Raw genomic sequence first — 52,449 nt, forward strand, 5'->3', positions numbered from 1 at the left:
TGGAAAGAATGCTTCCCAAGGTCAATGCCGATCAGTATGACGTCTTGCATGATGGTCTCCTCGCTCAGAAAGTAAAACACCCACAAGGGTAACCGCTCGTAGGATGAAGGGTGACCATTTCATTACCTTCGCGAGTCTGGCAAGATGTGGGCGCCTCAAGCCTGACGTAAATCTTCATGATCAAGACCAGTCTGTTTGCCGACCAGGAGCGCGAAGCCAAGCTCAACCAGCTTGGGGATGCGCTACAGGTGATGGAGCAGCATGTCGACTTCGCCGCCCTTGCTGCGGAGGTTGACCTTGCGGCACCGCGCCCCAGCCGCGAGCGCGGTGGACGTCCGCCGTTCCCGACCGAACTGATGGTGCGCGTACTGTTGATCCAGCAGCTATTTGACCCTGCCCTGATTTCACGTACAGCAGGAAGTTTGTTAACTTTCTGGCTGTATGGAGGAATGCATGGGTGAGAAGTTGGTGCCGAAACGGCAGTACACGGAAGAATTCAAGACGGAAGCGGTCAGGCTGGCGCAGTCGGTCGGGCAGCACGAAACCGCCCGCCGGCTCGGCGTGCCGGTGGCGACACTGGGGAATTGGACGCGTCGTGAGCGTAATCTGGAAGCCACATCCGTAGATCGGGCCGCGGCATCATCGCCGGTGAAGCGCCCCGTGAGCGAGATGGACACCATGAGCTGAATGTCGTGGTGCCAGAGGAGCCGTTCTCGCTGTCCGCTGACCTAACTCGCATCGCCCAGGCCATCGGCAACCTGCTGAACAATGCTGCGAAATATACGCCCGAAGGGGGACGTATCGAGTTGACGCTGTACCGGGAGGGGGACGGCGCGGTGCTGCAGGTTACCGACAACGGCATCGGTATTCCAGCCGAAGCGCAGTCCACGGTGTTCGACATGTTTGCGCAGGTAAAGGCGAACATGAACTATGCCCACGGCGGTCTTGGCATCGGGCTGGCGCTGGTGCAGAGCCTCGTCTACATGCACGGTGGCAGGGTTGCGGTATCGAGCGCGGGAAGCGGGCAGGGAAGCACGTTCACCATTCGTCTGCCGCTGAACAAGACGGTGGAGAGTACAAGACGCGTAGGTAGCGAATCGCAGCCTGAGACCGCTGCGCCCTTTAACACGCGTTTGCGAGTGCTGATCGTGGATGACAACGAGGATGGCGCGATAAGCCTGGGAGCGCTGATCGAACTTGGCGGGCATGAAGTCCGGCTCGCGCATACCGGCCAGCAGGGGTTGGCGATGGTGAAGAATTCCGGCCCGATATCGTTTTCCTCGATATTGGCTTGCCGGATATGGACGGCTATGCGCTGGTCGGCAAAATCCGGCAGCTACCGCACGGCAAAAAGCTGCCAGTCGCAGCGCTGACAGGGTGGGGCGCGCAGGTTGACCGGATTAAAACGACGGAAGCCGGTTTCGACCACCATCTAGTCAAGCCGGCGCCCCTGCCGATGATCGAAAAGCTGCTGTCCGAGTTCGCACGCAAAAAGGCGACCTGAGAAGAGGGGCTGCTTTAGCGGCCCGGCAGCATGCGGCGCAGGATAGTGTCATGCCGGATGAAATGGTGATACAACGCCGCGGCCACATGCAGGCCAATCATTACCAGCAGCGCCCACATCATCCAGGCGTGCACATCGCCGGCCTGCAGCGCCCAACGCGCACGGGGCGCCGCAAGAGCGGGCAGGGGAATGATGCCGAACAGAGAAACGGGTAGCCGGTGCGCGGATGCCGACGCCCAACCGAGAAACGGGCCGACCAGCAAAATGAAATAGAACAGGCGGTGCGTGAGGTGGGCGAGGGTGTTTTCCCATGGTGGTGTGCCGGCCGCCTCGAGCGGCACCGGATGACTCAGGCGATGGACGAAGCGGATCGCCATGACGATCAGAATCAGCAGGCCAAAGGACAGATGTAGATTAATCAACGTTCCCGGGACCACGTTCGGTCCAATGTCCGGCATCGTCAAGGCGGTGATGAACTGGATGACGACAAGCGCCACAATCAGCCAGTGCAAGCGCCGAGCGGTATTGCTGTACGGAGAGGGAACGCGGTTCATCTATTTGCCGACCTTGCCGTGCAGGTCCTCGACCATCTTGTAATGCTCTGTGACCGTCGAGTGCGCGGCCGTGGCAAATTTTTTGAGGTCGGAGTCGGAGGTGTCCTTCATTTCCTTGGCCTGATCCTTGATGTCTTCTTTATGGTCTTTGGTTTCGTACTGTACATATTCGCGGTCGAAATCTTTACCAGTCATTTTGGAGAGCTTATCGGCTTCCCTTTTCTGCTTGTGGCTGGGTGCATCCGGTAGTTCCACGGTTTTTTTGCTGGCGATCTGTTTGAGTTCCGTTAGATCCTTGCTGTGATCGTCCACCATACGCTTACCAAAGGCTTTTACTCCAGGATCTTCTGCCTGCTTCTCGGCCATTTTTCCCATTTCGACTTCCGCCATCAGGCCTTCAGCGGTCTTTTTGAAGTACTCCTTGTCATGATGGCTAAGGTCCGCAGCCTGGGCGGCGAAGGCAGTCGTTGCGGCTAGGAGGAAACAGGTTGTGCAAAGGCGCAATGATTTCATCTTCAACTCCAAATTAATGATGTTTGAATATAGCTGCCTGCAAGAATCGCGGCTTATGCCGCCGCAAGCGATATGTCATATATAGAGAAATGTGTCTTCCTTTTTGCTATGTCGCCATTTGAACACTCGAATTTCAATACGATCGATTCCTATTTATATTTGCGTTTGAATTCACGAATAATTTTTTAAAACCTCGGCGAACTATTTCTGGTTTTCAAACCTAAACGTAGGTTCGCAATAGAGCTTTCAAAACTCCGAAATGAAAAAAGGTCACAACGAATCACATCGTATTGCAAACATTGGATGGTTACGTGCAGCGGTCCTTGGTGCAAATGACGGAATCATTTCCACGGCGAGTCTAATAATGGGCGTCGCAGCAGCGCATGCTTCGCATCAGAACCTGCTGCTTACCGGAGTGGCCGGCTTGGCCGCAGGCTCAATGTCAATGGCAACGGGCGAGTATGTGTCGGTATCGTCTCAATCAGATACGGAGAAGGCTGCGCTGGCAGAAGAACAGGCTGAGCTGGACAAAGATTTTGATGCCGAGCATCGGGAGCTGGCCGGCATTTACATGAGCCGAGGGCTGGATCGCCCGTTGGCCGGGCAGGTGGCGACCCGTCTGATGGAGCATGACGCGCTGGGTGCGCACGCGCGCGATGAATTAGGGATCTCGGAGATCACGACGGCGCGGCCGCTCCAGGCCGCCTTCGCGTCGGCCACGAGCTTTGCTGCAGGGGCTGCGCTTCCACTGGCAGTAACGGCATTCTCTCCGAGCGCGCACGTGCTGCCGGTGGTAAGCGGTTCGGCGTTGGCAGCGCTGTTCGGACTTGGTGCGCTTGCCGCGAAGACAGGTGGCGCACCGGTATTGCCGGGCGCGATGCGCATTACCTTTTGGAGCGCGCTGGCTATGGCTGTGACCGTGGCCGTTGGATCAATTTTCGGCGTGAGCGGCTGACAGTATCAAGACCTTCGCTCAGCAGGTTGTGCACGCCCACGGGGAACGCGCGCAGTTCAATCCTCCGCGGAGAACGACACGACATTTGAACTGCGCTCGCCGCGGCATCCCGGCGATGAACAGAATTGGGACACAGGGGCAGACGCCGGATGAAGGTGGCGTGCAATTTTGCGTGCAGCGATTTGCCGACTAACGCATCAGTCCGCTGACCGCAGTGGCCAGCCCGAGCAGAGCCGAGCCGACTGCACCGACCAGCAGCCAGCGCTTGCGCGTCAGCGCGGTAATCGAGGCCATCGCGATGGCGATCTGTACGAACACCATCGCCAGCGCCATCCGATGATGCGGGCGCAGAGTGGCCGCAGCTTCCGCGTCCAGCTGGCGAGCTTCGGCTTCCAGCTTCAGCGCCTCGCTGCGGACCTCTTCCTTTTCTGCGTCATAGCGTTTGGCATCCGCCAGAAAGGTCGCCTTCTTCCGCAGATCGTCGGTCTGAATCGCAGCCGAAGAGGACAAATACTCCCGCGTAGCCTTAGCCTGGTAATACGCCCATTGGCCGGAGGCTTGCGTCATCTTGGCGATGGCCGAGCTTTTCAGGACTTCGGCTTCCACACCGGTGTTGTTGCTCTGAAAGCTGAACACAGCGCCGATGGAAGAAAGGATCGCGGTGAGCAGGGCGATTCGTTGCGCCAGCCGGCTCTCTCTGGCCCGTTCTTCGACCAGTTCGTCATGCAGTCCTTTCACTTCCAAATCGGTTTCTTCCATGGCGGTGCCCGGTGGCGCTCATTAGCCAAAAGAGAACTCAGCATATCTGCCGTTCCAGCCCCGTGTCGTGGCGCAATTCCTCACCATTCGGTGCCCGGCAAATGAAGCCGCAAAAAGGATGAGCAGTGCTGTGGACGCGAAGCGGTAAGGTCGGCAATTTCTACTGTATCGCACAGGCGGAGAGACTTGCAAAAGGCGCCGCCTTTGCGCATGCGCAATTTCATATGAGTTACATCTGTCACGTCATGCGATGTAACAGTCGTGACATTTTCCCCTCTTAGTATCACGCCCGCAGCACGAATTGAACCCATTACTCGTGGCTGCACACCGGTGCTCGCTCATATAGAGCTGAGCGTGCAGTCACTTCCCCATTGATGCAAGAGGATACGCATGAAGCACAAGCGCATTTCCAAAGTCGTTCTGTCGTATGTCATCGGTACGACCGTCCTGTCCAGCACCGTCCCGCTCACTGTGCATGCGGCGCCAGCCACTTCGCCGGTTTCAGCGGCAACACCGATCGAGCATGTGATCGTCATCATCGGCGAGAACCATACCTTCGATAATCTTTTCGCGACCTACCAGGCCAAGCATGGCCAGCGAGTCTCCAACCTGCTGTCCAAGGGCATCATCAAGCCTGATGGCACGCCGGGCCCGATGTTCGGTAAATCGGCGCAACAGCAAGCCGACAACCGGCAGGTCTACAAGATCGATCCGACGCACACCGGCGCCTATGCGACGCTGCCGCAGCCGCAGACCACCTATGCCACCGGTTTGCCACCGGGCGTGCCGGATACCCGCTTCCCGGCGAATTTGCCGAACGGGCCATTCCAGATCACCCGCTATGTCAGCTATGACGCCCATACCGGTGATCCACAGCATCGCTTCTTCCAGATGTGGCAGCAATACGATGAAGGTCGCCTGGACCTGTTTCCATGGGTCGCGACAACCATCGGCACTGGCGGCCAGAATGCCGCGCCCGCGCCCACACCAGCCAACACCTTCCAGGGTGGGGAGTCCATGGGTTTCTACAACATGCAGAGCGGGGATGCGCCCATCTTCCGCTATCTCGCCGACCACTACGCGATCAGTGACAACTACCACCAGCCCATCATGGGTGGCACCGGCGCGAACTTCCTAGCGCTCGTAACCGGAGATCTGGCCTACCATAATCAGAATGGCCAGCCTGACACACCGCCGGCGAACCAGATCGAGAATCCGGACCCGCAGGGCGGCACCAACAACTTTTATCAGCAAGACGGCTATGCGGGCGGCTCCTACGTCAACTGTGCAGACCAGAACCAGCCCGGCGTGCCAGCCATTTCCCGTTACCTGTCCAGCCTGCCGTACCAGACCCATAACAACGGCAATTGCGCCGCCAATACCTACTACCTGGTCAACAACTACGGCCTCGGCTACAAGGCCGACGGTACGCCGCAGCCGCTGGGACCGACGCATTTCACCTTGCCGCCGCAGCACATCCCGACGATCGCGGATGCGCTCAGCACCAAGGGCGTGTCCTGGAAATGGTATAGCGGCGGTCGCAATGCGGATGGCACCACGAGCAGCGAGTATTGCGGCATCTGCGATCCGCTGACCGGCTTCACGTCGATCATGACCTCTTCGCTGAAGAACAACCTGGTTGGCATGGATGCGCTGGACCACGACATGGCCGATGAGAAGAGCATGCCTGCAGTCGCCTTTGTGCGTCCGCCGGAAAGCCAGGCCGGACATCCGGCCAATGCGACGGTACCGGACTATGAGAAGTTTGTTGCCTCGTTGATTGCCAAGGTGAAGAACAACCCGGAGCTGTGGAAGAAGACAGCGATTCTAGTGACGACGGATGAGGGCGGTGGCTACTATGACTCGGGCTATATCCAGCCGGTCGACTTCTTTGGCGATGGCACCCGCATCCCGCTGATGGTGGTCTCTCCGTATGCCAGAAAGGGATATGTCGACCACACTTATTACGATCATGTGTCGATCCTCAAATTCATCGAGGCGAACTGGGGACTGCAGCCGTTGTCCGCGCGCAGTCGTGACAACCTGCCCAATCCAATCATCGACACGCGTAACGATCCGTATGTACCGATGAACCGGCCAGCCATCGGCGACCTAATGAACATGTTCGACTTCCAGCACCACCGGAACGACAGGGATCAGGACGACATGCGTAGCAACGTACGGTAAAGCTGACTGCTACTTGCCTGAACATTGGCAGAGGGGCGAACCGCCATCGCAACGATGTGGTTCGCCCGTTTGGTTTTGAACGAGCGCTCCGCGCAGCCGAATCGCTAAGCGAATCGGACAGCATCTAGTCGGGCAGCACCGCCCCAACCACGGCGCCGGTGGCCTTCACGCCGGTCGACACCACGGCGCCTGTGACATCGACTGCAGCCCCGGCGACCGACCCTGCTAGTGACACAACGTCGCATCCCGACAGGAGGAAGGCAGACACTACGCCAGCGCAAAGCCATGACAGGCCAACAACACGCATAAACATTCCATTTGAAAAGGTTGATTATTCGCAATGCTAGCGCACTTTTTGCAGTAATTTTTCGGACGTTTCATCCATTAGCCAAGAAAATATTCGGACAAGGAGTCACTACCTATCGCTTCCGTCGTGCACGCGCGCAGAAATGGCGAAACAGTACATGGCGCCAGTCGCCGAGGAAGTTACGGCTGGCTATACTGCATGCTCAACATTTTGCGAGACACCCTGATTTGCGCGGAAAGGTTGACCTTGCAGGCGCGCGCCGGCGCGTAGAGGTAAGGGCCATGCGATCCGCCGAATCAGAGCGGTGCCAATTCCCCGGCGAACATGCATAGCGCTGGCCTTGCCACGCTATGCACCTATTTATTTTGCCGAGGATATCGATGGCGACTGGCAGCAACAATGATGGCAACGGGCCTGACGGCCTTGATCAGCAGGGCGGGGGGCAGAGTTTCGGTCGACCAGCAGACGGACAACTCGAAACCGGAACCAGCGTCCCGCTCGGGAATCCGGGCATAAGGCATTGGCAGGCGGGGTACATTTCGAAGCCGGGACTGCAAGACCGCAGCAATGTGTTTTTCGCCGCTGTCGAAATGACGCGCATGCCGATGCTCGTCACCGATCCGAACCAGCGCGACAACCCCATCGTCTTCGTCAACCGCGCCTTTCTCGACCTGACCGGTTATTCGGAAGATCAGGTGTTGGGCCGCAATTGCCGATTTTTGCAGGGCGAGGAAACGGATCGCGGCACGGTGTCGGAACTGCGCAATGCCATCCGTGAAAATCGGGCCGTGGCTGTCGATATTCTGAACTACAAGGCAGACGGCACACCGTTCTGGAATGCACTGTTCATCGGCCCGATCTTTGACCAGGAAGGGCAGATCCTGTATTTCTTCGCCTCGCAGCTGGACATCACGCGCCGGCGCCTCTCGGAACAATCGTATCTGCAGGCGCAGAAGATGGAAGCCATCGGGCAGCTTACCGCAGGCCTTGCGCACGACTTCAACAACCTGCTGCAGATCGTTGCCGGCAACCTTGAGATGGCACGGCACACCATCCATGATCCGGTTTCGGCGGATGAATCGATCGCATTAGCGCAGCAGGCCGTTGAGCGGGCAGGGCGGCTCACGCAGCAGCTGCTGACGTTCGCCCGTAAGCAGCACCTCGATCCAAAGCGAGCAAACCTGAATGCGCTTGTTGTCGAGTTCAGCGAGATCCTCGTGCGCACGCTCGGCAAGAAGGTCACGCTGAAGCTTGACCTGAAGCCGGGATTGCCGTCCTGCGTGATCGACTCGACGCATTTCGAGATGGCGCTGCTGAATGTGCTGATCAATGCCCGCGACGCCATGCCCGACGGAGGAACCGTCGTCGTAGAGACCAGCCTCCTGGAGGATGCCGAGCGCATGGAGATGCACCGCCTGCCGCCAGGACGGTACGTCGTGCTGTGCGTGACCGATGAAGGGCGCGGCATGTCTCGTGATGTGGCGCGGCGTGCCACCGAACCATTCTTCACCACAAAAGGTCCGGGCACAGGCCTGGGGCTGGCCATGGTCCATGGCTTCGTACAGCAATCCAACGGCCGCCTCGAAATCGATAGTGAGGTGGGGAAGGGCACGACGATCCGCATGATCTTCCCGGTCGCAGGCGCGTCTCCCATCGAGATCATGGCCGAGCGCCGGCAAGAGGGGGGCGTTACAGCCCGATCGGGCTGGTCGCCGAAGGCGATTCTGGAGCGGCGTACGATCCTGGTCGGTGACGACAGCGAGGACGTGCTGAAGCTGACGTCGGACTTTTTACAGCGGCAGGACTATCGGGTACTGTCAGCGAGAAGCGCAGAGGAAGCGCTGGAATTGGTCGATCGCTATGGCGCGGTCGACATGCTCTTTACCGACGTCATCATGCCAGGCGGGATGAATGGCTTGCAGCTGGTCGAGCGCCTGCGCGAACGCTGGCCGGGCTTGCCGGTCCTGCTGGCCACCGGCTACATCGAAGAGGTACCCACCAAGGACAAGACGAATGCCTCGATCCCGATCCTGACGAAGCCCTACAGCCAGGCGCAACTGATCGAGCACCTGCGCGCGGTCTTGGCGAGCCCTGCGCAAGAGAACATGGCAAGCACGTTTCGACACGAGGGATAAGCGTCAATGAAGCACATCCTGGTTGTTGATGACGAAGTCGCGATTACGTACGTGTTCCGGCGCTATTTCGAGCACTGCGGTTATCGGGTGTCCACTGCGGATAATGGTGACAGCGCATGGAGCTCGTTCCAGCGCGATCCGGCCGATGCGGTGTTGACGGATCAAACCATGCCGGGCCTGAGCGGCGTGGAATTGACCAAGCATATCCATGCGAAGGATGCGACGATTCCAGTCATCCTTTTTTCGGCCTATGTGCGCGATATCGTGAACCCCGGCGGCAATACGGTCATGCTGGAGAAACCAGCTTCCATGACCATCATCCTTGGCCTGATCAAGGAAAGGTTGAATCGCGCATCAGCGGCTCAGTCCTCCGGCCACGGGGATGCTCGAGATTGCGCTTGCTGTTTCACAGAAGGAAAGCCGCGGCAGTGAGCGAGCGCACTACCCGGTCCAGAAGGGTTGGATTTGAAGCGCCACCGTCAGGTGATATTTCCGAGCCGAAATAAGGCCAGGAAATTCCTGAATGGGAATAAACGGTTTGCACCGTTTTTGCAACGGTTATGGCGATCCCGATCTGATCGGAAGGCGAATTTTCAAGTATCGTTCGCTGTTGGCGGTCGCGACAGCGGATCGCTGCTTCCCCCGCGCCATTTGCCCTGCCTCTCATGAAAACAGAAGTCCCTTACGCTGCTTCGAGTACGGCGTTCCAGTCTGCCCAATCGCCTCAGATGGCTGGAACTGAGCGAAGCGTCCGTAAAGTTCTGCTTATCGACGACAATGCCGATGCTGCTGACATGCTGGCTTGCGTTTTCGAAGCCAAGGGATACACCGTCATCACGACCTATGATGGAGAAAGCGGTATCGCTTCTGCAGCGAGCTTCCTGCCTGACGTGATTCTTCTCGATATCGGCATGCCCGGCATGAATGGTTTCGACGTCGTGCGTACACTACGTAAAACGCAGCACTGCGGCGGCACATTGATCGTGGCGCACTCCGGCTATGGCCTGGAAACCGACAAACAGCGCGCCCGCGAGGCCGGCTTCGATGCGCACTTCACGAAGCCCCTGGCGTTCGAAGAATTCCAAGTGCTGATGCGCTCACATTTCGGTCTTGCCCCTTAGGCAAAATGCGCGGTAGAGCGTCTACCGCCGGGGACTTTCTGTCGCGTCACCCGCCCCTGGGTTCAATACTTTGTCGACTGCTGGCGTGAATTCGCTCATGGCTAACGGCTTGACCAGATATTTCGAAATGCCGAGAAGGGTGCTGCGATAGATGTCTTCCTCGGTGCGGGATGCGCTCAGGATAAATACCGGGATGTCGAACAGCGCTGGGGCGCTGCGGATGTACTTAAGCACCTCGAAGCCATCGACGTCGGGCAGCTTCAAGTCCAGGACGATCAGCGCAGGATTCCCTGTTTGCCTGCCCGTATAACGGCCGGCGCACGCAAGGTAATCCAAGGCTTCCTTGCCGTCTGATACGACATGGAGATCCATGGTGAATCCACAGTGGATAAGCCGCCGCTGCGTGACATAAGCGGCAGTTTCATCGTCTTCGATAAGCAGTAGATGGTGTGGCATATCAGATGCCGCGAATCATGGGAAGGAGACTCTTACAGGCGGCCCCGCATCATAAACGTAATCGAAGGCAAATGGACCATTTATGCCCAGCGGCAAATGAAAACACTTGGCAATTGATCAATAAAATAAGAAAGCTGCCACGCGAGACTTCCCAAAATTTCCTGTGTGAAAATTACCTATAACCTCTATTATGTAAAATATGGTATGTGCGCCTAGAATACCGATAATACACTAAGCCCTATCGGTCGCGCATTGCGGCAGCGATCTTGCGGTCGGTATCCTTCGCAGCCTGATACCGAGCGAGTGCATAGATCGCCCAAATGGTCGCCGGCAGCCAGCCAATCAAGGTGATTTGCAGCAGCAGGCAGATCACACCGGCAATCGGGCGCCCGATCGTGAAAAACGTGAGCCACGGTAGGAATAAGGCGATGAGAAAGCGCATAGGTAGACCTAACCCCGGATACCGCGAGGTGCCGGCCGCGGCAATCCGCCGCGCATCATCGAAGCGGTTTCCTTTTTGAAACTGCTTCGGGTTTTGGCTAGTCTACGGAACGTCTGGGCAGATGCAACCCATGCCCGCGTGAAGCTCATCAATTCATTTGACAATCTTTGCACCGAGCGCATTAAAATGGCGGTGGCAGTTTTGCCAATCGATTAATTTTTGTAGAGACGCGTTATGGCTACGGGCACAGTAAAGTGGTTCAATGATTCCAAGGGCTTCGGCTTCATCTCACCGGATGGCGGCGGTGAAGATTTGTTTGCCCATTTCTCGGCAATCCAGGGCAACGGCTTCAAGTCGCTGCAGGAAGGTCAGAAAGTGTCCTTCGATGTGACCCAAGGCCCCAAGGGCAAACAAGCTTCGAATATCAAGCCACAGTAACAGGCTGAAGTATTGGGCAGGGTGCGCGAGTCGATTCTCGTGCGCACCCTGCCCTTTGGCTAAATGCGCGGCGTTGATGCCGCGTTTCGCACTAAGTGCGTCGGATCAGGCGCATCAACACAACGAGCACAACCGCGCCGATCGTTGCGACTACGATGGTACCGAGCGTGCCGCCGCCAGCAGAAACGCCAAGCGCGTTGAATAGGTATCCACCGACAAACGAGCCGAGGATACCGAGGATGATATCGCCCAGGATGCCGAAGCCGACGCCGCCGGCGAGCATGCCGGCCAGCCAGCCGGCGATCAGACCTACGATAAGCAACCACAGAAAATTCATAACCCCTCCTCTCTTTGATTAGCTGCGCTGCACAGGCAACGCAGCCGAAACGGATGCGGCGCTGCTGCTTGCCTAACCCGTCTCTCAGTGCATGCAGATTAGCGCAGCAGGTCTAGCTCGACAGTCGGAAAACCTCCCAACTGCGCGTCAGATAAATGCCAATTCGCCAACAGAGGGAATTTGTGCCTTCAGGAATTGCCAAACCTTGATCCACACATGCTTGGGCACCTCGAAAAACTTTCGCGAGTCTGGCAAGATGTGGGCGCCTCAAGCCTGAAGTAAATCCTCATGATCAAGACCAGTCTGTTTGCCGACCAGGAGCGCGAAGCCAAGCTCAACCAGCTTGGGGATGCGCTGCAGGTGATGGAGCAGCATGTCGACTTTGCCGCCCTTGCTGCAGAGGTTGACCTTGCGGCACCGCGCCCCAGCCGCGAGCGCGGCGGACGTCCGCCATTCCCGACCGAATTGATGGTGCGCGTACTGTTGATCCAGCAGCTATTCAACTTGAGCGATGAACAGATGGAATTCCAGCTGCTCGACCGTTTGAGTTTTCAGCGTTTCGTCGGGTTACGTGCCAGCAGCCAGATCCCGGACCGGACAACGATCTGGAATTTCAAGGAGCGCTTGATCCAGGCCGGTGCCAGCGAGAGCGTGTTCGATGCCGTCAATCGCCAGCTGTCCCGGCACGGCTACATTGCGCGTGGCGGCCAGATGATCGACGCGAGCATCGTGCAGGCGCCCAAGCAATCGCTGAGCAAGGAAGAGAAAGCCATCGTCAGTGAAGGCGCGATGCCGGCTGACTGGAAGCCGGCCAAACGGCGCCAGAAGGACGTGGAGGCGCGCTGGACCAAGAAGCACGGCAAGTCCTACTTCGGCTACAAGGTGTCAGTCAACGCCGACAAGCGCTACAAGCTGGTGCGCAAGCTCAAGGTGAGCACGGCAAGCGAACACGACACCCTGCATTTCGAAGACGTGCTCGATTGCGCCAACACGAACCGGGACATCCTGGCCGACAAGGGGTATGTCGATGGCGAGCGCGAAGCGCGACTGCGCCAACAGGGCTGGCGGCTGCACATCCAGCGCAAAGGCAGCAAGGACAAGCCGATCTCTGCGGCCCAGCAGCGGCGCAATCATCGCATTGCCAAGACGCGTGCGCGCATCGAGCACGTGTTCGCGGGCTTGGCACAGATGGGCGGCAAGACGCTGCGCTCCATTGGCCTGGCACGGGCAAGGTTGCACCTGACCTGGAAGGTCGCTGCTTACAACTTGCAGCGTCTCGTCTATCTGAAGGAGGCCGGGGTCGAGGCATTCTGACGCCCGAGATCCGTCCGGATCGCCGAAAACGAGCAGCACAACCTGAAAAAGAGGTCGGGAAACGACGACGCTCACGCATTGTTGAGCACATTCAGATGCTTGGCTCGCTGATGACGGCGAAATCACGTGTTATTCGAGGTGCCCGCTTGTGCTGAGGTGTCCCTATGGTGAACAGACAAAACAGCCGGCTCGGTAAGGCGCTCGATTCGGTCAATGAGAACTTGAATAAGGTCGGGCGGCTGACTGACCGTGAGGAACGCCGGGCGACGCCGCTGCAACGAAGTATCGAAAGGGTCTGCCTGCTATTCGGCCACCCGCTTTACTTTGCGACGTTCGTGGTGGCCTGTATCTGCTGGGTATCAGTTGATATGCTGATTCACCACTTCCGGCACGTCTATTTCGATGAACCGCCCTTCTTCTGGCTGCAAGGGATCATCACCTGCAACGGGGTGCTAATCACGATGGCGGTGTTGATCCGGCAGAACCGGCTCGCGCAGATCGAGGAAAAGCGCGGGCATCTGGAGCTGCAGGTCAACCTGCTCGCGGAACAGAAGGCAGCGAAGATCATTCAGCTGCTTGAGGAGCTGCGCGCGGATCTGCCGAATATCAAACAGCGGCATGATCCCGATGCGAACAGGATGCAAGAGTCACCCGATCCAGAATCGATTATCGAGGCATTAGAAGAGCGCGATGCCGGGCGACGCGGGTAAGAGCCGGTCGAAAAAAAACGTGATACCGAGCGCGATCGGCATCACGTCTTTGGCATCGCGCCCTTAATTATAGGAAAAGACGCTGCTCTTACGGAGGGTACTCGGCGTGCGATAGTCCAGACGTATCGCGCGCGTGTTCGAATCGGACAGCGCCGGCAGATCGGGCGTCGGCACCGTAACGCTCTGCGCACCAAGCGGCACCGCCACGCCGCCGGCCAGGCTGCCGTAGATGTCCAGCGACACGGCAGCACCGGTGACAATATCGGCCGACATGCCGTAGTTCCAGTCCACCGGGATGCTGCTTGGCGAGCCGGAATACTCGCCGCCCGTGGTCAGCGCCGCGCTGGTGTTGCTGCCCATATCGACCCAGCCGAGGTCTGCGGCGTCGGTTGCGGCCGGCACGCCTTCGATCATCAGCACCGACACCGTCGCATCAGCGGCACCGGTGTTGGAGCCGTAGAAAAGCTCGACCTGGTAGTGTTGGCCGTCGGTGAACTGGCTTACATCGAAGCCGCTGCCCTGCGGTATCCAACCAAAGGCGCCCGGGCTGGTCGTTGCCGCGGTTGTGGCTGCGGCGCCGGTCAAGCCCATCGTGCGCGCCAGCCACATCTCCGAGCAGTTCGTCGCGTAGCCGCCGCAGGCCGCACCAGAAGTCGTGCTGCCAGTGATGTTGAACAGGTCCATGTTGCCCGGTCCATACACGTTGCGGCTCAGGACGATGCCGGCCGCCGGCAAGCCGGGACCCTTGACGCGCGCCATGTTCAACATGTCGCCGTTCGCATTCACACTTCCCGGGCCGCCCGCGTTGATGGCGAACTGCACACCGGACTGGAACGAGCTGAAATTGTCGGTGTTGTTCGGATTGGTCTGCACGAACTGGCGCACCAGGTCATGAACCGTGATATCGACGCTTCCCTGGTTACCGACAAGCCACCAGTTCACGGGATGATCCGGAGTGGCGCTGTTCGGCACATAGCGCGCCGTAGTCACGATGTCGCCCATGTTCCCCTGCTTGTCGACATAGTTGAAGTCGAGGATTGCCTCATCCTTGCCGGACAGGCTTTTTGCGGCCGGGATGAAGGAGAGGATCTGGGGCATGGCGATCTGCACCCCGGTCAGGTCATTGCTGGTGCCCACGGCATAGAAGAACTGTCCCGCGCTGTAACCATTGTCGCGGAACGCCGGCGCACCGTTCGCATTGCTGCCGTTCGAGAACAAGTTCTGACATGCGGCGGCCATGCCGGTGATCGTCGGGCCGCCCGAAGATGCAGGGACCGACGTGTCGGTGCCCAGCACACGCGAGGATACCGGCAACGTGAAGCAGGCGTTCATCAACTGGCCTTCGATTGGCAACGCCTTGGAGAGATCGACCATGACCGAGAACGAGTCGGCGATCGACTGGCTCACGATGGAGGTGCTCCCCAACGGAACCGTCGACGTAGTGCCGACGCTGCCGATGGCAATCTGTCCTTGGGCATCATGCGTAATGCGCAGCAGATCCAGAATCGTGTCCGCGCCATTACCGGCAACGCCGTTCATCGATGGCATGATCTGCGAGGTGAACGGGTTGTAGCCGGTCGGCATTTGCAGCGTCGACAGCATCGGCCCGAGCTGCGCAACGACCTTGTCGGTCATGCTGGCAAGCGCAGTTGGGTCGATCGTTCCCTTGCTGACAAAGTCCTGCGGGCTGCCGTCGCCGGTGACCGAGAGCACGATTGCCGTGGTCAGCGGCGTCACATTCACCGTCCCGGTCAGGCCGCTTTCCGGGGTCTTGATGACCACCGAGGTCATCGGAGAATTTTTGCCAGTCGGGTCGGTGGCGATTACGTAGAACGGTGCCTGCTCGCCTTCCTTCAGCGTGCAGGAAAAGCTGCCATCCGCAGCCGACGTGATATTGGTCTCCACGCACGCGGAGGCGCCGTTGTGGTCGGTGATCGTGACGATAGCGCCTGCAAGCGCGGCGCCCGTGGCGACCGTACCGACCAGGACAGCCGGCGCTTTCACGGCAGTCGTCGGCGTAGACGATCCGCCGCCGCCGCCGCATCCGGCAAGGACGGCCGCAATAAGCGCGGCCGTAGCGATGAGCTTCGTTTTCATGGATTTCAGCATCCCTCAATGCACTTCAATCGGTGTCCCAAACAGTGAGGCCGTTTGGCATGTTGACATTAAGCAATGCATTATGATCCGCGAAAATTCATCCTGGCAAGCAAATGCAGGCGCGGTTTTATCCATTTTCGATAAACGGAAGTCCGAGGTGAACCAATCGGTTTACGATCCCTATGCGCGGGCGTGGCCCATATCGCATCGTTTATCCCCATTACGAATAAGCCGGTTTTATTCGTATTACGGATAAAGTGCGTGTGTTCCCTATGCCGGCGCTACCAAGCGATGACCTGAGACGCCGGCGATAGACAGGGGTCGGTGAGGAGTGTTGTGGTGCGGAAATGACGTTGTTGAAGATTTCCCCTTTTCCGCGAGAAATAAATTATCCAAAAAGGAGAATTTGTGTATGATTGACCTGTCTCCTCCAGTCCCCTAAGGAATGGATTTCGTCCCGCTCCACCGGCAACGGTGCGAGCGGGTTTTTTTTAAGCTCTTCGCCGATTTAAGTGTCAGCATCGATACATGCCGCACACACCGCCGACACATCTGGGCGTGATACTTCTATTTCCTGAAGGCGACGACACCGGTTCAGATAGACCGGCTCCGCTTGCCCGAGGGTATCGCATGAATTGCAATCTCCCTCCCAGAATGTCATGGACTGACTTCTGATTTCTAGCCCGCCCCATGGCGGGCTTTTTTTCCCTGCACTCTGATGAAATTACTTGCTCCCCGAGGGTGCCGGAGTAGCGTCTTCAGCATGACGGCATACGCGGGGCTTGGAGGACAGACCTTCTCGGCCGTTTCAAGCACCTGATTCAGTGTGACGTCAGGGGAGATAAGGAAAATGAGCCGCTGCGATTAAATTGCGCCTGTCTATGCGCCCGATGAAACCCAGCTTTTTCCTCGAGTTCGAGTTCCTGTCCCTCGTCGTCGTGTCGTTCGTACTGCCGATGGCCATCCTGATCGGCTTGTCATTGACCCGGCGGATCGCCCGGATATCAGTTTTACTATTCGGGGTGCTGCTAATTGTCCTGTCAGGTATCGATTTCGTTCTGTTGCAGAAAATCGCCGCATCAGCTTCCCACACGCGCGAGTTGCTACGAGATCCTGTCTTGGGTCCGGCGCTATCGGTCGCGGTCTACATCCTGCCAGTCGTGTTTGCGGGCATCGGCACCAACATCGTCTCGCACGTCGTCATTGAACACCTCACCAGAGCAGAGAAGGAGTTCGATCGCAAAGGCGTCGACTCCTGATCTGAAAGGAATGGATGTCTAAGACGTGCGCTGGCGATCAGCGGCCATGCCAGTGATGTCGGCGCCAACCGTAACCATACGGCGCTTGCACATACACTGGTGCCGGTTGCATATAGACCGGCTGGGGAGAATACACCACCGCCGGCGGTGCATAGACCGGAGTGGGCTGTACATAGACAGGCGCAGGCTGATACACCGGGGCTGGCTGCACATAAACCGGCGCCGGCTGTACGTACACCGGAGCAGGTTGATAAATCGGCGCCGCGCCCGGCAGTCCCACGCCAATGGATACGTCGACATGGCCAGCCGACGCCGGCAAGGTCGTCAACATCAGGACCGTCGCGATGGCCCCTGCCCAAACACCAAAATTCCGCTTCACGCCAATCTCCTTAATCTGAGTGCGTATTAGACGCCGATTTGGTGTGCTGCGCGAACCCATTTCATCGGCCGGGGCGATCCTGTTGCCGTCCATCCTCAGCGATCAGGGGCGACCAACCTGCCGAATCAACCGGCGTGCCGCCGCCTGGGCCACCAGCTGCGTGGCGCGCTCCGGATCCGGGTCCTTATTCGCCACAATCATGCGAACCTCGCCGTTCACGAGGTCGTCCAGCCGCAAGTTACCAATGTAGCCGTGCAGCGCATCGATGGCTTCCTGTTTTGCCATCGTGATGGCCGGTGGATCTTCGCCCTCTTCCCAGCTCTTGAATTGGGCCGGCTTCATGTTGATGGCGACCGTGTGAAGCTCGGGGAACCGCGCAGCGAGATCGGCCAGTGCGGCTTTGAGGCATTGCGCGCCAAGCCCGCGCTCGGAATCAAGCGCACGCTCCCACAGCCATACGAATGCCAGGTCCGACCCGACGATGAGCTCAGGTGTGTCACCGTGCTGCGCGAGCATCGCATCGACCTGAAGCACGTCGACGTCCGATACGGCGTCGGACGCGCATATCAGGTCGTCCACCGTGCCCAGAGGGCAGCCGCTGGCATCACGCTCGAAGGCGTACAGCATGCCGTAGGCGATGGCATCCGGACGGTCCGAGGCAGCATCGATGCGCAATTCCGCGCACCACTCGTAGGCGGCCACGGTATCGGCCTCGTGCTGGAAACAGCGGGTGATGGAATTGACGACGGTGCCCGACGGCATTGCAATCGGCGCGGCCGACAAGGGAATGCCGTCGCCGATCTTGGCATCCGGCCACCACGCCAGATAGCCCTGCGCGTTCGGCTGCGTCATGAAGAACGAGCGCAACGTGCGCGAGCACCATGCCTGTTCGAGTTCCGCCATCAGGACATGGTCTATCTGCTGACGGACCGCAGCCTGGTCAAGCTGCTGGCGCAGTTCTTCCAACGACAACGGCGCACCGGTATAGGCCGCGACTGCGTGGCCGACCAAGTCCTCTTCGGAACAGACCAGGAACATCTCCTCGATCACGGTGCGCACGCGGTTGCGGCAGAACTGCGCAAAGATGACCGCGCCAAGCGTCATCGTGCGGCCGTCCTTCTGCACGTACGGCATGGTCATGAACTGGCGAAGGGTGATGTCAACATTCGTCAGTGGCGGCAGGCGCAGGCCTTCCCGATTCGTCGGTTGTGCCGCGACACGGATCACGTCCTGGAGAAACGATAGCATCGACCCGTACACCACGCGGTCGATAGGAGCGTCGGGATACTGGCTTTCGAAATCGTCGAAGGAAAGGTAGCTGGCGTAGATGGTCCGAATCTTGTGAAGCACAACAGGCGAGATCATCGTGGACCCTTTCTCAAGCGCTTGCGTCGGGAGGTGCCGCAGGTCCGGCGGTTTTTCCTAGAGTAGCGTTATCCGGAGGAAAAAGGAAAGCGAATCGACGTGTGTCATGCGCGGACCGTCACACAGACGGCTGGCGGGAATCGGGGCGTTGTCGAGCAGAGGACTTAGAAACAGCGAGGCGGGATGCGAAGACGCGTGCCGGTGCCGCCCCATGGAGGACGTACCGGCAGCGAGGCGGCGACGTTTAGCGGACGTGGCGCGCGTGGTGGTGGTGATGGTGGTGATGATGGCGATGGTGCACCACGTGAACGCGCTCGGCCTTCACAACCGGCTCGGCGGCGTAAGCCGGGGCCTGTGCAAACGCGGCTGCGGCAACAAGGATGCCTGCAATGGCGGTAAGCAGCTTTTTCATGATGATTCCCTTTCGAGTTCGATTGGACAGCTTTGAACGACAGCTAATTGAACGCACTCATCGGCTTCCCGGCGCCGAATGACCGCAGCGGCGAGCCGCGGCCTTGGCGCTGGAATGCTTACTTCTTCGCGGCGTCGGCTTCAGCCTTCTTTTCCTGCTTCTCGGCCGCAGCGATTTTCTTTTCAGCCTTCGCATGTGCCTTGGCATGGGTCTTTTCGTTTTTGGCATCTGCCTTGGCGTCGGTGGCCTTTTCGTCAGCCTTGGCCTTTGCAACCTTTTCGTTCGCTTTGGCGTCAGCCTTCGCTACCTTTGCATCGGCCTTGGCTTCCGCCTTGGTGTCTGCACTCGCAGCGGCAGTAGTAGCGGGCGCCTGGGCAAATGCGGCTCCGGCAAACAGGGTGGCGGCAACAGCGGCGATCAGTTTGTTCATGGCATTGACTCCTTCTGGCTATGTGGTGCGTTGCGTATTGCAACTGCCCTCAAAAACGAGTCACCTGCGTAGGGAGTTGACCCCTGTTGTGTAAAGAAAAGTAACGCAAAAATGCCGTACATCGCGATTGCATAGGAGCAACACGTATGCCGCTATTGTGTTGACGCAATGAACTTCGCACGCGTTAAATGCTGTCAGTGCGACGTAATATTGCACTGCAATAATGTGATGCGGGTGACGGTCGGACCGACCTGCATTCACCCATCCGATTGCTACACCAGGTGCGCAGCCATTCTTCCGGCGCTTAAAGCACCTGCCCTTCGTTTGACCTTACCCTGTGAATCCTCGCCCAGCTTCGCGCTCTCGGTTTACGCCCAAGAATATCGGTATGTAGATCGCCGACATCGCAATGGAAATCTCCTTTGCGTTCACGGTGATCGTGATGGGAATTGGTTATGGCTGCGGCTGGCAGCAAGGGCCGCTATTGGCTTACACCACGCTGCTTAACGCTGAATTCGAACTCGGGCTGACCGGAACGGCCTTCTAGGAACGGTCACGACATTGATTCCTGTCCTATCAATGCGGGGCGTGTGCAGCCCGGAACTCCCGCATTCGGGTGGCGTCCCAAGAATTGCAGTTTCTGCAATCTCTTTCGAACGAATGGAACGCATCATGCCAGCCGGAGCAAGCAGGAAGCGGGGGTCCGAATTCAAGGAACTGGAAAGCCGTTTCAAGAAGGAACACCGCTACAAGGGCCGTGAAGACGAAGTCGCGGCGCGCATCGTGAACAAGCAGCGGGCCCAGTACGGCGAGACGATCGCTGAAAAGCAGCAGGAGAAGGCCGGCAAGTCTCCTGACCGTGGGCTGCCGATGTCTGGATATGAACACATGACAATTTCGGAAGTGGCGTCGCACTTCGGCGAGCTGGACAAACGCGGCATACGCAAGATCCGCGACTACGAAAGCAAGCACAAGAACCGCAAGGGACTCATTGAGCGCATCGACCGATATCTGGACCGGTAGGCAGCTACGCTTAGTTCAACAGCGTCCTCGCCATTTCGAAGTGGCGAGACCAATAGCGGTTGGTCAGTTTTTCCACGCGCACCCTTCCCCGTGAATTAGGTGAATGGACAAACTCGCCGCGCCCCAAGTAAATGCCGACATGCGAAAACGGACGGCCGAGCGTGTTGAAAAACACCAGGTCGCCCGATCTCAGGTCAGTGACAGCCACTTCACGTCCTTCGCGCGCCATCGATGCCGCATTTCCCTCTAGCGATATGCCAGCCGCTTCCCGAAAGGTATAGCTGACCAGACCCGAGCAATCGAATCCGCTTTCTGGATTTTTGCCGCCGAACTCGTAACCAGTCTGCAGCAGCATCAACGCGTAGAACGCAACTTCACGCGCGGCGGGCGAGGCGTCCTGTTCATTGCGAAAGGTGTCGGCAGTGATGCGGGCTGGCGCCGCATGTGGCGCATACGGCGCATGGGGTGTGGTGCCGCACCCGGCCAGTACAAGAAGGAACAAGAAGGCAGCGAGAGAAGATTTCATGCAGGCGCACACAAAGATGGTGGCGGCATTGTAGTGCCTGGCCGCCTACTTGCGACGCGCCTTAGCTGCGTCCGACACGGAGCGGATAAAGCCGCCAAGGCCAATTGCCAGTATCAAGCCGGCGACGGAAAAGAAAACCGGGCGGCCCAACTCCGGGTCATGCGGACTGACCGCATGGTGGACTTGCCGCCGCATACTCAGCGCAGACGGTTGGATGCTTGGGGCATCAATCGCAGTGATGATGGCTTCCGGATCCATGCCGGGTTGAAGCGCGCCGGCCTGCTCGCCTGCCACAGACGGTTCCGTGGCAAGGAGCAGAACAGCGGCAATGAGCGGGATGATGCGCATGAGTTCAGAAGTGCTGTGGGCAACTATCGCCAACCAGTATGCGCCACTATTTATCCAAAAAGCCGGAGTGTGGAAAAAATCAGAAGATAAGTCGCGAAAAGCAAGAATCGTAGATAAGAAAAAGCGGTTTCCGTGCGACAATCAATTGTTGACATACATAAATGTGCCGGTGTAGCACCCGACAGAACGATTATTTTCCAATATGACAATCAATTTTCGTGATTTCGGCCGCCTTTCCGTGTCGCACTCTCAACCGTTCTCTCAGTCGCCTGCGCACGCGCACCTGGCCGACATGAATGACTGGATCAAGGCCAACAACATCAACGTTCTCAACTGCGAAACCCTGGTCTCGAATATCAAGGACCGGCACGCCGAGGCGATCCGGGTCTGGTACCGGGAATAGCGACAGGGAGAAATGTCCATGAATTCACTGCGAAGCGGTATTCCCCGCTCGACGCTCATTCTGGCGAACGAGCCAGTCGAAAAGACGGTGCGGATTGCGGCCGGCGCGCTGCTCGAGGGTATACAAAGCGCTTGCCAGCGCGTCGTCTCAATGGATGGCAGCGGTGTGTCGGTCGCATCGACGGACACCGCCTATGTTCTGGACGGGCGCACGTTCACGATCCATGCGTACGACGGCCCGTATCGGTTCTGGTGCGGTACGAACAATCCGCGGCTGTTCTGGATCTGCCATATGCAGCGCGTGGACGTCGAGAAGGCGCGCGAGGCATTCCGCTTCTGCTTCGGCGGCGCGGAAAAGGCAGGATGGAACGTCAATTACGAACCACTGAGCGACGGCAGCGGAGGCGTGTCGATCTGGGCCACATGCATTACTGACCGTGAGCGCCCGCTGTGCGCTGAAGTCAGCGACTTGAACGGAGCCGCGTCGATCGCCATGACCGCCGAGGGCGTGTACTGGGCGACCGACATCGCGATGATGGTTCAAAGCTGGATTCGCACTTCGCAGCGCCATGGCTTTTCGTGCCACCCGGGGATGCCTGCGCCGCTATGAAGACGGTTTTGATTACCGGCGGGGCCCGTCGGCTCGGCCGCGCACTGGTGGAGCATTTTGCGCAGCAAGGCTGGCAGGTCCTATTCACCTGCCAGTGGTCGTTCGAAGAGGGCACGGCGCTGGCGGAGTCACTTGGCGCGCACGTGCACTGTCTGCGCACCGCCGTTTCCTCGCAGCGCAGTGCCAGCATGATCGCAGGATGGGCGCAGGGCTATACCGCGGAACTCGATCTGCTGATATGCAACGCTTCTACCTTCATGAAAACCTCCGTGGAGAGCGTCACGCCTGACGAATTCGGCGATCTGCTCGAATCCAATCTCCTCGGCCCGTTTTTCCTGATACAGCAGTGCCTTTCGCTGTTGCGTGCTGCGCAGGGTAGCGTCGTCAATATTGCCGACGCACAGGCGACCGGCGGTGTTGCCGAGTTCGCGCCGTATGTGGCGACCAAGGCCGGCCTGATTTCGATTACGAAGACGCTCGCCATCGAGCTTGCCCCACAGGTGAGGATCAATGCCGTGCTGCCGGGGACGCTTCCGTGGCCGGAAAATCCAAGCATTTACAGCCATGCGGCGAAGGAGAAGACCTTGGCTGAAATACCGATGGCCACAGCCGGCTCGTGGCATGCGGTCGTGCAGGCAGTCAGCTACCTGGACGCGGCAAAGTACGTCACGGGTATCTGCATGCCTGTCGACGGCGGCAGGTCGGCGCGGTTCTAGCAGCCATGGGCAATTATTTTGACACCGGCGCCCTGCTCTTCGGGTTCGTAGGCTCGACGCTGTGGGCGCAGAATGGGCGCTTTGTGAGGTACGTGTCGATCTTCTGGATGGTCTCATCCATGCTCTGGATTGCCTATGCGTTGTCCGCGCACCTGCCGGCAGTCGGGCTGAACCATGTTGTGAATCTTGGCCTCAACCTGTATGGCTGCCGGAAGTGGTTGGGCAACCCACAAGCACGCCGCATCGAGCCGCCGGCGAGCGCAGCGACACACGATGCGCCCGGCAATGTCGCCGTTCAATAGTGGAAGGGCTCGCGGTTAATACGCGGATAGATCAATGAGCAAGCACGTTGAGCCATCGCGGCCATTAGATCGATCTGCCGTATGCGCTCCTTAACCGTCAGTTCGTATAGCACTTCATCCGGTATAGCGTCTTCATCCACGCCATAGGGAACGCGTTCGGTTCCGTCCGCAACGCCTTCGACACCATATTGCGCCTCGAGCTGTGCTATGCGCTCGCGCATCAGCGTGACAATCGCTTCGCCACCGCTTGCCTCAGGCCATACGAGTGGCTCTTCCTTTCGCAGCAAGCCAGGAAGAATGAGTGCCGCGCGGGGGCTGACGAAGCTGTTACCGTGGTACATGCCGGCTTCGAGTATTTCGAAGGGTAGCTCAAGCAGATGCTTGGTTTTGCTATCCCAGATATACGGGAAAAAGTCTGAGGCTACGCGTACCGGGCCCGAGCCGCTGGCGTCGGCCACGCCGGGCGCCTTGCCATTGGCATAGGCCAGGAAGCCGAAGCGCTCGCGATAAACATCGGTCGGCAGCCACGAATGATGAAAGCCGGTACGATCCCGCCAGGCCACGTCGAATTTCTCGTCGCTCAACCGAATACGCTGCATGCCAGCGTAGGGATCGATGTAGAAGTAGAACGGGTATTGCGAATGGCTGGGCGGCAGCAGCTTGTGCCAGGGATGGATCTCGGACACGTATAGCGCAAAATTGCGCATCTGCTCGAACGTGGGTGCATCGAGGTCCGCACACAGGCGGCGATAAGCAGCTAGTGACAGGCGGCGTTCTTCCCTCTGCGACGCCTTGATTGCCGCATCTGTATCACCATCAAAATCTGGATGTTCCGATCCCGGCTTCGCACCGCGCGAAAAGAAGCGCCGAACTAGGTTTTTGAAGGCAGCGGACAAGACGAACTCCGAGAGATAAAACGAGGGGCGCCGCTGGACCCGCGGCGGCCAAAAACACGCGCATCACCGCGATCATTTGCGAGAAAGTCGCTTCGTAATTTGATATACGCTAATCGATGCGAATAATCATAACAGGTGTCGCCTCAGGCTAAGCCTTCGCTTTACAATTAATTGTAAACTCTCTATATATGGTAAAAGTACATTCCGCGCGAAACCGCTGCCTATACTACTAAAATGCCAACGGGGCACATCCCGGTTTTGTCAAAACCTGTTCCCGTCGCGTCAGCGCCGCGTCAGTTAATAAATAGTCAATTACTGTTTCGTGTATGCAACTTATTGTCGGTGGAGTGGCGATTTATTTGCGTTTCACGTGCCCACGGCAGGGAATTCGCTACAATGAATCCATGCACGTACCGGGCGCAGACTGGACACGGCTGCGCAAAACTCGACATTTTAGATACCCTTGGAGTGACATTTGAAAAAGTCCGAACTGATTGAAGCCCTGGCTGTTTCTGCACAGGTGACGAAGCCGCAGGCGCGGGTTATGCTCGATCGGCTCATCGAGGTCATCCAGACTGGCGTCAAGAAGGAAGGCCGCTTCCTACTCTCCGGTATCGGCACGTTTTCCGTCATCAAGCGCGGCGCGCGCACGGGTCGCAATCCGAACACCGGCGCTGCAGTAAAGATCAAGGCTAAAAAGAGCGTGAAATTCCGCTCCTCGCCGGATCTCAAAGACGCCGCAGCGAAGTCTAAAGTCTAAAAATCGGCACATGGTCGCAGGCACAGTCCTGTGCAGTCGCGGCCGCGCACTGAGCGCCGAATTATTGACTACAGCTAATTCGGCATAATTTCTCGCTAATCAGTTTGCACATAAAACCCGCTGGAAATGCGGGTTTTTCTACTTTGGGACGCGATATCTACAAAGATTGTGCTCTAAAAGCTATAGCAATTGAAAAGTGTGATAGTTTGTTGACAATACAAAAAGCGCGATAGGGAAAGGGAGGTTCGCCATGCCTTCGAGGATGCTCACCTTCGGCAGCATCCGGCCGGCATACTGGTTTCTAATAGCGCTTGCCGTGACAACCTGGCTTGCGATCGTTGACCGCATGACAGGGCCTTGCACCACGTTTTCCTTCTTCTACCTTCTACCTGTGGCCGCGACAGCCTGGTTTGCTCATCGCTGGCAAGCATCGGCGCTGGCGCTGTTCGGCGCGTGCGCGCAGGCATGGGCAGACGGCACTCCGGGCACTTGCCCGTCCGGTCTGTCCGTCGAAGCGTGGCGCTGGTTCAACCATGTTTGCGTCTATCTGGCTGGCGCCGTCGCCATTCATGCGCTGCGACGCTATTGGCAGATGGCCCATGCGCTGTTGGGAAAGGATGAACTGACTGGCCTGACCAATCACCGCGTCTTCATGGATCACCTTCGCACGCGGGTACGGCATTGCATCAGCAAGCAGATGCCATTTGTTGTGGCCTTCATCGATCTTGATGACTTCCGGCAGATCAATCGTCTTCATGGCTTTGACACCGGCGATCGTGTGCTGCATGCCGTCGGCGACGCGCTGCAAAAGGTGCGGCGACCAGGCGATGTCGCGTGCCGCGTTCGCAGCGACCAGTTTGTGCTGCTGAGTCAGGACGCCTCGCGCGACGGCGCAGCCCTGGCACTGGACTCGCTCAATGATGAGCTATCCGCTTTGCCGCACCATTTGCCCGAGGTTCGCTTTACAGCCTGCGTCGTGACGGTCGCGGATCTTGCCGTGGATGCGCATGCGGTGATGAAGGCGGCTTACAACGGCGTGGTGGACGCCAAATATGGCGGCAAGGGTACTGTGGTATTCCGGACCCTCTCCACATCGACGCGGAGCCGGCCGGTAGACCGCCCGCACTGATGTTGCTTGTCATGGCGGGCTGCATGGTGACGCCGTGCACAGTTGCAGTCGAATTGTTGTTTCCCGGCACGAATGCGCCGAGCACGGATAGGACAGTATCCCCTTGTGCGTCATAATGAAGCGCCAACTTTCAGTACAAGAGTGTCGTCACCATGAGCGCCCCTACCGTCTGTTTTCGTCCCACGACCGACTCGCTGCTGGTCGCACTCGAGGCGAGCAAAATTTACATCCGGCGGGTGGAAAGGCAGGCCGCGGACAGCGACCTGATTTATCTGCGAAGCGGCCGTGTACTGCATATCGACTACGCGAAAATTCCGCTGGTGTCAGTCAAGCTCACGGACAAGCCTGCGCAAGAGGGCAATATTGATATCGCGGCATGGACGGTGAAGGACGGCGAGGCGGTTGCGTCGATCGTGCATTCCATCGAGCAGATCTAGCCGGTTGGCCCGCCTCATTCGCGCTACGCGGCGAGCCGCTTGGTTTCCTCGTCGAGCGCCTGCCGGACTTCTTTGACCCGCACGTACTGATAACGATCGTCCACCGCATGCAAAGGCACCGCGCCGGCCCGGATAAGCTGAATAACGCGGCCTGGCGCTACCTTGAGCGTGCGCGCCGCGGCGGAGGGGTCATTCAGGCCTTGCGCCGCCGCCCGATGGGTGCGCCAGTGCGGTGAATTCGACGCCGTGTTCAATCGATCGAGCAGTCGATCCAGCAATGGGTCTGACTGCGGCATCCCGATTCCCGGGGTCTGGAATGGACCGATCTTTTTTTGTCTCATCACCACGCATGCTCTCCCTCCGTAGTGATGCCATTTTCTCAAAATAGTTTCCGTTGGTAAAGTATCCGCGCGTGTCATTGCAGTATGCAATTGTCGGATATCAACCGGTCATTGCAGAGCCTCGATATACACCGACGATATGGGGCGATGTTTTATAAACAACCAAAAGGTTGGGAATTAGACGGGAGAATTTGCGTTAAGGCGCAAATTGTTGGGTCTTATACGACAAAAAAAAACCCGCTCACGTGGAGCGGGTAATCCATCCTTTTGGAGGCTGGAGGAGACCACTCGACTATAAGGATGTCCCGTGTTGAGTGGAAATCTCTTTTCGCCATAAGAACTGTGCGGTTTCGGTATAAGGGCGCACCAGTTGGTGCTGCCCATTGCGTCTTTAGGCATTCCGCGGTTGCAGCCGGTTCGATACCTGTACTTGGCCGCGGAACTGCCGCGTCGACTTCCACCGCTGTGTCGACAGCAGACGGTTTTCCATGAAAAGTTCGGCGTCGCGCAGACATGGCGCTTGAGCGTCCGCAGCCGCAATAATCGGGGTGCCGACGGCAGGCCAAGCGATCGCGAGATCGGCATCATTCCAGCGAACGCTGCGTTGGTGCCCAGCGTAGGCGTAATCCGTGGCTTTGATGAGCACTTCGGCAGCGTCGGACAGCACAACGAAGCCGTGGCCGAATCCAGGCGGGATCCAAAGCTGCTGGCCCTTATCGCTGCTGATTGCCATGCCGACCGATCTGCCGAAGCTCGGCGAATATTTGCGCAGGTCCACGGCCACGTTGAAAACCCGGCCAGCGATGACGCGCACGAGTTTGCCGTGCGGATGATGGATTTGATAGTGGATGCCGACCAGCACGCCATGAGTAGCGCGCGTATGCAGGTCCTGCACAAAGGGATTGTGGTAGCCCGTGGCTTCCAGGAAGTCGCGGGCGCTGAAACTCTCGAAGCAGAATCCGCGATCGATATTGACGACTTTCGGTTCGAGGACAAGGACCTCGGGCAGTTGCGTGGCAGAACAGGTGTAGGGCATGGCAGTGGAGCGCAGATCGTGGAAGAAATCCGGCGCCTTCGCTCCCTCCATCCTTGAGGGATCGTGCCCCACGCGCCAATGGATGGCATGGCGCACGGGACACGCGCCGGAGGATGCTTAGAAGCGGTACGTCACTCCCAGACGGGCGACCGGGTAGACGGTGTAGCCATCCATCTTGTTGGCCAGATTGGCTTGCTCGGCTGCGACGTTCTCCTGCAGCGCGGCGCACCCGCCTGGCGTGGCATCCGCCGTCGGGCCGCATACGGCATTGAACGACACCGACGCCGAACCCTGGAACATCAGGCCCAGGTCGGCCGTGAAGCCCCAGCCCTTATTCTTCGCCGCGGCATTGCCCCAGCCGATGCCGAGATACGGCGCGAACTTGCGAAAGTCGATGCGGCCGTTGGCCGAACCGATGTCCGAGCTCGTATAGGTCACGCCGTTGAAGGTATATGACGCGCTCGCGTCCGGGCGCGCAGTGGCATCGATGTGGTTGCCGTTGTAGATCAGGCCACCCGAGATGCGGAAGCTGCCGGCGCGCGGAAACCAGTCCAGCAACGCGTCGAAGGTCTGCAGCTTGGCGTCGAAGTCGTAGTTGACATTGGACGCACTGCCGCTGAACGAGTGCGACAACGTATTGACGCCAAAACGCACGTTCAGGTCCGGGCGCAGCGGCACGCTGAAGTGCAGGCCGGCGCCGGTGGTGCCGACGTCAGCGGATACACCGATGTCCGTGGCATGCGCCGATACTGCGGCGCTGCAGGCCAGCGCGACAGCAGCGGTTAAGAATAACTTCTTCATACGATCCTTCCTCTCAGTGGTGTAACCGTAGTGAGGGTCGAGCGATCAAAATTGCCCATTGGGCGTTGCGAAACCATGCGTATGCAGGGGCACTCATTCGTGCGCTGCAAGGGAATTGAGGATCGAGACAACGAAGTGGATTTGTTCGGCTGTCAGGTGCGCGCCCATCGGTAGGCTTATGGACTGGCTTGCCATGCGCGCCGATAGCGCAGAAGCATTCGGCCCGGCGGCGCAAGCCTCGGCAGAGTCGGCGCCGTGCGGCTGTTCATGCGGAATGGCGGTCTGTATGCCCGCCGCGGCAAGCGCGGTGCGCAGGCTGTCCCGGCGCGCATGGCGCACGACGAACATGTGCCACGACGATGAACTCAGCGCCGGTACCACGGGAAGCGTCAGGGCCGATCGGTCGATGCGCTGCTGGTAGTACGCTGCAACCAGGCAGCGTTGCCGGTTCCAGGCGTCCAGATGCAAAAGCTTGACGCGCAGGACCGCCGCCGTCACCGGATCGATGCTGGCGCTGCGGCCTTTACCCGCCCTGCCGCATCCGGAGTCGCTTTCGCAGTCCCGCAGTATGCGCAGGCGCAGCGCGACCAGCCTGTTATCTGTCGTGACCGCCCCAGCGCAGTCGTCCGAGCCGAAGCGACCCAGATTGGAAAATCCCCACGCCACCGCGTCGCCATGCGCGCCGATACGCCGGCCCTTGTAGCAGGCGCCCAGCGCATGCGATGCATCTTCGACGACCTTCAGGCCGCGCCGGCGCGCGACGGCGAGCACCGCGTCCATATCGGCCGGAATGCCATACAGGTGGGATACCAGAATCGTCTTCGTGCGTGGAGTGACTACCGCCTCGATGAGTGCCGGGTCGATCTGCGCGGTGTCGCACTGCGGGTCGACCGGCACGGCGACTGCGCCACATTCGTGCACCGCGTCCCAGCTCGCGCGCATGGCATTGGCGGGCAGGATGACTTCATCGCCGTGCTTCACGCCCACGGCGCGCAGCGCCATCACGAGCGCAATGCGGCCACTGGCGAACGCGAGGCAGTCCTTGACCGCGAGGTAGGCGGCGAACTCGCTTTCAAACTCGGCCACATCCGGGCCGCCGACATGCCAGCCGGCAGCAGCGGAGCGAGACATGGCTTGGTCGATTTCCGGCTTGATGTCGCGATAAGCCGCCAGGTGATCCAGTACGGGAATGGTCATGCTCGCCACTTTGCGCACTGCCTGCATGCGCCTGCTGTTGACAGGGAAACACTTTGCCGCGGCCGGACACTGCTTCAATCAGCGGGCGAAAGGTCGTATTTCCATATTACAAGTGGCGTGGCGAAGCCGAAATAAATTATCCCTAAATTATCCTTAATGTCGCACTAAAGACACTTTAGGGAAAATACGCGCCGCGTCGGCTCATGCGGTGCTGGCCACGGCCGCTTCGGTCGGCACAGGGGGTGCCGCTTGCGTGTCGATTGCGCGCCAGGCGCTGCGCAGTTCGGACAGGATGCGGCTGGCTTCACTGAGCTTTGCCGAATCGTTCTGCCGGTTCGCGTAGACCAGCTGTTCGACGATGTACGCATAGAGGGCGTCGAGTGTGTGCGCAAGCTCGCCGCCGACGCTTTTGTCGAGCGACACGCGCAGGCCATCGCTGACGATTGCTATTGCGCGGGACAGCGCACGGCCCTTGGCCGCGACGTTGCCGGCTGCCATCTCGCGCATGCCGTCGTTGATCATGGCGATTGCACCGTCGTACAGCATGACGATCAGTTGATGGGGCGATGCGGCATAGACGCCGGTCTCCACGCCGACTCGCGCATAGGCGCCCGCGCCGCGGGGTGCTGAACCGAACATATTTCCTCCTGCAGATAAAGAATTGTCCTGATTTGACTTCCAGAGAAGTCGCGGCAACGCCCTACCCCGGCGCCTTACCGCATCCATAGGCGGCGACCAGGCGTCGCGATGCGCTCACGCCGCCCAGCATTGCGCCGACCGCCGAGCGCCACGGAATGAGCAGATCATTCGTCTGGCGATGCAGGCTCAATACCTCGGTGATCAACGCGCTCTTGCGGGTCTGAATCTCGGTGTCATACTGGCCGGAGTCGCCCTGGCGCAGCTGCTCCACAAGTTCGCTCACATGTTTTTCCAGACCGGCGAATGTGTCCCATTCCCGCGCCTGCACCGCCGCGAGCATGTCCCGGGAAGTCGCGGCCATTGCCTCGTAGGTTTTGATTACGGTTTCGCTATCCATCATTGGCGTCCTGCGTGGCTGGGTTTAGGCGGGGGTCTGGGCAGCGATCATGCTGAGCTGCTGCGTGAGGTACGAGCTGGTAGCGGTCAACTGGCCCATCATCGTGTCGAGCGCAGTGAACTGCGCGCGCAGCGCGGTTTGCTTGTTGTTGAGGGTCACCTGCTCGGCCGCTTCCTGGTTCTGCAAGTCCTTGATCGACCGGTTCATGCCGTCCGTGCCCGAGGCGAGGATGCCGTCGCTGCCGATGAAGGCATTGACGAAGTCATTGAGTTGGGTCGCATAGCCACGGGAGTAATTCACCGTCCCGCGGTCGCCGGGTACGCCTCCGGACACGACGACCTGAAGGCCCGCCGAGGCGTCGCCGGTCGCGCCGGTCAGGATCTGGCCATGGCCGGTAGCTGCTACGCCGTTGAGGGTGCCGGCGACATCCGTGCCATTCACGAGCGTAGGCGTGCCACCGAAGAGGTTGGCCGCGCCATTGCCGCCGATGCTGATGCCGGAATAGCTGCCATAGGAAGCCGAGGTTAGCGTCAACACGCCATTGGTTTGTGTGACTTTGACCGATGCGCCGCCGAAGGCCGGATTGCCATTGATCTTCGATTGGACCGCGGCGGCCAGTGCGTCCGCGCTGGCGTAGGTTCCTGCGTCAAGCAGGACTTCCCCGCTGAGTCCGTCGAGGTTCACGGTCAGCCCATCGTTCTGGCCTGCGGTGATCTGCAGCCCCGCCGCGCTGGCGCCAGTCGTAGCCGCTTGGGTAGCCATCTGCGTGACATTGAGCGCGTAGCTGCCCGCCTTGGTGGCCGCCGATGAGCCGGTGTAGCTCACCAGGCTATCGGTTGCCTTGCCGGCGGCAGCGAAGATCGCCGCCACATCGTTGAAATTCGAGGTCAGCGCCTTGTTGAGCTTGGTGCTGTCGACCGCGAGCGTTCCGTCCTTCTGGAACGACACGCCGATCGATGACAGGGTGTTGTAGGTCGAGCTGGCGCCGGCAACCGGGTTCGACAGCAGCGAACGCAGCTTTGCCTGCGCGTTCATCACCAGGGTGTCGCCGTTGAGCGGGCCCGCCGTCTTGGTGCTGGTGTCGTAGGCCGTGGCGCTGGTCAGCGCGGTGTTGATCGTGTTGTAGGCGTTGACGAACTTCGTGACTGCCTGCGTCACGCTGCCGGAGTCGCGCGCAACGGTGAGCGTGGTCGGCGTGCCCGCATTGGTCTTGGTAAGGTTCAGGGTGACGCCGGAAATGACGTCGGAGACGGTGTTGCTGGGCTTGGTAACGGCAAGGCCGTCAACCGTCATTTTCGCGTCCTGCGCCGTGATGGTTTCGGACATGGCTTGCTGCGCCGTGGTGCCTGCCGGGTCCTGCGACAGCAGGTTGGACAGCCCGGCGTCGCCCGCAACTGAGATTTTCATGCTGTTGGCCGCGCCGGTGGCGCTGTCGGTCAGCACCAGGCGGTATGGCGACGCACTGCCATCGTTGACGATGGAGGCGGTCACGCCGATGCTGGCCGCATTGATGGCGTCGCGGATGCCGGAAAGCGAGTTGTTCGTCGGCGAGATCGTTACCGTCTTGGTGCCTGCGCCGCTGGAAGTGAACGTCGCGCCGGTGTACTTGCCCGATGTGTCGATGGTGCCGTTGGCGATCGTGCCGAAATCAAAGGTAAGCGTTCCTGCGCCGATGGCGGCAGTGTCGCTGGCCTGCCCGGCGCTGGCGAGTTTCTGCGCCTGCGCGAGCTGGGAAACCGACAGCGAATAGCTGCCGGGCGTGGCAATCGACGTGGCAGAGGCGCTCAACACCGTGCTGTCCGACACGTTCGCCGTCGCCGCCTGGAATTGGGCTACCGTCGTCAAGGAGGACAGTGACGACTGGAAGGTGGAAAACGCGCTCTGGATCTGGCCGTATGCGGAAAGCTTGGTCTGGTACGACGCTTCCTTTTGCTGCATCTGCACGAGCGGCTGGCTTTCGGCCTGCATCAGCTGCGTGACGATGCTGTTGACGTCGAGGTTCGATCCGATTCCCGGGGAGGAAATGCCCATGATGGCTCCTTGTTACGCTTGGGTCTTGACCAGCAAGCCCTGAAACCGGTCGATCTGCCGGTCTATGGCGAGCGCTTCCTGCGAAGGAATCTGCATCAGCACGTCCTTGGACTGCGAATCGATGACCTTGACCAGCGTCTTGCCGGACGCCTCGTCGATGCTGAAGGTGATGTTGCTCGAGCGTTCGGCCATGGCGGCGTTGAGCTTGTTGACGGCCTGTTCGACAGCGTGCGCATCCGGCGTGGTGCTTGATGCCGGCAAGCCAGAGCCCTGCGCGGTGTCGGCGGCGCGGTGTCGCGCCTGGGCATCACCCGACGCGCTTGCCGCGCCCACGGAGGCGGTGGTCGGGTTTGCTGGAAGTCCCGGAATACTCATCTGTCTCTCCTATGGACAACGGCGAAACGGAAATCAGGGTTTCCGCTTCGCCGCACTCATTGCGTCAGTCACATCGCGGCGCGCGCCGCTACCGATTACCGCAGCAGCGACAGCACGCCGTTGGGCAGCGCGTTGGCCTGGGCCAGCATCGCGGTGCCGGCCTGCTGCAGGATCTGGCTGCGCGCCAGGTTCGCGGTTTCAGAGGCGAAGTCGGCGTCCTGGATGCGGCTGCGCGAAGCGGTCAGGTTCTCCGACTGCGCCTGCAGGCCGCTGACCACTGCGGTGAAGCGGTTTTGCAGTGCGCCCAGGTTCGCGCGGGCCGTGTTGACCTGGCCGAGCGCGCCGTCGATGGTGGCCAGCGCCTTCTGAGCACCGGCTGCCGTCGAGATGTCGACGTTGGCCACGCTGTCCACCGAGGACACCGTGGTGGCATTGGTGGTGCCAGTGGTCAGGCCGGCATACGCCGCATGGCCGCCACCGATCACGATGCCGCTGGAGCTGGTGCTGGACAGCGACACGGTGCCGTGGGTGTCGACGGTGGTGCCGGCCGCGCCGCCAGTGATGGCTTTCGTGCCGACAGTCAGGCCGGTTGCCGCTTGCAGCGCGGTCTGGTCCGCCGTTGCGGTCGCGGCGTCGACAGCGCTGCCGGTCATGCCGAGCGAGATATCGCGGCCATCGGTGGCCGTCAGCGTCAGCGCGCCGGTGGTCACGTCGGCGGTGGCGGTCACGCCGGTCTGCGAGCTGACCTTGTTGATCGCTGCTGCCACGTTTGCGCCCTGGCCTGCAGCGGTGCCGCCGGCAGCGATCGCGCCCACGTCCACGCCGTTGATGGAGAAGCTCTTGTTGGCGGCGATCGCGCCGAAGGCGGTAGCCGCGCCGCCGGCCACGGAGGTGGCGTTGGCGGTAGCGGTCACGCCGCTTTGCGCGGAGACGGCATTGATGGCTTGCGCCACCGAAAAGGCGCTCGAGGCCGACTGGCCGGGCAGGCTGCCGATGTTGGACGGACCGACTTGTTGGCCATTCAGGGTCAGGTCGCCGGCGCCGAGCGCCTGGGTCATCACGCCGGAGGTGACGGTGGCGCTCGAGGTTTGGCCGGCCACGCCGAGCTGGGTGGTCTTGGCGCTGGCAATGGCGGCCACGGTGATGCGGTCGTTCTTCGTCGCGTTTGCGCCGACCTGGAAGTTCTGCGCGGTGAAGCTGCCGTCGAGCAGGTTCACGCCATTGAACTGCGAGCTCGACGCGGTACGGTCGATCTCGTCTTTCAGCTGCGAGACTTCGGTTTGCAGCGCGGCGCGGTCGGACGGGCTGTTGGAGGCATTGGCCGATTGCACGGCCAGTTCGCGGATACGCTGCAGGCGGTCGCCGATCTGGCCGAGATCGCTTTCAGCAGTCTGGGCGAGGGAGATGCCATCGTTGGCGTTGCGGGCGGCCTGGTTGGAGCCGTTGATCTGCGCGGTCATGCGCTGGGAGATCGCGAGGCCTGCGGCGTCGTCCTTGGCGCTGTTGATGCGCAGGCCGGTGGACAGGCGTTGCAGCGAGGTCTGCAGGCTCGACTGCGAGGTCGACAGGTTGCGTTGCGCATTGAGCGACGCGATATTGGTATTGATGACAGAAGACATTTCCCTCTCCTCAGTAGCGTTCGGCTTATTCGTTCAGGTGTAGAGCGGCTCTTTGTGCTGGCGGCGCTTAAGAGATTGAGCCGCGTTGCATAACTGCATTACGGGCCTCGCTTAAAAAACTAAACGAAACTGGCCGTTTTGTTACCAAGTCGCTTAATTTGTGGAGTTGGGAGAAATTAATTGAGAAATTGGAGAATTTCCTGTCACAGGGGATTCGAGGAAGGTGCCGTAGCATTCACGCGCCGCCATGCCGCAGCGTTCGTCGAACGGCGTGTCGAAGGTCCCGTTGGGCAGGCCAAGCCGCGATTCGAATTTGCGCGCGCGCTTTTCACTGAATCCGGTGCCGTTCTTATAGTTCGCTGACAAGTAATGGGACAGTGCCGAATTCGACAGGCCGAGCATGGCGGCCATCCTGTGGCGCTTCTTGTCGGCCACCTCGTCCACGCAGCGCAGCAACCAGGCGCGGCGGTTGGCGTAGATGTCCCGAATGGCGGGAGAATGCGGTTCCAACGGACGTGACGGCGAGGCGAAGAAGCCGCAGTGCTGCATCAGTTCGAGGTTATGGCGGCGCCGCGCATGGCACATGATCGAGAACTCGCGCACTTCGTCCTCGGACAGGCCCGGCAGTAGCAACAGCCACTGTCGCTGCATCGCGGATAGCGGCGCGGTGTCGCACGTCTGCGGCAGATCCGTGCACGGGAAAAAAGGCTGATCCATGCAGCCTTCAGGCATGCCAAGCCGGACTTCGATCGTCCTCGCGGCGGTATCGCCGATGCTTCTCCCGCCGTAGTAATTCGCGTCGAGGAACTGGGCCAGGTAAGACTTGCCGAAGCCAAGCAGTTCCTCCATGGTGCCGCGCCTGCCATTGGCGAAATAGTAGACCCAATACAGCATCCAATCCCGGCGAATCTGGTACTTCGCATCCTTTGCCGCCGGCGTATCGCCCGCGCCTGCGAGCACACGCGCCTTCGTCATCGGCAACCCGCCAAGCTTGTCATGCCGGTTCTTGATGACGCGAGTGAATTCCCAGATGTCGCGCGGACCCAGGCGGTCCAGCAGATCAACCCACGCCCGTTCGGGCTGGCGTAATTCGGCGAGGGTCACAAGAACGTGCGCGTCGCACGGTGCTGCAAGGGGTAGGCTCACGTTTCAGTCATGTCCGCAGAGGTCGATCTACATGCCAGCCGATGATGCATCGGGCGGCGCCGCGCTCCCGGCTGGCACAAGCTTCGCTGCCGAGTCGGAACGTTTCCGTGATGCTAGATGCTTCATGGATACTAAAGAGCGATGAGTCGTATGAAAACACAACAAGATTCGTTTAAAAGGAAAAATATTGAGAATGAGCCGCCAATGTTGCGCTTCAGCATCGTATCGAAGGGTAAAAAAAGGATATTTGCGGCAACGAAACGGCGAAATGCGCCAATTATTCGACCTGTGAAAATTGCTGTGCAACAATATTTTGCCGTCGAGGCCCGTAACCCGGCCATTAGAGAGCCGGGCATGCGGAAAGTCGGTCGAGCGGTCGTCGCTTTGACGGAGGGATGCAGCCACGCTGCAGTGACATTATTTTTCTGGGAAAGAGCAAGACATGGCTACTGGTACGGTGAAGTGGTTCAACGAACCCAAGGGTTGGGGTTTCATTACCCCGGATGAAGGCGGTGCGGACCTGTTCGCGCATTATTCGGCGATCCAGAACGCAGGCTTCAAAACCCTGAAAGAAGGTCAGCGGGTGTCGTTCGACACCGTCAACGGCCCCAAGGGCGCGCAAGCGTCCAACATCAAGGTCATCTGAACCTCGCGGGAAGGCGCAGCCCTTCCCGCACATGCCGCCGGATCATCGTATCCGGTCGGCTCTATACAACGGCTTTAGGGCGGCAGCCTGCGCATCAACGACTGGCGTCACCCGTGCCGGCCTCATGCCTTGGAAGATTTCGGGCGGCCCGGTTTCAGCGGCGTGAGCGCATCGATACGCTTGCGCAGGCTTGCCATGTCCAGCGCATGGACCATGCCGATGCCGATGCGCAGCAACTGGCTTTTCTTGACTTCGAATCCGGCCTTCAGACAGGCGTGCTTGATATTGGCCAGCATCGCATATTCGTCGTCTGGCATCGTGAAGCTGTCCCGAGTCAGCCTTGGCTTCTTTGCCTTGCCCTTCTCCGTCTTTGCCACAGCGCGTGTTTTGCTGTCTGCTTGCTGTGCCGCCGCTGCCTTGTCGGCTGCTTTTGCGGGCGACGCCTTGGCTGCTTTCTTCACCGGAGCTGCACCAGCTTTCGCAGCTTTCGGCGATGGCGCTTTCGCTGGCCTTTTGGCTGGCGCCGCCTTGGCTGCCTTTGCATCTGCAGCCGCGTCGGTCCCTGCCAATTTTAGTTCCGGCACTGCCGCCGCGCTTTCCGGCTGATCGGCAACCTGGCCGGCTGGCTTGGTGGTTTTCGCGTTCATGTCTCTCTCCAAAAAGGTATAAATCGTTTATACGAATTGCATTCTAACGCGGAGCTTGGCGATTTGCGTCGGGAGTCACGCTTTTGTCTCACCGAACCCGTTTGGCCCGATTTGCATTCAAACGCTGTGTGTTGCGCGCATCGGCTCGAATTTGTTTCTGGAGACGACATCGTTCCAGATTGCCTGGCGTAGCCTCTCGTCCAAAATGCCGCGGTAAGGCGCGAAACGGCGCAGGTGCACGTAACGATGCTGATCATCGGTCATGGCCGCGATCAGATCTTCCTCGGAACCATTGACGATAATTGTTTCCCATTCGTCGTACTCCGCGCACCAGCTTCCTTTCTCCTTCCACCGGTCAAGATTCGTCAGGCTCTTGATGCGTATCTGGGAAAGGGTGTGCCGCGCGAGGACGGCACTGGCGATTGCTTCGTTGACGTCATCGATGCGCTCTTGCCTACTGCGCACGACGGGCCCCTCAGGATTGGAGCGTGGCATTTTAGAAACCGGGACGGGAAAAGGTAGCCGATCCTACCCTCGGATTTTCCGGTTCGGATTGATGGCTTCGTATGCGAAGCGAACGCAGGTTTGACCGCGCGCGGCTGCGATGCACGCTACATCGGATGTCTTTGCACGACTTGCGGAACGGGCGCGCTCGGCGTGTCCACGCGCAGCTCCATTAATTCCGCCATGAGCAGGAACCAGACGACGGACAGCACGGCGTAGATCCATAACCGCGGCCTGCCGAAGCGCATGCGGTAAGCCACTCCGCCATGCAGAAAATTGATGATGAACAGGAAGATCGAGATCACGGCAAAAGCCGCCGCCGCGAATTCCCCGAAGTGCGGGATGAATGACATCGACGGCCTGGTGTTGACATGGTGCGAGGCGTACATCAGCGTGCCGGCAATGCCGTAGTTGCGGATGTGGTCGAACAGAAATTTCATGTCGACTTCGCGCACCTGAAGGAAGTCGTACAGGTGACCGTGAGCTTCCTTGCACAGCGAGACGGCCGCATGACGCTCGGCCTGTACGAAAGCGCCGGCATCGGCAAGCGTCTTCAGTCTGCTCTTCATGCTCTTTTCGCGCCTCGCCGTCATCCAGGCCGCCGGCTTCGTGCACATGGCGCAAAGGCGGATAGCGTTTCAAAAATGCAGTGTATGCCTGACCTTTCCCTGCCGCAATGAAAAATGTGGTGTCAGTTCACGCCAGACGACTTCAGATAGATCATCCGGCGTTTGCCGCTGATGGCCGGGCGCACTTGCTGCGATGCGATCGGCGAGCTCACGCCGCCTTGGCGCTGCGCCGCGCCGATGATCACCGTAACCGGGCGGCCGTTGATGACGACGGTGCCCATCACCGGCGACGGCGGCAAGCCTCCACCCGCGAAGATCGCGGAACGGTTTCCGCCGCACAGTCCCGGCACGCCGATCGCGCCGGCGCCATTGAGTAGGCTTAGCCAGTATCCCCGCGCTTCGCCCAGCCCAGCCGAGCAGCTGCTGGCCGACGGCGGCACGGCGCGGTTGGTGGAAAAGCTGATCATGCCGCCGGCGATGACGGCCGACGTCACCACCTGTTCTCCGTAACCGTGTTCCGACAGGTTGACGAACCAGCCGTGATACGGCCCATTGGGCAGCGCCGCGCTCAGGTTGCAGCTGTTCGGCGAGGTGTTGTCCAGCATGGCGATGGTGTCGTCGAGATTCGTCGTGGTGGTCGCGGCCAGATCGTCCAGATAAACATAGAAGCGGTTCGTGATCTGCGAGCGCACCGGGTACTGGCTTTGCAGCGGGTGTTCCCGGTCACCCGAGCCCAGCGCGACATAGACCTTGCTGCCGGCTTGCAGAAGCGCCGGCGCGAACAGGAACTTGCGGTTAGCGCCCGTGGTATACGCGACTCGGTTCATGCTCCAGCTTGAGGCCGGCAGTGGTGCCTTCGTGCCGGGGGCGTCGATGAAGCCGATTCGGTAGATGTTGCCGCCGGTGTCAGCCACATAGGCGTAATCGACCATGCCATCGCCGTCGATATCGATCAGCGCTACGTCAGCCGCGACGCTGCGTAGCGTTGGAAATGAGGTCAGCAATGCGCCGGTCTGCGCATCGAAGATGAAGATGCCTGCGCCCTTCGGCGTAGTGCAGGAAGGCGACGCCGAATCGGCGTCTTCGCACTTGTCGTACCCGCCGCCGACGATCACCACCGGCGCGGTGCTGGAATATCCCTTGATGAGCGCCACGGATGGCGTGGACCACGTCTGCCCGATGCCCTGCATTCCGGCCGTGCATCCGGTGTCGTCGGACAGGTTCGGGCAGCCTGCCTTCCACAACAGCGCTGGCGCATTCGGGTTCGTCACATCGAAGCCGTACAGCATGCGTCCGCCGCGCCGCATGGCCGGGTAGATCCAGACCTTGGAGTTGTCCGCGTTCTGGAACACGCCGATTGCGCCATCGAAAAAATAGTCTTTCGGTGTTGGCGTGGGCGTAATGCCAGTACCCATGCCAGGGTAGGCGATCAGCGGGCTGTTCGTCTGCAGCCGCTGCAACTTGCCGAAGAACTCGGGCGCGACAAAGCTCCAGCGCTCCCGGCCGGACGCCGCATCGATGGCGCGCAGCATGCCGTCGTTCGCGCCGTAGTAGACCGTCACGCCGGTGGCGCCGCCGTAGTTGACCGGCAGCGGGCGTGAATGCACCACGTCGCCGTGGATCGAGGCGCGCGTCTCCGTGATATTGCCGTTGCCGTTTTCGTCGTTGACGTCCTGGCCCAGCACGTAATTGACCAACGGCGCCGACAGCCCGGAGCTCGCGGTTGAAAACGGCACGATGGCGGTTCCCGACTGGGTGTAGACAGTACGGTTGACCGCCCATGTCGGCGCGGTGTTCGTCGTCGGCGGATTGTTCCCCTTGCGGATCACTTCGGCTACAGCGCCCTTCTCGACGATCGGGCCGTCCGGCGCGTCTGAGAAGCGGTTGTACGAGGTAACGGAGGCTGGGCAGCTTCCCGCGGGCGTCGGGTTTTCCGCGACGCTTTGCCAGTAGGTTCCGGAATCCGTCGTCCAGAAGCTGGTCGCGCAGGCGGTCACGAACCCCGTCAGCGGATTGACCACCAGGTTGCCAATTGCGTCGGTCAGGTCGACCGACGCGCCATTATTGGCAAGCTGGTACTGCTTCATGTTGCCCATCCAGCGCGGCGCGGCGTTCGGGTCCGGGCGGAACATGCCAATGAATACCTGGTTGGCATTCTGCGCCCGGTTCGTCGCCGATACCGGCAGGCTGGCCGCGGCGAAGGCGTCATTGACGCTCTGGATCTCGGTGAAGATCTGCTCGAGCGCGGCCAGCACCTGGCTGCTCGACTGCGCGGTGTAATACTTGCCGCCGCCGGCGCGCGCCATATTGGACAGGTAGTTCGATTGCGTCGGCTGGCTGGGGCCGGTCTTCGGGCCGTATACGTCCAGCGTATAGGTGTTGACGTTCTGCTGACCGGCCAAGCTCGACACATCGGTCAGGTACAGGAATCGCGCCCACTCGTCACCGCTGTAGACCTTGCTGCCGTTGTCCATCGCATTCGGCAGCACCGGCGTCGTGTCCCCGCCGACATTGGGCAACAGCGTCGTGTCGTCCTGGTTCGGAAAGCCGTTGCCGATGAAGACGATGATGTTGCGCGCGCAGGGATTCGTGATCGGCGAGACATAGGTGGAAAAGTCGCTACTGTAGGCCTGCGGATCGACCTGCGACGTCGGAAACGATGTGGCGTAGCGCGTTTGGCCGAAGTGGGTGCGGTCCAGCGGCGAGCCTGCGATGCCGTCATTGGCATGTGCCGGGCTGGTGTACCCGCCGAAGTATTTGAACGCGTCGAACATGACGCCGCCATAGTTGGCGCTGCTGGAAGCTTTCCAGGCCGAATCGGTGATGTTGGCGTTGCGCGCGGCGAGCCATTGCTGCCATGTCGAGACGTTTGTCGCATCCATTGGCTTGATGCCGAAAACGACCATGCCGCCGACGCTGCTCGAATTCGTGCTCATCAGCATCAGCCCGACATTGATGTTGCTGCCGAGCGAGCCGATGACCTGGCTAAGTGCGGTGACTTCGGCCTGCCCCTGCGCGGTTTTGTCCGCCCATCCCTGGCTCTGCGATGACCAGTTCGAGGTGTTGTCGAGGACGATGAGCACATTGACCGCGCCGGCAGACCCGGTATTCGGCGTGGTGAAAATGTCGATATCGTCGGCCTGCGCCGGAAGTCCGGCCGCCATCAATGCGGCCACGGCCACAGCCTGCATGCGCGAACGCATTTTCATCGCAATCCCCTTGCTAATTGCAGTTGTAGGTCGAATTCACATCGTCGGTCGACGTGCGCACCTTGATGCCGGCAGAGACGGTAGCCGTGGCTTGCGCGGTGGCGTCGGTTGCCACGGCGTCGATGTCCCAGAGCGTCTCGGCGCACATCGACATGGTGTTGTTGGCGCCGGCCACGCCATACGACTGCGCAACCCCGACCGCGCAGCCGGCGTCGTCCGGTCGGGACAGGTTGAGCGCCGAGTTGAGCATCGGCTTTACCTGCTGCACGCACGGCGCGGCCTGCATCTGTCCTGACGCCGGCAGGCTGCCGATCTGCACGGTGATGTCCGCGGTGCCGTCGCCGTTGACGTCCACGCAATTGGTGTTCGGCGTGCCGTTGCATGGCGCGGGCAACGCGCTGCCGGGGTTCTGCGGGAAGGTGCCGTTGCTGAAGACCTGCTCGATCGTGCTTTGCGCCGCAGCCAGCGCCTGGTTGTGCTGCTGCAGGTTGCCCACGACCTGCGTGCTGGTGCCGCCCAAGCGGTACGTCGTCAGGCCCAGCAGCGTCATCAAAAGCAGCATGATGAGCGCCACGATCATGGATGCGCCGCGCTGGCGGCAGGCCGCTCGCTGAATCATGGCAAATTCCTCGCCGAGACATTGTTGAGCCGCACGGAGGTGTCGTACACATGCCGCTTGTACAGGGCGTCGCTGCCGGTTGGCGTGAAGGTGGTGCTCGGGCCGATCTGATAGGTGCGGGTGTCGGTATAGCCAACGCTCATGGTCGGACTGCGCGCAAGCACATGGATGCGTGCGGCAACCACATTGCGCCAGGAGGCATCGTCTGCCGGCGCATTGGTGAAGAAGGCCGGCACACCGGTGTGGGTGGTGACGTTGTCGATGCCGTATTCCAGTTTCAGGTTTTCGATGCCTTCGACCAGCGAAGACACCGTGAAGCCTCCGGGCCCGAGTTCGGCGCGCTTGAGCGTCGGGATGCCGTCGCCGGGTCGGTAGTTGTTGGCGACGAAATAGATCGCCACGGTATAGCGGTGGATGGGCGCGGCCGTGCTGCAGTCGACCTTGTGCCGGTTCAGGTTCGCCATGTTCGTGTCGAGCACGAAATAGGCGGTGGGATCGACCGCGGCGAGTTCGGTGGCGCTGTTGCAGCCGGAAGCCTGGAAGTACAGCGCGCCGGACACCGCCGGATCGCACCCGACGTCGCCGATGGCGCAGGTGCTTGCGCCGCGCATGACGACGACATCGGTGCCCGCCTTCACATCCGACAGGCAGGAGGGTAGCGAGCCGCCCGTTGCGCCGCCCACGGCCATCGGCAGCGCCGCCAAGAGGCTGGGCATATCGGTTGCGCACGGATCGGGGGATGTCGGCGTGGGCAGCATCATTGGATCGTATTCGGCGAGATAGCCGGCGTTGCGCAAGCCGTCGGCCAAGAGCGACACGGCGTACTGGCCGTTGGCGATCTGCTGGTTCGCACGCTTGATTTCATCTTGTGTGCGCGAGTTCGATACGAACAGCGCGGTTGTGACGGCGAGGATGATCAGGCCAAGCGTCATTGCGATCATCATCTCGACGATGGTCACACCCTGCTGCGTTTTGATGGGCGGGCGGGTCATGGCAGCCTCAGCAACCCGGCACGCCGATACCGACCTGCGTAGCGATGGCGCGGCGCACGCCGTCGTCGCTGCCGTACTGGCCCATACCGCAGCTCAGTGCCGACGCCGCCGAACTGTTCAATCCCTGCCAGGTGACGACGATCTGGTAGACGCCGGCCCGGCATGAACCGGCGACAAGTACCGGGGGCTGGATCTGCGTAATGCAGCCACGGGCGTTCATGACGCTGCCGCCGCTCTCGGATGCGCCTTTGAGCAGGTTGCTCCATTCGCACAGGTCCCGTGCTGCGAGATCGGTTATCCCGCTACAACTCGCGGGCTGGCTGTCGCCGGTGCCGATCGTGCCCGTGCCCAGATACGCGGCCGCTTCGCTGCGGTTGGCATTGATGCGCTCCGTCATGTCGGCAATGGCCAGCGCTGCCTGCGCGCGCATGTAGGCCTCGACCTCGGTGACCTGCACCCTGCCCTGCAGCCGTGCCATCCCGAATAGCCCGATGGACAGGATCAGGATGGCGAGCATGACTTCGACCATGCTGGAGCCGTGTGCGCGCCGCGACACTCGGAAAGTGGCGGTCAGCACGTTGGCCCCGCCTGCACGAAGGGCTGGCCGCTCAATTCCACCGACACGCATTGCGCCGCGCTCGATGCGCCGCTGGTGCTGGTGACGACGATGGACACGCCGGAACCGGCGGCAAGCCTGCCCATGGAGCGATACAGCACGGAAGCCGGACCGGAGACATTCACATCGGTGAGTGCGCCATGGTCCTCCAGCACGGTGCTGCTGGCCGCATCCACGACTTGCCATCCGGCCTGCCAGCCTCCCGGCTTTGCGAGGACGGTTACGCTCGCATTGCGCTTGAGCGCTTCGCTGCGCGCCCGTTGCAGCGACAGGTACAGGTCCGTGCCTGCGCTCTTGATGCGCTGTGCCGCAACCATGCCGGTGAATGCGGGGGCCGCAACAGCCGTTGCGACGACTGCGATCGCCAGCACGGTCATCACCTCGATCAGCGTGAAACCCTTGGCGCAATTGCGGGCAATGTGCTTGCAGGCGCCGGCCATCACCACACTCCCGAGGGCGTTTTCGCGCCGGTACCGTCGACAGTCAGCGTGACGTCACCGGCTTGTGCCGTGCCGGAAACCGGCGCGGCGGTAATCGTGAATCCGGCTGGCGGGCCGGCAGAGGTCGTGAGGCTAACCGTATAGTAGGGGGATACTGTCTGCGGCGCCGGCGAATTCAGCAGCGAGACGCTGCCCGCATACGCACGCGCGTTCAACAGATAATCCTGCTGGCGCTGGGCCAGATCCAGCAGGTAGGCTTGCGCCGCGCTGCGCCGGGCGCGCTTGGCGTAGTTCTGATAGGACGGAAATGCGATGGCTGCGAGCACGGCGACGATCAGCATGGCCACGACCAACTCGACCAGCGTCACGCCGCGGCTTCTGGCGTGTTTGGTCGGCATTGCGGAACACAGTGGCATGGCCGTTCTCATCGTTAGTCGCTGCGCGGGTCCGTACATACGAAAAATCGAAGACAGGCCGGTGCCAAGGGTAGGCACTCAGCCGAGAATAGGAGGATTATTGCCCTAGAGCAAGCCGGAAGGTTTTTAAAAGCGTGGAAAAAAAGGCACGTTTTCCTACGGTCATCGCAGATGTTGTCCTACTGGCATCTCGAAAATGTCGAGCTATGCTGGAGGCACGCTATGTAGCGGAGTTGGCAAACAACCTGATAGGAGTCCGCAATGAACAAGGATCAAGTCAAAGGCGTGGCCAAGGACATCGCCGGCAAGGTGCAGGAAACCGCAGGCCAGGTCGTGGGCAGCAACAAGCAGCAGGCCAAGGGCGTTGCCAAGCAAGCCGAAGGCAAGGCGCAAAAGGCCGCTGGCGACGTGAAGGATGCGGTCAAGAACCGCTGATATCGCGACACCGAATGAAAGCGGCGGCTCGATGGCCGCCGTTTTTCTTTGCCTGAAAAATCACGACAGCACTTTTTGCCGTACCCGCGAGCGGATCTCGTCCAGCTTCTTGTTCGGCCAAAGCACTGACCAGTACCTTGCCGCACCTTTGTGACTGCTGCCGCTAGTCCATGCAACGGTTTGGTCCTTGTGCAACAACGTCGCCATGATTTTGACCGCGCATCGCAGGTTGATCAGCGGATCTTTCAGGCTGTCGGCAGCGGGGTTTAACGGCTCAAGGCCATAGGCCGGTCCATCCGAATAGCTGAGTTGCAAAAGCCCGATCGAATCCTCTTCCAGTGGCGCCGGTTCATGATAGACGCACCCCGGCTTCCAGCTCGATTCGTAAAGCGCCATCGCCACAATCAGCTCACCCCAATAACGAAGCTTGCCGTCCTTGGCAAGCGCGCCATATCCGGCAATGAATGCTTCGGGATTACCGGCTTCAAGTTCCGCCAAATGCGTCTCTATCGCCGTAAGCAATTCAGCGGTCCAGGCCCGGCGTTCGGGCTCGTCATCCCAACTCAATCCAGCTTCTGCCATGAAGGTCTCCTGTAACGCACGGTCGTGTATCGCATGGGCGCTTCGACGAAATCTAGCACCGTCAAATCGCTGCAAGACGCACGTGGCAATCAAGCTTCTTGATATGCGCCAGAGAAAGCCGGTTTCGTTACGCTCTACGAAAAATCGAACCTCGGTTGCGCGACGAAAGAGGATTCTCGCTTGCGCAAACTTTGGTCAAAAAATAGCGCACAGCATGGAGCGAAAACAGAGTTAGCCCGCGTCGCCTGTCGCGCCGCATTTACTTCCGGGTTGTTAGCGTTTATGCTGTATAAAAATACAGCATTTATCGCTGGAAATGATGCGTGCGGGTACTATGGCAGTTGCTAATAACAAAATTTCGGCCGTGGTGGAAGCGCTCGACGGCGAGCTTTCGCAAGCGATCTGGCGTGGCAACCAGATGGCTTCTGCTGTACAGCATACACACAGCACCGGCTATGCCAGTCTCGACGCGGAGCTTCCCGGGAATGGCTGGCCGAAGTCCACGCTGATTGAATTGCTGCTGCAGCAGCACGGCATCGGCGAAATTCGTCTGCTGCGCCCGGTGCTGGCCGCGCTTGCCAAGACAAAGCGCATCGCCCTGCTCTCGCCGCCCTTCATGCCGCAGATCGCCGCGTGGAGCGCTGCGAACATTGATCCCGACAACCTCCTTCTGCTCAAATCCACGCGCACCGCGGACACGCTATGGGCTGCCGAGCAGATCCTGCTCAACGGCAGTTGCGGTGCTGCGATTCTTTGGCAACAGGATGTCAAAGGCGACGCGCTGCGGCGTCTGCAGCTGGCGGCGCAGGCCTCGGAGACGATGTTCTGGCTGGTTCGCCCCGCCAAGGCACAGGACAATCCCTCGCCGGCGCCGTTGCGTGTCGTGTTGTCTGCTGCGACCGATGGCGTCAATGTGCATATCGCCAAGCGCCGGGGCCCGGTGCATGACGGCCAAGTGTTTGTACGGCTTGTGAATACTGCGGAGGAATCGGGTGCGGCCGAAAAAGCAGAAGTGCTTCCTGCTGCAGCGGTTGCTGCTCCTGCCCAACCGCGTCGGCTGCTACGGGCGGTGTAAAAAACCGGTACCTCGATTGTCTGGCATGTCGAGGTATCGGTCACTGAAGCGAACTTGGGCTGCAAGACCCATATCAATCGTCATCGTCGTCACGATGGTGGCGATGATGCCAGCGGTGGTCCCAGCGATCGCCGTAGTACACGGGCTGGGCAGGTGCGACGTAATAGCCGGGTTGTTCGATGATGGCTGGCGGGGCTTGCACATATACTGGTGCGGGCCGCACGTACACTGGAGCTGGCGCCGTATAGACCGGCGCGGGAGCCTGGTAGACAGGTTCGCGTACCTGATCCATCACGGTGCGGCACCGCTGCACGGAACGGTAGCCGGGGCCGCTGTTATTGGCTACCTGATCACCGACCAAAGCTCCTGTGACCGCGCCGATCGCGGTTGCGACAGCGCGACCGTTGCCGCCGCCGACCTGGTTGCCCAGGATGCCGCCCGCAAGACCGCCGAGAACGACGCCGCCATAGTCGTTGCCGACCCGTTGCACCGGCACCTGCTCGTTCCAGCATTCCTGGCGCGGACGTTCGACGATGCGATATTCCGTTGCCGAAGCCACAACCGGGAAAGTGAGCACTGCGATCAGACTCAATGCGCGGATCATCATGGCGGCTCCTTAAGAATCAGAAATTGCGCTTGGCGACTTCATTGCCAACATAACCGCCGCCCACCGCGCCGGCGATCGTGGCGAGCGTTTTGCCGTTTCCGCCGCCGACCTGGCTGCCGAGCAGCCCGCCGACCACGGCACCGACGCCGATGCCGACGGGGCTGTTTGCCGCTACAGCCGGACGTTGGTAAACCGGAGCCGGCGCGTAGTGCGGGGTGGCGTCATATTGCGCATACTGCACCGGGTGGGTGTGGTGCGGCACGGAAGCGTGTTGCACATACTGGTCGTGAACCACAGTCCTGTGCTCGACAACTTCGCGCACCACGACCGGCGCGGCTTGCGGCGCTGGCGCCGGTGCAGAAGCCACGACCACCTGCTGCGGCAATGTGGCAACCGGTGCGGGCACCGAACCGTGCGAACTCGGCAGCAACCCGGTGATCGCTGCGACGCCGACCAAGCTCACCAGCATCACGGATGCGGCTGCGCCGGCGAAGAGAGGATGAATGCGGTTCGATGACTGGTTGGTTTCCATGTTGTGCTCCTGAGGCGAGTGCGATTGCGTTGTGATCACAATAGCCCCGCGAACACTTCATTGGTACGCAGCAACCTGTTTCACTGGTAACGGCTTGTAAGGATGACAGTTTTATGATGCCTCTTTTTCCAGCGAGGAGCCGGGACTGTGGGTCTAAAACTAAACGCCCATCTTCGGCCCGGGTGTCCTTCTGCACTATCGGCTCAGACCGCGGTGCTGTATGCGAACGTTATCCACACGAGGGCGACCATCGCAGCAATTACGCCAATCAGAGGCAGGGTCGTTTCCATGAGTTCGGACTGCCGCTTGAAAGGGTTGGGAATAACTTTGTCTTCCGACTTCACCGTCTTGTGAAAAAGAAGATAAAGACCGCCCTCACCCAGGATCGCACTCCAAACGTAGGCACCGATGCCGTGCAAGATCAAGCCATGTCCGCGACCGTTCCTCGCTCCAATGGGCAACTTCCCGGTATAAACCCCGTATAGCGCTAATGCGAGCAAGCCGATTGCGACGATCCAGCGAAACAACTTGTCCGCGATGCTTTCCGCTTGCTTCATTGCGTACCTCCATAGGCGAACGCCCGGCGCCGCCATGACGAACCACATACGAAAAAGCCGGCCACTGCATCGCAATGACCGGCTCACCTTCCCATCGGCGCTATGGCAGAGCAAGAGCGTTAGTGGGTGACCTGAACCGAGGTCGAGGACTGGTTGCCTGCCGCATCCTTGGCTACTGCCTGGATCGTGTGCGTGCCGGAGGTAACCTTGCGCGTGTTCCAGCTGTAGCTGAGGGTGGCGCCGGTGCCTTGCGCCTTGAGCGCGCCGTCGATATAGATCCACTGGCTGATGCCGGCGGTGCCGTTGTTGTCGCTGGCGTTCGTGTTGACCGACACCGTGCCGGAAACCATGCCGGGGACCGGGTTGACGATGGAGACAACCGGCGGCGTCGTGTCCTTGGCGACCATCGTGGTGGCATTCGCCACGTTGACCGTCACGCTCGAGGACGCGCCCTTGTTGCCGGCGGCATCATAGGCATACGCAACCAGGGTCGCGGAGCCGTTTGCCACGCCGGTCGAATCCCAGCTGAACGAGAACGGCGCGCTCGTCGAGGTGGCAACGGCCGTGCCGTTGACGGTCAACTGCACGCTGGTCACGCCGACGTTGTCGGCTGCCGAGACGCTGACGGGCACAACGCCGGAGACGCTGCTGCCCGCTCCGGGCGAGGTGATCGAAGCCGTCGGCGCCGTGGTATCGGCCACGGGGCTTGCCAGCGCGGCCTGCACTGCTGCGGCGGCATTCACCCGGCCATAGCCGTAGTAAATGTCCTTGCCGGCCGCGCCCAGGTCCACTGCGGTGGACTGCAGGATATTCTGCACCGACGCGCCGGTCAGGTTCGGATTGGCGGCCATCACCAGCGCGCCGACCGCAGCAGTCAACGGGCTGGAGAACGACGTGCCCATCCATTCTTGATAGCCGCTGCCGTTCGACGTGGTCCATACGTCGCCCGGCGCGGACAGCGTTACAAAGCTGCCGTAGGTCGACCAGCTGTACAGGTTGTCGTTCGGGTCAGTGGCGGAAACCACAATCATCGAGGACGTCGGCGTGGTGGTGTCCTGCGTGCCGTTGTTGCCCGCCGAGACGAATACCAGCCCGCCCTTGCTTTGCATGTACTGCGCAGCGCTGATGATGGACGAACTTGCCGAGACGCCGCCGTAGCTAACGTTGGCGATCTTCGCGCCATGGTCCGCAGCCCACGTCAGGCCATTGGAGATGGTGCTGTAGTAGGCATAGCACTCGTTGTAGGTCGTGTCGAAATAGGCCACGCGGATCGGCATGATCTTGGCCTGGCCTGCGACGCCCGCCACACCCGCACCGTTGTTGGTGACGGCTGCTGCGGTGCCGGCCACAGCAGTACCGTGGCCGCAGGCATCCGCGGTGTTCGTGTTGTTGTCGTAGAAGTTGTAGCCGGCTACAAGATTCGGCACAAGGTCAGGGTGCGAGCCGTCGACGCCGGAGTCGAGTATGGCGATCGTCACGCCGGCGCCCTGGGTGGTGTCCCATGCGCTCGGCGCATTGACCTTGGCGAGGTGCCATTCGCTGCCAAAGTACGGATCGTTCGCTGTGAACTTGGCTGACACCTTGCGGTCGAGCTCGGCGAACTGGATGTGCGGGTTCTGGGACAGGCGCTGCACCGCGGCGGTCTCGGACGCACCGGCAGGCAAGTCGACGATATGCAGGTCGCTTTGGCCGACCTTGCGGGCATGGCCGCCGACAGTGCTGGCGATGGCGGCAAGCGCCTGTTCCGGCAGGCCGGCGCGCGGCATCACGAGGATGCGGCCCTTCGCCCACTGCTCCGCGGCTGCGGGGGCGGCGCTGGCGCTGCCGACGGCGCCGCAGCCCAAAAGGCCGACAAGCAAAGCAAGCGTGAGCTTGCGGGGAATGGCGCGTCGCGCCGGGAAGTGATCTTTTTGCGGTTTGGTAGAGTTCATCTTTGTTCTGTTTAATTGGCTTAAACAGAACTGCAGAAGCGCGCGCCTGCGACAGAAGGAAAAATGGCTGCTGCTGGCATGCGCTTTCTGGCAGTCCTGCCGTCATGGGATCAACTGCTTGGTGATCCGGTAGACCGGTGACTTTGCGTCCCCCGCTTTCGCGAGGTTTGCCCTTTGCAGAATGCGCATGCAGTTCAGATAGGTCCGATGAACGCTGTTGGACCCGGCACGACTGGATGCGACATCCCTGTACGTCCTGTGTTCAGTTCCGCATCAAAAGGTCGTGCACTCCTTGGTAATGGCGCCGCGGTGGCATACCCGCGGCTTCGTTGAAAACCCGCGACCGTGACGATCGCGGGGAAAAGCTTCGTGGAGGTCTTGCCGACGCAAGACGCAGTAATCGTAGTATTTCCTTCTGACAACCATCTGACAGCGAACCTCACGTTCGCCAGTCAACTATTCCTGTATCCATTTGGCCTCAGATTCGTTCCGCCGGAAGATTGAAAACACCTTCGAAAACGGGCGGCTTTCGTCTGTTCGGCGCGGCCGCTTGTGATGTGCTGTGGATGGTGGCAATTGCCGTCGCCAGGACGCTATACGGAGGAATAATGACGCACGAAACAACAACGCGGTCCGAAGACGGAGCGCTATCCGAGCGCGCGCTGCAACTGCTAGGTGGCCCGACGATCTGCGAGCCTGCGCCAGACGATGGGGCCGGCATGGCGCAGGCAATACGATGCGGCTTGTCCGATGACGCGCTGTTCCACCTTGCGTCCGACGTTCCATGGATATGGCAGGACGGCTCGCTCGAGCGCGCGCTGCTCGGCACATCGCCGCAGAGCGTCATCGAAAACGGGCGCCTGTGCGAAGACGACGGCTGGCGCTTGTGGCGGCTGGCCTTGATGATCTGCCGGGCGCAGGACGTACTGGGTGATTTGGAAGCGGGCTGCAGGTGGCTCAGGGCATACCGCATGGACAATGCGGGAAACCATCCGCTCGACCTGCTCGGTACGGCTGAAGGCGCGGCCGCAGTCATGAACCGGCTGCTGCAGATCGAGTACGCGGTCTACTGTTGAAGAACAGGCAGCGCCGTCATGGCGGGCGCTACTGGGCAGATGCATTGTGCGCCGCGCCGAACTCGATGCGGTGCGCATTGATCTGCCTGACGACTTCATCCTCGGAGATATTGCCCGCCATGTACCCGCTCATCAGGTTGTTGAGCGGCAGCGCCGGCCGGAAGCCATAGCGCGCGTCGCAAGCGGAGAGAATCCGAATTTCCAGCGCCCGTGCCCGATCCCGGTCCTTCGCGGCACGGCCGCGCCGGGTGAACGCGTTGCCGTAGCGGCTTCTGAGGGATTTGAGTTCACTGCGCAGGCGTTGCCATTCCATCGCGTGCGCCGCGCCGAAACCACCGGGAAGTCTGCGGATCGTCTGCAGCAGCACGGCATCCGGCAGCGCGTGCATGAATTCCATCGTGAGATCGTGCGCCTGCTGGAAGTGGTAATCGCTGTTGCCCTGGTGCGCCGCGAGCTGGGTTTTCAGCGTGTCGGACTGGCGTTGACGCTGCGCGATCTCCTGCTCGACGTCGGCAATCTGGTCGAGTAACGCATCGATGCCTGCGCTTTTACCCGCAACGGCTTCCATCGAATGCAGCCACTCCTGCAGCT

Annotated in this window: 64 protein-coding genes, 2 pseudogenes and 1 riboswitch (1 of these 67 only partly in view); of the genes and pseudogenes, 28 read left to right on the top strand and 38 right to left on the bottom strand. The window is 60.2% G+C overall.

Annotated features, from left to right (window positions below):
• Positions 1-176 precede the first annotated feature (176 nt).
• The 4 genes and pseudogenes from JJB74_RS14655 (at position 177) to JJB74_RS34180 (ending at position 1,504) form a co-directional block, all read left to right on the top strand.
• Positions 177-461, top strand: a complete 285-nt coding sequence (locus JJB74_RS14655; RefSeq protein ID WP_200592724.1) for a hypothetical protein — start codon at positions 177-179, stop codon at positions 459-461.
• Positions 442-675: pseudogene (locus tag JJB74_RS14660) on the top strand (transposase); the annotation flags it as partial. The gene JJB74_RS14655 and the pseudogene JJB74_RS14660, both read left to right, overlap by 20 nt.
• A 17-nt stretch (positions 676-692) precedes the next feature.
• Positions 693-1,373 carry a hybrid sensor histidine kinase/response regulator gene (locus tag JJB74_RS14665; RefSeq protein ID WP_200592726.1) on the top strand — a complete coding sequence of 227 codons (681 nt, stop codon included), beginning with the start codon at positions 693-695 and terminating at the stop codon, positions 1,371-1,373.
• Positions 1,301-1,504, top strand: coding sequence for a response regulator (locus JJB74_RS34180; RefSeq protein WP_407672352.1), 204 nt, complete (start codon positions 1,301-1,303; stop codon positions 1,502-1,504). The genes JJB74_RS14665 and JJB74_RS34180 overlap by 73 nt, the downstream gene beginning before the upstream one ends.
• Positions 1,505-1,518: 14 nt before the next feature.
• Here the strand turns inward: JJB74_RS34180 and JJB74_RS14675 are convergent, their stop codons facing one another.
• Positions 1,519-2,058: a cytochrome b gene (locus JJB74_RS14675; protein ID WP_200592730.1), complete on the bottom strand. Its 540-nt coding sequence runs from the start codon at positions 2,056-2,058 to the stop codon at positions 1,519-1,521.
• Complete coding sequence (locus JJB74_RS14680; protein ID WP_200592732.1) at positions 2,059-2,571, bottom strand: DUF4142 domain-containing protein; 513 nt, start codon at positions 2,569-2,571, stop codon at positions 2,059-2,061. It lies immediately after the preceding gene.
• 259 nt (positions 2,572-2,830) lie between these two features.
• On the opposite strand from JJB74_RS14680, the gene JJB74_RS14685 reads away from it, so the two are divergent.
• Positions 2,831-3,526 carry a VIT1/CCC1 transporter family protein gene (locus JJB74_RS14685; protein WP_200592734.1) on the top strand — a complete coding sequence of 232 codons (696 nt, stop codon included), beginning with the start codon at positions 2,831-2,833 and terminating at the stop codon, positions 3,524-3,526.
• 189 nt (positions 3,527-3,715) lie between these two features.
• Here JJB74_RS14685 and JJB74_RS14690 read toward each other — a convergent pair whose 3' ends face one another.
• Positions 3,716-4,285: a DUF4337 domain-containing protein gene (locus tag JJB74_RS14690; protein ID WP_200592736.1), complete on the bottom strand. Its 570-nt coding sequence runs from the start codon at positions 4,283-4,285 to the stop codon at positions 3,716-3,718.
• A gap of 390 nt (positions 4,286-4,675) precedes the next feature.
• Here JJB74_RS14690 and JJB74_RS14695 point away from each other — a divergent pair, with 390 nt between their 5' ends.
• From JJB74_RS14695 to JJB74_RS14715, 4 genes are all read left to right on the top strand, one after another.
• Entirely contained in the window at positions 4,676-6,472 is a 1,797-nt protein-coding gene (locus JJB74_RS14695; RefSeq protein WP_234484198.1) for an alkaline phosphatase family protein, read from the top strand.
• Between the two features lie 687 nt (positions 6,473-7,159).
• Positions 7,160-8,914, top strand: a complete 1,755-nt coding sequence (locus JJB74_RS14705) for a histidine kinase famiy protein (RefSeq protein WP_200592740.1) — start codon at positions 7,160-7,162, stop codon at positions 8,912-8,914.
• 6 nt (positions 8,915-8,920) lie between these two features.
• Positions 8,921-9,346, top strand: a complete 426-nt coding sequence (locus JJB74_RS14710) for a response regulator (protein WP_200592742.1) — start codon at positions 8,921-8,923, stop codon at positions 9,344-9,346.
• Between the two features lie 233 nt (positions 9,347-9,579).
• On the top strand, positions 9,580-10,035 hold the full coding sequence (locus tag JJB74_RS14715; RefSeq protein WP_200592744.1) for a response regulator: 456 nt from the start codon (positions 9,580-9,582) through the stop codon (positions 10,033-10,035).
• 21 nt (positions 10,036-10,056) lie between these two features.
• Here the strand turns inward: JJB74_RS14715 and JJB74_RS14720 are convergent, their stop codons facing one another.
• Together JJB74_RS14720 and JJB74_RS14725 are read right to left on the bottom strand one after the other, a co-directional pair.
• Positions 10,057-10,491 carry a response regulator gene (locus JJB74_RS14720; protein WP_200592746.1) on the bottom strand — a complete coding sequence of 145 codons (435 nt, stop codon included), beginning with the start codon at positions 10,489-10,491 and terminating at the stop codon, positions 10,057-10,059.
• Between the two features lie 238 nt (positions 10,492-10,729).
• On the bottom strand, positions 10,730-10,933 hold the full coding sequence (locus JJB74_RS14725; protein WP_200592748.1) for a YqaE/Pmp3 family membrane protein: 204 nt from the start codon (positions 10,931-10,933) through the stop codon (positions 10,730-10,732).
• Positions 10,934-11,167: 234 nt separating this feature from the next.
• Between JJB74_RS14725 and JJB74_RS14730 the strand changes: the two genes are divergently transcribed.
• Complete coding sequence (locus JJB74_RS14730) at positions 11,168-11,371, top strand: cold-shock protein (RefSeq protein ID WP_200592749.1); 204 nt, start codon at positions 11,168-11,170, stop codon at positions 11,369-11,371.
• A gap of 91 nt (positions 11,372-11,462) precedes the next feature.
• Here the strand turns inward: JJB74_RS14730 and JJB74_RS14735 are convergent, their stop codons facing one another.
• The gene (locus JJB74_RS14735; RefSeq protein ID WP_200592751.1) at positions 11,463-11,708 is read right to left on the bottom strand and encodes a GlsB/YeaQ/YmgE family stress response membrane protein; all 246 of its coding nucleotides are present in this window, start codon (positions 11,706-11,708) and stop codon (positions 11,463-11,465) included.
• A 288-nt stretch (positions 11,709-11,996) separates the two neighbouring features.
• On the opposite strand from JJB74_RS14735, the gene JJB74_RS14740 reads away from it, so the two are divergent.
• The gene (locus JJB74_RS14740; protein WP_200592753.1) at positions 11,997-13,022 is read left to right on the top strand and encodes an IS5 family transposase; all 1,026 of its coding nucleotides are present in this window, start codon (positions 11,997-11,999) and stop codon (positions 13,020-13,022) included.
• Between the two features lie 164 nt (positions 13,023-13,186).
• Complete coding sequence (locus JJB74_RS14745) at positions 13,187-13,732, top strand: DUF1003 domain-containing protein (RefSeq protein ID WP_200592755.1); 546 nt, start codon at positions 13,187-13,189, stop codon at positions 13,730-13,732.
• A gap of 63 nt (positions 13,733-13,795) precedes the next feature.
• Here the strand turns inward: JJB74_RS14745 and JJB74_RS14750 are convergent, their stop codons facing one another.
• Positions 13,796-15,829 carry an Ig-like domain-containing protein gene (locus JJB74_RS14750; RefSeq protein WP_200592757.1) on the bottom strand — a complete coding sequence of 678 codons (2,034 nt, stop codon included), beginning with the start codon at positions 15,827-15,829 and terminating at the stop codon, positions 13,796-13,798.
• A gap of 890 nt (positions 15,830-16,719) precedes the next feature.
• Here JJB74_RS14750 and JJB74_RS14755 point away from each other — a divergent pair.
• Positions 16,720-17,088, top strand: coding sequence for a hypothetical protein (locus JJB74_RS14755; RefSeq protein ID WP_200592759.1), 369 nt, complete (start codon positions 16,720-16,722; stop codon positions 17,086-17,088).
• Positions 17,089-17,125: 37 nt separating this feature from the next.
• Here JJB74_RS14755 and JJB74_RS14760 read toward each other — a convergent pair whose 3' ends face one another.
• The gene (locus JJB74_RS14760; RefSeq protein ID WP_325170129.1) at positions 17,126-17,467 is read right to left on the bottom strand and encodes a hypothetical protein; all 342 of its coding nucleotides are present in this window, start codon (positions 17,465-17,467) and stop codon (positions 17,126-17,128) included.
• Between the two features lie 102 nt (positions 17,468-17,569).
• Complete coding sequence (locus JJB74_RS14765) at positions 17,570-18,694, bottom strand: hypothetical protein (RefSeq protein ID WP_200592761.1); 1,125 nt, start codon at positions 18,692-18,694, stop codon at positions 17,570-17,572.
• Positions 18,695-19,043: 349 nt separating this feature from the next.
• Between JJB74_RS14765 and JJB74_RS14770 the strand changes: the two genes are divergently transcribed.
• A complete protein-coding gene (locus JJB74_RS14770; RefSeq protein WP_200592762.1) occupies positions 19,044-19,280 on the top strand; it encodes a hypothetical protein in 237 nt (78 codons plus the stop codon).
• Between the two features lie 82 nt (positions 19,281-19,362).
• On the opposite strand, the gene JJB74_RS14775 is transcribed toward JJB74_RS14770, so the two are convergent.
• A complete protein-coding gene (locus tag JJB74_RS14775) occupies positions 19,363-19,674 on the bottom strand; it encodes a hypothetical protein (RefSeq protein WP_200592764.1) in 312 nt (103 codons plus the stop codon).
• A 409-nt stretch (positions 19,675-20,083) separates the two neighbouring features.
• Between JJB74_RS14775 and JJB74_RS14780 the strand changes: the two genes are divergently transcribed.
• Both JJB74_RS14780 and JJB74_RS14785 read left to right on the top strand, forming a co-directional pair.
• On the top strand, positions 20,084-20,221 hold the full coding sequence (locus tag JJB74_RS14780) for a hypothetical protein (protein ID WP_200592766.1): 138 nt from the start codon (positions 20,084-20,086) through the stop codon (positions 20,219-20,221).
• Positions 20,222-20,334: 113 nt separating this feature from the next.
• Positions 20,335-20,697, top strand: coding sequence for a hypothetical protein (locus tag JJB74_RS14785; protein WP_234484200.1), 363 nt, complete (start codon positions 20,335-20,337; stop codon positions 20,695-20,697).
• Between the two features lie 10 nt (positions 20,698-20,707).
• On the opposite strand, the gene JJB74_RS14790 is transcribed toward JJB74_RS14785, so the two are convergent.
• Positions 20,708-21,235: a C40 family peptidase gene (locus JJB74_RS14790; RefSeq protein WP_325170130.1), complete on the bottom strand. Its 528-nt coding sequence runs from the start codon at positions 21,233-21,235 to the stop codon at positions 20,708-20,710.
• Positions 21,236-21,268: 33 nt separating this feature from the next.
• Positions 21,269-21,571 carry a hypothetical protein gene (locus JJB74_RS14795; protein WP_200592768.1) on the bottom strand — a complete coding sequence of 101 codons (303 nt, stop codon included), beginning with the start codon at positions 21,569-21,571 and terminating at the stop codon, positions 21,269-21,271.
• Between JJB74_RS14795 and JJB74_RS14800 the strand changes: the two genes are divergently transcribed.
• From JJB74_RS14800 to JJB74_RS14820, 5 genes are read left to right on the top strand one after another with little or no spacing between them, the layout of a single operon-like run.
• Positions 21,570-21,746, top strand: coding sequence for a hypothetical protein (locus JJB74_RS14800; RefSeq protein WP_200592770.1), 177 nt, complete (start codon positions 21,570-21,572; stop codon positions 21,744-21,746). The two genes, JJB74_RS14795 and JJB74_RS14800, sit on opposite strands and share 2 nt — an antisense overlap.
• Positions 21,747-21,773: 27 nt before the next feature.
• Entirely contained in the window at positions 21,774-21,974 is a 201-nt protein-coding gene (locus JJB74_RS14805) for a hypothetical protein (RefSeq protein WP_200592772.1), read from the top strand.
• 18 nt (positions 21,975-21,992) lie between these two features.
• The gene (locus JJB74_RS14810; RefSeq protein WP_200592774.1) at positions 21,993-22,583 is read left to right on the top strand and encodes a hypothetical protein; all 591 of its coding nucleotides are present in this window, start codon (positions 21,993-21,995) and stop codon (positions 22,581-22,583) included.
• Positions 22,580-23,299: an SDR family oxidoreductase gene (locus tag JJB74_RS14815; protein WP_200592776.1), complete on the top strand. Its 720-nt coding sequence runs from the start codon at positions 22,580-22,582 to the stop codon at positions 23,297-23,299. The genes JJB74_RS14810 and JJB74_RS14815 overlap by 4 nt, the downstream gene beginning before the upstream one ends.
• A gap of 5 nt (positions 23,300-23,304) precedes the next feature.
• Positions 23,305-23,601: a hypothetical protein gene (locus tag JJB74_RS14820; protein WP_200592778.1), complete on the top strand. Its 297-nt coding sequence runs from the start codon at positions 23,305-23,307 to the stop codon at positions 23,599-23,601.
• Here the strand turns inward: JJB74_RS14820 and JJB74_RS14825 are convergent.
• Positions 23,595-24,497 carry a hypothetical protein gene (locus JJB74_RS14825; protein WP_200592780.1) on the bottom strand — a complete coding sequence of 301 codons (903 nt, stop codon included), beginning with the start codon at positions 24,495-24,497 and terminating at the stop codon, positions 23,595-23,597. The genes JJB74_RS14820 and JJB74_RS14825 overlap by 7 nt on opposite strands.
• 475 nt (positions 24,498-24,972) lie before the next feature.
• Here JJB74_RS14825 and JJB74_RS14830 point away from each other — a divergent pair, with 475 nt between their 5' ends.
• From JJB74_RS14830 to JJB74_RS14840, 3 genes are all read left to right on the top strand, one after another.
• Positions 24,973-25,257, top strand: a complete 285-nt coding sequence (locus JJB74_RS14830; RefSeq protein ID WP_200592781.1) for an HU family DNA-binding protein — start codon at positions 24,973-24,975, stop codon at positions 25,255-25,257.
• A 262-nt stretch (positions 25,258-25,519) separates the two neighbouring features.
• Positions 25,520-26,386, top strand: a complete 867-nt coding sequence (locus JJB74_RS14835; protein WP_200592782.1) for a GGDEF domain-containing protein — start codon at positions 25,520-25,522, stop codon at positions 26,384-26,386.
• Positions 26,387-26,538: 152 nt separating this feature from the next.
• On the top strand, positions 26,539-26,823 hold the full coding sequence (locus tag JJB74_RS14840) for a hypothetical protein (RefSeq protein WP_200592784.1): 285 nt from the start codon (positions 26,539-26,541) through the stop codon (positions 26,821-26,823).
• A gap of 23 nt (positions 26,824-26,846) precedes the next feature.
• On the opposite strand, the gene JJB74_RS14845 is transcribed toward JJB74_RS14840, so the two are convergent.
• The 10 genes and pseudogenes from JJB74_RS14845 to JJB74_RS14890 form a co-directional block, all read right to left on the bottom strand.
• The gene (locus tag JJB74_RS14845; RefSeq protein ID WP_200592786.1) at positions 26,847-27,119 is read right to left on the bottom strand and encodes a hypothetical protein; all 273 of its coding nucleotides are present in this window, start codon (positions 27,117-27,119) and stop codon (positions 26,847-26,849) included.
• Positions 27,120-27,654: 535 nt separating this feature from the next.
• Positions 27,655-28,200: pseudogene (gene rfbC / locus JJB74_RS14850) on the bottom strand (dTDP-4-dehydrorhamnose 3,5-epimerase); the annotation flags it as partial.
• 117 nt (positions 28,201-28,317) lie between these two features.
• On the bottom strand, positions 28,318-29,001 hold the full coding sequence (locus JJB74_RS14855) for a hypothetical protein (RefSeq protein ID WP_234484201.1): 684 nt from the start codon (positions 28,999-29,001) through the stop codon (positions 28,318-28,320).
• Positions 29,002-29,094: 93 nt separating this feature from the next.
• Positions 29,095-30,198 carry a DegT/DnrJ/EryC1/StrS family aminotransferase gene (locus JJB74_RS14860; RefSeq protein WP_200592788.1) on the bottom strand — a complete coding sequence of 368 codons (1,104 nt, stop codon included), beginning with the start codon at positions 30,196-30,198 and terminating at the stop codon, positions 29,095-29,097.
• Positions 30,199-30,399: 201 nt separating this feature from the next.
• Positions 30,400-30,837: a flagellar export chaperone FliS gene (gene fliS / locus JJB74_RS14865; protein WP_200592790.1), complete on the bottom strand. Its 438-nt coding sequence runs from the start codon at positions 30,835-30,837 to the stop codon at positions 30,400-30,402.
• Between the two features lie 61 nt (positions 30,838-30,898).
• Complete coding sequence (locus JJB74_RS14870; RefSeq protein WP_234484202.1) at positions 30,899-31,237, bottom strand: flagellar protein FliT; 339 nt, start codon at positions 31,235-31,237, stop codon at positions 30,899-30,901.
• A gap of 21 nt (positions 31,238-31,258) precedes the next feature.
• Positions 31,259-33,265: a flagellar filament capping protein FliD gene (gene fliD, locus JJB74_RS14875; RefSeq protein ID WP_200592793.1), complete on the bottom strand. Its 2,007-nt coding sequence runs from the start codon at positions 33,263-33,265 to the stop codon at positions 31,259-31,261.
• Between the two features lie 12 nt (positions 33,266-33,277).
• Positions 33,278-33,640: a flagellar protein FlaG gene (locus tag JJB74_RS14880; protein WP_200592795.1), complete on the bottom strand. Its 363-nt coding sequence runs from the start codon at positions 33,638-33,640 to the stop codon at positions 33,278-33,280.
• 95 nt (positions 33,641-33,735) lie between these two features.
• Positions 33,736-35,259, bottom strand: coding sequence for a flagellin N-terminal helical domain-containing protein (locus JJB74_RS14885; protein WP_200592797.1), 1,524 nt, complete (start codon positions 35,257-35,259; stop codon positions 33,736-33,738).
• Between the two features lie 153 nt (positions 35,260-35,412).
• Positions 35,413-36,405: a hypothetical protein gene (locus JJB74_RS14890; protein ID WP_200592799.1), complete on the bottom strand. Its 993-nt coding sequence runs from the start codon at positions 36,403-36,405 to the stop codon at positions 35,413-35,415.
• Between the two features lie 442 nt (positions 36,406-36,847).
• Between JJB74_RS14890 and JJB74_RS14895 the strand changes: the two genes are divergently transcribed.
• Positions 36,848-37,051: a cold-shock protein gene (locus tag JJB74_RS14895; protein ID WP_200592801.1), complete on the top strand. Its 204-nt coding sequence runs from the start codon at positions 36,848-36,850 to the stop codon at positions 37,049-37,051.
• Between the two features lie 122 nt (positions 37,052-37,173).
• Here JJB74_RS14895 and JJB74_RS14900 read toward each other — a convergent pair whose 3' ends face one another.
• The 9 genes from JJB74_RS14900 to JJB74_RS14940 form a co-directional block, all read right to left on the bottom strand.
• On the bottom strand, positions 37,174-37,698 hold the full coding sequence (locus JJB74_RS14900; protein WP_234484203.1) for a hypothetical protein: 525 nt from the start codon (positions 37,696-37,698) through the stop codon (positions 37,174-37,176).
• 117 nt (positions 37,699-37,815) lie between these two features.
• Positions 37,816-38,193: a hypothetical protein gene (locus tag JJB74_RS14905; RefSeq protein ID WP_200592803.1), complete on the bottom strand. Its 378-nt coding sequence runs from the start codon at positions 38,191-38,193 to the stop codon at positions 37,816-37,818.
• 116 nt (positions 38,194-38,309) lie between these two features.
• Entirely contained in the window at positions 38,310-38,771 is a 462-nt protein-coding gene (locus JJB74_RS14910) for a hypothetical protein (RefSeq protein WP_200592805.1), read from the bottom strand.
• 122 nt (positions 38,772-38,893) lie between these two features.
• The gene (locus tag JJB74_RS14915; RefSeq protein ID WP_200592807.1) at positions 38,894-41,980 is read right to left on the bottom strand and encodes a pilus assembly protein; all 3,087 of its coding nucleotides are present in this window, start codon (positions 41,978-41,980) and stop codon (positions 38,894-38,896) included.
• Positions 41,981-41,993: 13 nt separating this feature from the next.
• Positions 41,994-42,599 (bottom strand): PilX N-terminal domain-containing pilus assembly protein, encoded by a 606-nt coding sequence (locus tag JJB74_RS14920; protein ID WP_200592809.1) that lies wholly within the window; start codon positions 42,597-42,599, stop codon positions 41,994-41,996.
• A complete protein-coding gene (locus tag JJB74_RS14925; RefSeq protein WP_200593460.1) occupies positions 42,596-43,591 on the bottom strand; it encodes a PilW family protein in 996 nt (331 codons plus the stop codon). Before JJB74_RS14925 ends, JJB74_RS14920 begins: the two co-directional genes overlap by 4 nt.
• 7 nt (positions 43,592-43,598) lie before the next feature.
• Positions 43,599-44,168, bottom strand: a complete 570-nt coding sequence (gene pilV / locus JJB74_RS14930) for a type IV pilus modification protein PilV (RefSeq protein WP_200592811.1) — start codon at positions 44,166-44,168, stop codon at positions 43,599-43,601.
• Positions 44,162-44,647 (bottom strand): GspH/FimT family pseudopilin, encoded by a 486-nt coding sequence (locus JJB74_RS14935; protein ID WP_200593461.1) that lies wholly within the window; start codon positions 44,645-44,647, stop codon positions 44,162-44,164. Before JJB74_RS14935 ends, pilV begins: the two co-directional genes overlap by 7 nt.
• On the bottom strand, positions 44,647-45,063 hold the full coding sequence (locus tag JJB74_RS14940) for a type IV pilin protein (protein ID WP_234484204.1): 417 nt from the start codon (positions 45,061-45,063) through the stop codon (positions 44,647-44,649). The genes JJB74_RS14935 and JJB74_RS14940 overlap by 1 nt, the downstream gene beginning before the upstream one ends.
• Before the next feature lie 261 nt (positions 45,064-45,324).
• Here JJB74_RS14940 and JJB74_RS14945 point away from each other — a divergent pair, with 261 nt between their 5' ends.
• The gene (locus JJB74_RS14945; RefSeq protein WP_200592813.1) at positions 45,325-45,498 is read left to right on the top strand and encodes a CsbD family protein; all 174 of its coding nucleotides are present in this window, start codon (positions 45,325-45,327) and stop codon (positions 45,496-45,498) included.
• A gap of 60 nt (positions 45,499-45,558) precedes the next feature.
• On the opposite strand, the gene JJB74_RS14950 is transcribed toward JJB74_RS14945, so the two are convergent.
• Positions 45,559-46,080 carry a transglycosylase SLT domain-containing protein gene (locus tag JJB74_RS14950; RefSeq protein WP_200592815.1) on the bottom strand — a complete coding sequence of 174 codons (522 nt, stop codon included), beginning with the start codon at positions 46,078-46,080 and terminating at the stop codon, positions 45,559-45,561.
• Between the two features lie 364 nt (positions 46,081-46,444).
• Here JJB74_RS14950 and imuA point away from each other — a divergent pair, with 364 nt between their 5' ends.
• Positions 46,445-47,155, top strand: coding sequence for a translesion DNA synthesis-associated protein ImuA (imuA, locus tag JJB74_RS14955; RefSeq protein ID WP_200592817.1), 711 nt, complete (start codon positions 46,445-46,447; stop codon positions 47,153-47,155).
• Positions 47,156-47,228: 73 nt separating this feature from the next.
• Here the strand turns inward: imuA and JJB74_RS14960 are convergent, their stop codons facing one another.
• The 4 genes from JJB74_RS14960 to JJB74_RS14975 all read right to left on the bottom strand — a co-directional run bounded on the left by JJB74_RS14960 (position 47,229) and on the right by JJB74_RS14975 (position 50,782).
• Positions 47,229-47,762 carry a glycine zipper 2TM domain-containing protein gene (locus tag JJB74_RS14960; RefSeq protein ID WP_200592819.1) on the bottom strand — a complete coding sequence of 178 codons (534 nt, stop codon included), beginning with the start codon at positions 47,760-47,762 and terminating at the stop codon, positions 47,229-47,231.
• Positions 47,763-47,778: 16 nt separating this feature from the next.
• Entirely contained in the window at positions 47,779-48,294 is a 516-nt protein-coding gene (locus JJB74_RS14965; protein WP_200592821.1) for a glycine zipper 2TM domain-containing protein, read from the bottom strand.
• 203 nt (positions 48,295-48,497) lie between these two features.
• Entirely contained in the window at positions 48,498-48,851 is a 354-nt protein-coding gene (locus JJB74_RS14970) for a hypothetical protein (protein ID WP_200592823.1), read from the bottom strand.
• A 119-nt stretch (positions 48,852-48,970) separates the two neighbouring features.
• Entirely contained in the window at positions 48,971-50,782 is a 1,812-nt protein-coding gene (locus tag JJB74_RS14975; RefSeq protein WP_200592825.1) for a S8 family serine peptidase, read from the bottom strand.
• Between the two features lie 86 nt (positions 50,783-50,868).
• Positions 50,869-50,964, bottom strand: a riboswitch (cyclic di-GMP riboswitch).
• Between the two features lie 426 nt (positions 50,965-51,390).
• On the opposite strand from JJB74_RS14975, the gene JJB74_RS14980 reads away from it, so the two are divergent.
• Entirely contained in the window at positions 51,391-51,858 is a 468-nt protein-coding gene (locus tag JJB74_RS14980; RefSeq protein WP_200592827.1) for an antitoxin Xre/MbcA/ParS toxin-binding domain-containing protein, read from the top strand.
• 28 nt (positions 51,859-51,886) lie between these two features.
• Here JJB74_RS14980 and JJB74_RS14985 read toward each other — a convergent pair whose 3' ends face one another.
• Positions 51,887-52,449: the final stretch of a hypothetical protein gene (locus JJB74_RS14985; RefSeq protein ID WP_200592829.1), read on the bottom strand. 676 nt of this gene lie beyond the right edge of the window; only the last 563 of its 1,239 coding nucleotides appear in the window; its start codon lies beyond the right edge, outside the window; it ends in the stop codon at positions 51,887-51,889.

The organism is Noviherbaspirillum pedocola (assembly GCF_016632335.1).
GTDB classification, from domain to species: domain Bacteria; phylum Pseudomonadota; class Gammaproteobacteria; order Burkholderiales; family Burkholderiaceae_D; genus Noviherbaspirillum_A; species Noviherbaspirillum_A pedocola.

Excerpts from the sequence above, each read along its gene's own strand:
- JJB74_RS14945 (WP_200592813.1), top strand. The coding sequence starts at position 45,325 with ATGAACAAGGATCAAGTCAAAGGCGTGGCCAAGGACATCGCCGGCAAG.
- JJB74_RS14920 (WP_200592809.1), bottom strand. The coding sequence starts at position 42,599 with ATGATTCAGCGAGCGGCCTGCCGCCAGCGCGGCGCATCCATGATCGTG.
- fliD (WP_200592793.1), bottom strand. The coding sequence starts at position 33,265 with ATGGGCATTTCCTCCCCGGGAATCGGATCGAACCTCGACGTCAACAGC.
- JJB74_RS14835 (WP_200592782.1), top strand. The coding sequence starts at position 25,520 with ATGCTCACCTTCGGCAGCATCCGGCCGGCATACTGGTTTCTAATAGCG.
- JJB74_RS14970 (WP_200592823.1), bottom strand. The coding sequence starts at position 48,851 with ATGAAGCAAGCGGAAAGCATCGCGGACAAGTTGTTTCGCTGGATCGTC.
- JJB74_RS14715 (WP_200592744.1), top strand. The coding sequence starts at position 9,580 with ATGAAAACAGAAGTCCCTTACGCTGCTTCGAGTACGGCGTTCCAGTCT.
- JJB74_RS14860 (WP_200592788.1), bottom strand. The coding sequence starts at position 30,198 with ATGACCATTCCCGTACTGGATCACCTGGCGGCTTATCGCGACATCAAG.
- JJB74_RS14950 (WP_200592815.1), bottom strand. The coding sequence starts at position 46,080 with ATGGCAGAAGCTGGATTGAGTTGGGATGACGAGCCCGAACGCCGGGCC.
- JJB74_RS14675 (WP_200592730.1), bottom strand. The coding sequence starts at position 2,058 with ATGAACCGCGTTCCCTCTCCGTACAGCAATACCGCTCGGCGCTTGCAC.
- JJB74_RS14925 (WP_200593460.1), bottom strand. The coding sequence starts at position 43,591 with ATGACCCGCCCGCCCATCAAAACGCAGCAGGGTGTGACCATCGTCGAG.
- JJB74_RS14770 (WP_200592762.1), top strand. The coding sequence starts at position 19,044 with ATGGAGGACGTACCGGCAGCGAGGCGGCGACGTTTAGCGGACGTGGCG.
- JJB74_RS14735 (WP_200592751.1), bottom strand. The coding sequence starts at position 11,708 with ATGAATTTTCTGTGGTTGCTTATCGTAGGTCTGATCGCCGGCTGGCTG.
- JJB74_RS14960 (WP_200592819.1), bottom strand. The coding sequence starts at position 47,762 with ATGATGATCCGCGCATTGAGTCTGATCGCAGTGCTCACTTTCCCGGTT.
- JJB74_RS14680 (WP_200592732.1), bottom strand. The coding sequence starts at position 2,571 with ATGAAATCATTGCGCCTTTGCACAACCTGTTTCCTCCTAGCCGCAACG.
- JJB74_RS14710 (WP_200592742.1), top strand. The coding sequence starts at position 8,921 with ATGAAGCACATCCTGGTTGTTGATGACGAAGTCGCGATTACGTACGTG.
- JJB74_RS14870 (WP_234484202.1), bottom strand. The coding sequence starts at position 31,237 with ATGATGGATAGCGAAACCGTAATCAAAACCTACGAGGCAATGGCCGCG.
- JJB74_RS14775 (WP_200592764.1), bottom strand. The coding sequence starts at position 19,674 with ATGAACAAACTGATCGCCGCTGTTGCCGCCACCCTGTTTGCCGGAGCC.
- JJB74_RS34180 (WP_407672352.1), top strand. The coding sequence starts at position 1,301 with ATGGACGGCTATGCGCTGGTCGGCAAAATCCGGCAGCTACCGCACGGC.
- JJB74_RS14910 (WP_200592805.1), bottom strand. The coding sequence starts at position 38,771 with ATGAAGAGCAGACTGAAGACGCTTGCCGATGCCGGCGCTTTCGTACAG.
- JJB74_RS14795 (WP_200592768.1), bottom strand. The coding sequence starts at position 21,571 with ATGCGCATCATCCCGCTCATTGCCGCTGTTCTGCTCCTTGCCACGGAA.
- JJB74_RS14900 (WP_234484203.1), bottom strand. The coding sequence starts at position 37,698 with ATGAACGCGAAAACCACCAAGCCAGCCGGCCAGGTTGCCGATCAGCCG.
- JJB74_RS14895 (WP_200592801.1), top strand. The coding sequence starts at position 36,848 with ATGGCTACTGGTACGGTGAAGTGGTTCAACGAACCCAAGGGTTGGGGT.
- JJB74_RS14980 (WP_200592827.1), top strand. The coding sequence starts at position 51,391 with ATGACGCACGAAACAACAACGCGGTCCGAAGACGGAGCGCTATCCGAG.
- JJB74_RS14655 (WP_200592724.1), top strand. The coding sequence starts at position 177 with ATGATCAAGACCAGTCTGTTTGCCGACCAGGAGCGCGAAGCCAAGCTC.
- JJB74_RS14755 (WP_200592759.1), top strand. The coding sequence starts at position 16,720 with ATGAAACCCAGCTTTTTCCTCGAGTTCGAGTTCCTGTCCCTCGTCGTC.
- JJB74_RS14845 (WP_200592786.1), bottom strand. The coding sequence starts at position 27,119 with ATGCCGCAGTCAGACCCATTGCTGGATCGACTGCTCGATCGATTGAAC.
- JJB74_RS14720 (WP_200592746.1), bottom strand. The coding sequence starts at position 10,491 with ATGCCACACCATCTACTGCTTATCGAAGACGATGAAACTGCCGCTTAT.
- JJB74_RS14885 (WP_200592797.1), bottom strand. The coding sequence starts at position 35,259 with ATGTCTTCTGTCATCAATACCAATATCGCGTCGCTCAATGCGCAACGC.
- JJB74_RS14705 (WP_200592740.1), top strand. The coding sequence starts at position 7,160 with ATGGCGACTGGCAGCAACAATGATGGCAACGGGCCTGACGGCCTTGAT.
- JJB74_RS14780 (WP_200592766.1), top strand. The coding sequence starts at position 20,084 with ATGGAAATCTCCTTTGCGTTCACGGTGATCGTGATGGGAATTGGTTAT.
- JJB74_RS14915 (WP_200592807.1), bottom strand. The coding sequence starts at position 41,980 with ATGAAAATGCGTTCGCGCATGCAGGCTGTGGCCGTGGCCGCATTGATG.
- JJB74_RS14815 (WP_200592776.1), top strand. The coding sequence starts at position 22,580 with ATGAAGACGGTTTTGATTACCGGCGGGGCCCGTCGGCTCGGCCGCGCA.
- fliS (WP_200592790.1), bottom strand. The coding sequence starts at position 30,837 with ATGTTCGGTTCAGCACCCCGCGGCGCGGGCGCCTATGCGCGAGTCGGC.
- JJB74_RS14695 (WP_234484198.1), top strand. The coding sequence starts at position 4,676 with ATGAAGCACAAGCGCATTTCCAAAGTCGTTCTGTCGTATGTCATCGGT.
- JJB74_RS14745 (WP_200592755.1), top strand. The coding sequence starts at position 13,187 with ATGGTGAACAGACAAAACAGCCGGCTCGGTAAGGCGCTCGATTCGGTC.
- JJB74_RS14805 (WP_200592772.1), top strand. The coding sequence starts at position 21,774 with ATGACAATCAATTTTCGTGATTTCGGCCGCCTTTCCGTGTCGCACTCT.
- JJB74_RS14800 (WP_200592770.1), top strand. The coding sequence starts at position 21,570 with ATGAGTTCAGAAGTGCTGTGGGCAACTATCGCCAACCAGTATGCGCCA.
- JJB74_RS14725 (WP_200592748.1), bottom strand. The coding sequence starts at position 10,933 with ATGCGCTTTCTCATCGCCTTATTCCTACCGTGGCTCACGTTTTTCACG.
- JJB74_RS14935 (WP_200593461.1), bottom strand. The coding sequence starts at position 44,647 with ATGGCCGGCGCCTGCAAGCACATTGCCCGCAATTGCGCCAAGGGTTTC.
- JJB74_RS14905 (WP_200592803.1), bottom strand. The coding sequence starts at position 38,193 with ATGCCACGCTCCAATCCTGAGGGGCCCGTCGTGCGCAGTAGGCAAGAG.
- JJB74_RS14965 (WP_200592821.1), bottom strand. The coding sequence starts at position 48,294 with ATGGAAACCAACCAGTCATCGAACCGCATTCATCCTCTCTTCGCCGGC.
- JJB74_RS14810 (WP_200592774.1), top strand. The coding sequence starts at position 21,993 with ATGAATTCACTGCGAAGCGGTATTCCCCGCTCGACGCTCATTCTGGCG.
- JJB74_RS14880 (WP_200592795.1), bottom strand. The coding sequence starts at position 33,640 with ATGAGTATTCCGGGACTTCCAGCAAACCCGACCACCGCCTCCGTGGGC.
- JJB74_RS14975 (WP_200592825.1), bottom strand. The coding sequence starts at position 50,782 with ATGAACTCTACCAAACCGCAAAAAGATCACTTCCCGGCGCGACGCGCC.
- JJB74_RS14820 (WP_200592778.1), top strand. The coding sequence starts at position 23,305 with ATGGGCAATTATTTTGACACCGGCGCCCTGCTCTTCGGGTTCGTAGGC.
- JJB74_RS14730 (WP_200592749.1), top strand. The coding sequence starts at position 11,168 with ATGGCTACGGGCACAGTAAAGTGGTTCAATGATTCCAAGGGCTTCGGC.
- JJB74_RS14785 (WP_234484200.1), top strand. The coding sequence starts at position 20,335 with ATGGAACGCATCATGCCAGCCGGAGCAAGCAGGAAGCGGGGGTCCGAA.
- JJB74_RS14750 (WP_200592757.1), bottom strand. The coding sequence starts at position 15,829 with ATGAAAACGAAGCTCATCGCTACGGCCGCGCTTATTGCGGCCGTCCTT.
- JJB74_RS14940 (WP_234484204.1), bottom strand. The coding sequence starts at position 45,063 with ATGCCACTGTGTTCCGCAATGCCGACCAAACACGCCAGAAGCCGCGGC.
- JJB74_RS14685 (WP_200592734.1), top strand. The coding sequence starts at position 2,831 with ATGAAAAAAGGTCACAACGAATCACATCGTATTGCAAACATTGGATGG.
- JJB74_RS14740 (WP_200592753.1), top strand. The coding sequence starts at position 11,997 with ATGATCAAGACCAGTCTGTTTGCCGACCAGGAGCGCGAAGCCAAGCTC.
- JJB74_RS14840 (WP_200592784.1), top strand. The coding sequence starts at position 26,539 with ATGAGCGCCCCTACCGTCTGTTTTCGTCCCACGACCGACTCGCTGCTG.
- JJB74_RS14690 (WP_200592736.1), bottom strand. The coding sequence starts at position 4,285 with ATGGAAGAAACCGATTTGGAAGTGAAAGGACTGCATGACGAACTGGTC.
- JJB74_RS14855 (WP_234484201.1), bottom strand. The coding sequence starts at position 29,001 with ATGAAGAAGTTATTCTTAACCGCTGCTGTCGCGCTGGCCTGCAGCGCC.